Below are 50,715 nucleotides of genomic sequence, written 5' to 3'. Positions count from 1 at the left end.
ACCGACCCTGCCCGCATTCCTCGACCCGACCATCACACAACCCCTTTCGCACCTACCCTGACAACGAGTGTTGCGATGACTGTATGACGCCGGCCGTCAGAAACCTTCGGAAATTGCTGTTTCAGTCGACGTCGATGTCGAAGGGATCCTCGACGGGCCCGCCGGACACCTGCGCGGCGAGGCTGAGGAACCCGTGCGCGATGTGCTCGCTCACCGTGCGCGCGGCGGCGGCCGGATCCACGGCCCGCACCGCCTCGACGATCGCGAGGTGCTCGCCCTTGACGTCACTGAGCCGCTCGGCGCTGTCGAGCGTGAGATCCCAGGGGAAGGCGTGCCAGCGCGCCTCGATGTCGTCGCGCAGCCCGGGCAGCCCACAGCGGTCGTAGAAGAAGAAGTGGAACTCCATGTTCTTCGCGTTCCGGGCCGCGGCGTCGCCGGCGGCGGAGGCCTCGTCGAGCTCGTCGAGGAGGCGCTCGGCCGTGCGCAGCTCGTGCCTCGAGATCCGCGGGGTGGCGCGCTCCATGGCATAGGCCTCGGTGAGGCGCCGGGTGATGTAGAGCGCCTTGAGATTCTCCATCTGCACGCCGGCGACGCGCACACCGCGGTGCGCCTCCGAGGTCACCAGCCCTTCGGCCTCGAGCGCCCGCAGCGCCTCGCGCACCGGGGTGATCGAGGACTCGAACCAGGCGGCCACCTCGTCCTGGCGCAGGCGCGCGCCGCGCTCGAGCTCGCGGGCGAGGATCCGGCGCCGCAGACCAGCGATGATGACATCGCGCTTCGTCGCAGCCGGGGCTGCACCTCGGGTTGCGGTCACCGGTGACCTCCGCAGGAAGAATGGATGATCGAGGACGGACGATATGAAACCCGCCCCGTGCGCGTGCGCACACCCCTCGATCCTACCCTTCGCTACCTCGTTTCGGTAGTTCTGAGACATCTGTCTTGGAATCATGCATCATCTGTGGAATCATGTCTTCAAGTGGGTCGGACCGTCTCGTCGTCTCGCAGGCGCGATCCGCGCCCCGGCGCCGCTCATCCGTGCACCGCACCACCGCCGGGCCGCGGGTCCGGCAGGGCACCGCATCCGGCCCAACCGCACCGCCGATCCTCATCGTGGAGGGATTATGACCACCGAGCTCCCGCTCGCAGGCATCACCGTCGTCAGCTGCGAACAGGCCGTCGCCGCCCCGTTCGCCACCCGCCAGCTCGCCGACCTCGGCGCCCGCGTCATCAAGATCGAGCGGCCCGGCGTCGGAGACTTCGCCCGCGGCTACGACACCACGGTGCACGGCCAGTCGAGCCACTTCGTGTGGCTCAACCGGTCGAAGGAGAGCCTCGGCCTCGACCTCAAGGCCCCGGGGGCCGCCGGGATCATGGACGACCTCGTCCGCGAGGCCGACGTGTTCGTCCAGAACCTCGCTCCCGGTGCCGCCGAGCGCCTGGGCCTCGGTGCCGAGCGCCTGCGCGAGCTCAACCCGCGCCTCATCCACGTCTCCGTGTCCGGCTACGGCTCCGACGGCCCCTACCGCACCGCCAAGGCCTACGATGCGCTCGTGCAGTCCGAGGCCGGCCTCGTGTCCGTCACCGGGACGGAGGAGTTCCCGGCGAAGACCGGCATCTCCACCGCGGACATCTCCGCCGGCATGTACGCCTACTCCGGCATCCTCACCGCGCTCTACACCCGCGAGCGCACCGGTGAGGGCGCCGCGCTCGAGGTCAGCCTGTTCGACTCGCTCGTCGAGTGGATGGGCTTCCCGCTCTACTTCACCCGCTACGGCGGTTCGCGGCCGGTGAGGGCGGGCACCTCGCACGCGGCGATCGCCCCCTACGGCACGTTCGCGTGCGGCGACGGCGCCCAGGTCGTGCTCGCGATCCAGAACGAGCGCGAATGGCAGCGGTTCTGCGAGACCGTGCTCGGCCGCCCGGAGATCGCACTCGATCCGCGCTTCGACCGCGCCGCCCAGCGCTTCGCCCATCGCGAGGAGCTCGAGGCCGTGATCGACGAGGTGTTCGCCGGGTACACCGGGGACGCGTGCGAGAAGCTCCTCCTCGAGGCGCAGGTCGCCCATGCCCGGCAGCGCGACATGTCCGAGGTCGCCGCTCACCCCCAGCTCGTCGACCGCGGCCGCTGGACCTCCATCGACACCCCGGCCGGCCCGATCGAGGCGGTGCTGCCGCCGGTGACGATGTCCGGCGTCGAGTACCGGATGGACCCGATCCCCGCCGTCGGCGAGCACAGCGACACGATCCTCGCCGGGATCGGCCGGACGCCCGAGCAGATCGCCGCCCTCCACGCCGAGGGCACGGTCTGATGAGCACCCCGACCGCCGACTTCCGGTACTCGGAGATCCTGCCGACCGGGCCCGCCGCGGTGCCCATGCGGCGGCTGGACATCGACGGGGTGGACATCGCCCGCGCCGAGGTGGCCGGCACCGAGCGCACCTTCCTCACCATCGCCCCCCACGTGTTCTCCGAGCTCGCCCGCACCGCCTTCACCGAGATCGCGCACTTCCTGCGGACCGACCACCTGGCGAGCCTGCGCCGCATCCTCGACGACCCGGAGTCGAGCGACAACGACCGCTACGTCGCCCTCGACCTGCTCAAGAACGCCGTCGTGTCCGCCGGCCGGGTGCTGCCGATGTGCCAGGACACCGGCACCGCGATCATCACCGCCAAGCGCGGTGCGGACGTCCTCACCGACGGCGCGGATGCCGAGCACCTGAGCCGCGGGGTGCACGCCGCCTTCCGCGACCTCAACCTCCGCTACTCGCAGCTCGCTCCCCTCTCCCTGTTCGAGGAGACGAACACCGGCACCAACCTGCCGGCGCAGATCGACATCGGGCTCGATGCGCACGGCGGCTACGAGCTCCTGTTCATGGCCAAGGGCGGCGGCAGCGCGAACAAGTCCTTCCTCTACCAGGAGACGAAGGCGATCCTCGACGAGCAGCGCCTGCTCGACTTCCTCGCGGAGAAGATCTCCTCGCTCGGCACCGCGGCCTGCCCGCCGTACCACCTCGCGATCGTCATCGGCGGGACGACCGCGGAGGCCGCGCTCAAGACCGCGAAGCTCGCCAGCGCCCACTCCCTCGACACCCTGCCGGAGACCGGCGATGCCGCGACCGGCCACGGGATCCGCGACCGCGCCTTCGAGGACAGGGTCCTCCGGCTCACGCAGACGCTCGGCTTCGGCGCTCAGTTCGGCGGCAAGCACTTCTGCCACGACGTCCGCGTCGTGCGGCTGCCGCGCCACAACGGCTCCCTGCCGGTGGCGATCGCGGTGAGCTGCTCGGCCGACCGCCAGCTCGTCGCCCGGATCGACGCCGACGGGGTATTCATCGAGGAGCTCGAGCACGACCCCGCCCGCTTCCTGCCGGCCGCCGGCACCGTGGAGGAGATCGAGTCCGGAGAGGTCACCCCGATCGACCTCGACCGGCCGATGGACGCGATCCGCGCCGATCTCTCCGCACGGGCCGTCGGCGACCGCCTGTCGCTCACCGGCACGATGATCGTCGCCCGCGACATCGCCCACGCCCGGCTCCGTGCGACGCTCGAGGCCGGTGAGGAGCTGCCGTCCTATTTCCGTGACCACCCGGTGTACTACGCGGGTCCGGCGAAGACGCCCGAGGGCATGCCGAGCGGCTCCTTCGGCCCCACCACCGCGAGCCGGATGGACGCCTATGTGCGCGATTTCCAGGCTGCCGGCGCCTCGCTCGTCATGCTCGCCAAGGGCAACCGCTCCGTCGAGGTGACGGAGGCCTGCCGCGAGCACGGCGGGTTCTACCTGGGATCCGTCGGCGGCCCGGCCGCCCGGCTCGCCGCGGAATGCATCACCGAGGTCGAGGTGCTCGACATGGCCGACCTCGGGATGGAGGCCGTGTGGCGCATCCGGGTCGAGGACTTCCCCGCCTTCGTCGTCGTCGACGACAAGGGCACCGACTTCTTCGCCCGCACCCGCGACGCCGGCCTGTCGCTCGGCCGCACCCGCACCGCGGCCCGGGACGGCACCCTGATCTGACCTCCGCACCACCGCCCAGCCCGAATACCGAACCCCACCCCCGTAAGGAGCTCCCATGACCATCAGCAGCGAAGAGACGATGATGATCAAGACCGTCGCGGACTTCATCGACCGCGACGTCCGGCCCACCGTCAACGAGGTCGAGCACGCCAACGAGTACCCGACCCAGTGGATCGAGCAGATGAAGGAGATGGGAATCTTCGGGCTCGCGATCCCCGAGCCCTGGGGCTTCGGCAAGGTCTCCACCGAGGCCTACGTCCACATCACCCAGGAGCTCGCACGCGGCTGGATGTCGCTCGCCGGCGCGATGGGCGGCCACACCGTCGTCTCCAAGCTCATCCTCGAGTTCGGTACGGACGAGCAGAAGGAGAAGTACCTGCCGCGCATGGCCACCGGTGAGATCCGCGCGACCATGGCGCTCACCGAGCCCGGCGGCGGCTCCGACCTCCAGGCCATGCGCACCGTGGCGAAGAAGGACGGCGACGACTACGTCATCTACGGCACCAAGACCTGGATCACCAACGCGCGGAAGTCCGACCTCCTCGCGCTGCTGTGCAAGACCGACCCGGAGGCCGAGCCCCGTCACCGGGGCATCTCGATCATCCTCGTGGAGAAGGGCGAGGGCTTCAGCATCTCGCAGGACCTCCCCAAGCTCGGCTACAAGGGTGTGGAGAGCTGCGAGATCTCCTTCGACGGGCTGCGCCTGCCGCAGTCCCAGCTGCTCGGCAGCACCGAGGGCGTGGGCTTCAAGCAGATGATGAAGGGCCTGGAGATCGGCCGTATCCAGGTGGCCTCCCGCTCGCTCGGCGTGGCCCAGGCCGCGCTCGACGACGCGGTGAAGTACGCGCAGGAGCGCGAGTCGATGGGCAAGCCGATCTGGAAGCACCAGTCGGTGGGCAACCACCTGGCGACGATGGCGACGAAGCTCGAGGCCGCCCGCCAGCTCGTCCTCCACGCCGCCCGCACCTACGACTCCGGTGAGCGCGTGGACATGGAGGCCGGGATGGCGAAGTACTTCGCCTCGGAGATGGCCGCCGAGGTCGCGCTCGACGCGATCCGCGTGCACGGCGGCTACGGCTACTCGACGGAGTACGAGGTCGAGCGCTACTACCGCGACGCCCCGCTCATGATCGTCGGCGAGGGCACGAACGAGATCCAGCTCGGCGTCATCGCCAAGCAGCTCGTCAGCCGCAACAAGATCTGACACCCCCGCCCCTGCCAGACAGCACTATCCTGTGGTTCCTGAGAACGGATCCGCAGGATATTGCTGTCTCAACCAGGCGCCGGGCGGGCCCGCAGCCGGCGCCGACCCCGCGCCCACCTCGCACCTGGCGCGTGGCCCGGGTCCGCCAGGTCGACGCCCTGCCCGCGCCTCGCACCTCGCGCCCGGCCCCGTGATCCGAGCGGCTTCCCGCACCCCCGAGTAGGGGAAGCCCCAGTGCCCGCGCGCGGCGCACGGAGAAGAATCGAAGCACGAGGAACCGGGAGATCGCCCCGGATCCCCACCCGATTCGAGGAGCTCCGATGAACACCCCGACCTTCCCTCCCTCCGTCGACCCCCACCCCCGCGCCACCCCTCCCGCCGGAGCCGGCCCCGCCGGCCACGATGCCTTCGACGGCGACGCGGAGCGGATCCACACCATGTACACCGCCGGCGGGCCCGAGGGGCGCGTCACCCACCATCCGCTGCCGCAGACCCACCCGGGCGCCGGGTTCCAGCCCACCCCCGGGACGGTCGGCGCCCGGGACCACCACGGTCAGCGCTCGTTCCTCACCGCGGCACTCCTGTCGATCCTCGTCGGCAGCTTCGGCGTCGACCGGTTCTACCTGGGGAAGATCGGCACCGGCGTGCTCAAGCTCGTCACCCTCGGCGGCTTCGGCGTGTGGTGGATCATCGACGCGATCCTCCTGCTGACGAACAGCACCCGCGACGCCGAGGGCCGCGAGCTCCACGGCTACGCGGAGAACCGGACGATCGCCTTCGTCGTCGCCGGGGTGGTCGGCGGGCTCACGCTGCTCAACGGCTTCTGGTTCCCCGTCTTCCTGTTCTGACGCTCCGCCCCCGGCGGCGCCGCCGCCCGAGCGACCCCTCCCGCAGCACTCCTCCCGAGGCGCCCTCCGGCATCCCCGCCGGCGGGCGCCTCGGCGTGTACCCGATTCCACGACGCCGGGGTCGGAACTGCCGCATCGGTGTGATCGGGTCCACAATGGTGGGACGCAGGTACCGTCGCCCGCCGCGCCCCCACTGCTGCGGGCCCCACCGAAGGACGCACCATGACCCACCCCGGAACCCCGCGCGATCAGCAGCCCGCCGACCCGTACACCCGGGCCGCCGCCCGCGCGGCCGAGGACCCGGAGGGCTTCTGGCTCGAAGCCGCCGGGCTCATCGACTGGACCACGCCGCCCACCCGCGCGCTCGACGACAGCCGCGCCCCGATCTACCGCTGGTTCCCCGACGGCGAGCTCAACGTCTGCTACAACGCGCTCGACCGCCACGTCATCGCCGGCCGCGGGGACGACGCCGCGCTCGTCTACGACTCCCCGGTCACCGACACCGTGCGCACCTACACCTACGCCGTGCTCACCGAGCTCACCGCACGCTTCGCCCGGGTGCTCGCGGACCGCGGGGTGGGCAAGGGTGACCGGGTGATCATCTACATGCCGATGATCCCCGAGGCGGTCATCAGCATGCTCGCCTGCGCGCGCCTCGGGGCCGTCCACTCGGTCGTGTTCGGCGGCTTCTCCGCCCACGAGCTCGCCGTCCGGATCGACGACACCGCCCCGAAGGCCGTGATCTCCACCTCGTGCGGGATCGAGCGCAGCCGGGTCATCGAGTACAAGCCGCTGCTCGACCGCGCGCTCGAGCTCGCCGAGGCGCGCCCGGAGTTCACCGTCATCGTCCAGCGCCCGCAGCACCCCTGCACGCTGGTCGAGGGCCGCGACCTCGACTATGCCGAGCTCATGGACGCCACCCCGGAGGGCGCGCCCTGCACCCCGGTCAAGGCGACCGACGAGCTCTACGTGCTCTACACCTCGGGGACGACCGGCAGGCCCAAGGGGATCGTGCGCGACTCCGGCGGGTACGCCACGGCGCTCGCCTGGTCCCTGCCGAACCTGTTCGACCTCCACCCCGGGGACACGATGTTCACCGCCTCGGACGTCGGCTGGGTCGTCGGGCACAGCTACATCGTCTACGCCCCGCTCATCGGTGGTGTCACCACGGTCCTGTTCGAGGGCAAGCCGATCGGCACCCCGGACGCCTCGACGTTCTTCCGCGTGGTCTCCGAGCATCGCGCGAACGTCTTCTTCGCAGCCCCGACCGCGATGCGCGTGATCCGCAAGGAGGACCCGGACGGCGCGTTCATGCAGCAGTACGACCTGTCGAGCGTCCGCGGCTGGTTCCTCGCCGGCGAGCGGCTCGACCCGGACACCTACGCCTGGACGACCGAGAAGCTCGCCGCAGCCACCGGCCGCGACATCCCGGTCATCGACAACTGGTGGCAGACGGAGACCGGCTGGCCGATCGCCACGAACCCGATCGGGCTGCACCGCTTCCCGCTCAAGGCCGGTTCGCCCACCAAGCCGGTGCCGGGGTACCAGGTGGAGATCGTCGATGCCGGCGGCAAACCCGTGCCGGCCGGGCAGGACGGCCTCGTCGTCATCCGCCTGCCGCTGCCACCGGGCACCATGGCTACGGTGTGGGGCGACGACGAGCGCTTCGTCTCCTCCTACCTCTCCGCGTTCGAGGGGTACTACCTCACCGGCGACGGCGGCTACCTCGACGAGGACGGCTACGTCTACGTCATGGGTCGCACGGACGACGTCATCAACGTCGCCGGGCACCGCCTGTCCACCGGCACCATGGAGGCCGCGATCGCAGCCCACCCGGCGGTCGCCGAGTGCGCGGTGATCGGCGTCCACGACGAGACGAAGGGCCAGGTGCCGCGCGCCTTCGTCGTGCTCGCCGACGGGGAGGACACCGATGCCGAGGCGCTCGCCAGGGAGCTCGTCACGCTCGTCCGCAGCGAGGTCGGCCCGGTCGCCGCCCTCAAGCGGGTCGACATCGTGCCCGCGCTGCCGAAGACCCGCTCCGGCAAGATCCTCCGCAAGACCATGCGCGAGATCGCCGACCACCGCTCCGACGTCGTCGTCCCCTCGACGATCGAGGATCCCGAGGTGCTCGAGCGCATGCGCGGGGCGCTCGAGGGGTGAGCGGCGCGCCGGGCGCACGCCGGGGTGACGACGATCGGCCCTCGGCGGATGCGACCGACCCGTTCGAGGTGACGAGCGCGTTCCCGGAGCCGGTGTCCTTCGCCGAGTTCCGACGCCCGCACCCGCCGGTCCCGTCGCCCGGGCCCGAGGCACCTGCCCCGGACCCCGGTCCGGTCGCCTCGGCATCCGAGGTGCTCTCTCCGGAGCCGGCCGCTGCGGCGGCCTCCGGGGGCCGGGCCGAGCCCGTGCTCCCGGACTTCTCCGCGCTGGCCCGGGAGCCGCGCATCCGGGAGTCGGCTCAGGACCCGGATCCCGCCTCGCCCGCGGTCGGGTCCGGTCGGAAGCCGGCGAAGGTCCCGCTTTGACACCCGGACGGCCGTCGGCACATCCCCCAAGCGGAACGGGACCGGCCGGGTGAGCGGAAGCTGTCGTTCGTCGAGTTCGTGATGTGGGCCGTGCTCGGGTCGATCATCGTCTTCATCCTGGAGCAGATCTTCGGGGTGCTCTGATCCATCGCGGCGACGGGTCGCCGCGCCGTTCCGCGGCAGCACCGCACCGCACCGTCCCGGAATCGCACCTCGGCGTGCCGCGACCGCACCGAGAGACAGATTCACCACAGATGACCGGTCAGAGCATGAGGATGCCGCGCACGAGCGCCACCGCACCGCCGGCACCGGCGAGCGTGATCGCGAGCCGCCGAGCGACGTGCGTCGGGACGCGCCGGGAGAGCCATCCGCCGATCCGGATCCCGAGGACCACGGTGACGACGATCGCCCCGAACAGCTGCCAGGGCGGCAGCTGATCGAAGGTCGTGGCCCCGACGGCGACCTTCGTCCCGACGGAGAAGATCCCCATCGTCATGAAGGTCGGCTGCATGGTGGCGGCGAAGGAGCGCTGGTCCCAGCGGGCGAACCGCGAGTAGATGACCATCGCAGGTGCGGCGACCCCGGCGCTCGTGTTGAGGAACCCGCCCACGAACCCCGCCGTCCCGGTGAGTGCCGGCGACTGCACGTGCGGCACCCGCGGCATCCCGAAGGTCAGGCCGAGGGCGAGCAGCACGACGCCACCGATGACGATGTTGAGCCAGGCGGCGTCGAGCTCGCGGACGAGGAGCGCGGCGGGGACCGCGCCGAGCAGCGCGGTGGGGGCGAAGATCAGGTAGCGTTTCCAGTCGACCTCACGGATGACGGCGAGCATGATGAGGAAGCCGGAGACGATCGTCGTCGCGTTCGTCATGAACACGCCGAGCGCCGGTCCCAGCAGCAGTGCGAGCACGGGAGCGACGACGAGCCCCACCCCGGTGCCGGACAGCCGCTGGAGCACCGCGCCGACGAGGATCGCGGCGAGCGCGATGAGGATGACGGGGGTGCTCACCGGCGGACCCCGCGACGGGGCAGCGGCCGGCTCCGGGCGGGCACTTCGGGCGTGGTCAGCATCGTCTCGCAGTCTAGCCGCGGCGTGCGCGCAGGTGGGTGGCGTGCGACCGGACGGCCACAGTACTTTCCGACATCGGAGCAGATCCGCGTGCAGCGCTCGGTCGATCGCTCGTAGCGTGGAACCGAGCGATCAGAGGAGGTCTGCCGCGATGAACGAGAAGAACGACGAATCGGATCCCTTCGAGGTCTCCACCTCGTTCCCGGAGCCGCCGTCCTTCGACTCCATCGGTCTCCCGGCCGCGGGGCCCGGACCGGTATTTCCGCCGAACACCGAAGCCGAGTCCTCGGTCCCCTCCGACGAGCCTGCTCCGGCTCCCGGCGGTGAGCCCGCGACCGTAGAGCCGCCACCAAAATCCGACCCGACCGTCCGGCGAGGGCCCGGAGATGAGGAGCCGGGGCCCGATCCCGGACCCGACCGTCCGGCGAGGGCCCGGAGATGAGGAGCCGGGGCCCGATCCCGCTGATCCGACGACACCGGATCCGCCGCTGTCGTACTGGGATCGATGGTCGCGCGCGTTCGAGGCCAGCAGAACCGAGGCCAATCAGATCACCACCGCGTACACCTTCATGGGCCTGTTGCTCCTCTGGTTCATCCTGGGGGCCTTCGGGGTCTTCCGCTGAGGCCACCGGTCCGGCGCGAGCGGGACGGGCGAGGTGTGATGCGACAGACCTACCGGCCGGGAACACGCGGACCCGGGAATCGATTCTCCCTGGTGGAGGGCGACACCACGGCCGCCCGATCCCGATTCTCGAGGAGTGATTCGACATGACCGATCGCTATGCAGGCAAGTCCATCATCATCACCGGTGCCGGATCCGGTCTGGGCCAGGCGGTCGCGGAGCGTCTCGCCGCCGAGGGCGCCCAGCTCGTCCTCGTCGACCTCAACGCCGAGGGGCTCGAAGCGACGAAGCAGCTCGTCCTCGACGCCGCCCCGCAGGTGCAGGTCGAGGTCATCACCGCAGACGTCACCCGCGAGGAGAACGTCAAGAAGTACGTCGACGCGACGGTGGCGAAGTTCGGCAAGATCGACGGCTTCTTCAACAACGCCGGCATCGAGGGCAAGCAGAACCTCACCGAGGACTTCGGCGCCGAGGAGTTCGCCAAGGTCATCGCCGTCAACCTCAACGGCGTGTTCCAGGGCATGGCCCACGTCCTCAAGCAGATGCGCGAGCAGGGCTTCGGCTCGATCGTCAACACCGCCTCCGTCGGCGGCATCCGCGGCGTCGGCAACCAGTCGGGCTACGCGGCCTCGAAGCACGGCGTCATCGGCCTCACCCGCAACTCCGCCCGCGAATACGGCCAGTTCGGCATCCGGATCAACGCGATCGCCCCGGGCGCGATCATGACCGCGATGGTCGAGAACTCGCTCAAGCAGATGGATCCCGACAACTGGGAGTCCGCCGGCGAGCAGTTCGTATCGGTCAACCCGATGAAGCGCTTCGGCAAGCCGGAGGAGGTCGGCGGCCTGGTGAGCTTCCTCCTCAGCGAGGACGCCGGGTTCATCAACGGCACCGTCATCCCGATCGACGGCGGCCAGCACGCGATGTACTGAGTTCCACCGCGGGCTGAGGCCCGCAGCGGGAAGAATCCCGCGGCACTCCTCGCTGAGTGCCCCGGCGGCCGCCGACCCCTCACGGGTCGGCGGCCGTCGTCGTGGCTCAGGCGTTCAGGTGCCGGCGTCCCCCGCCGAGGCGCCCTCACCTCTCGATCCGGCACACCATCTCCGGGGTGAGCTCGGACAGGTCCGCCGCCCCCATGAGCTGCATCGTCACCCGCATCTCCCGCTCGAGGATCTCGAGCACCTTGCGCACCCCGGCCTCGCCGGCGGCCATGAGGCCGTAGAGGTAGGCGCGGCCGATGAGCGCGAAGTCCGCGCCGAGCGCGAGCGCGGCGATGACGTCGGAGCCGGTCATGATCCCGGAGTCGAACATGATCTCGACGTCGTCCCCGGCGGCGGCCCGCACCTCGGGCAGGGCGTCGAGAGTGACCGGGGCCTTGTCGAGCTGCCGGCCGCCGTGGTTGGACACGATCAGGCCGTCGGCGCCGGTGTCGAGCGAGCGGCGGGCGTCGTCGGCGGTGAGCACGCCCTTGACGAACAGCTTCCCCGGCCAGATCTCCCGGATCCAGGCGAGGTCCTCGATGCTCAGCGTCGGGTCGAACATCCCGTTGATGAGCGAGGCGAGGTCCGAGGTGCTGACCGACAGCGAGGCGAAGGTCAGCGGGTCCGTGGTGAGGAGGTCGAACCACCACTGCGGCCGGTACGAGGCGTCGAGCACGGTGCCGGCGGTGAGTTTGGGCGGCACCGTCATGCCGTTGCGGGTGTCGCGCAGCCGGAGCCCGGCCACCGCGGTGTCGACGGTGACGAGCAGGGTGTCGAAGCCGCTCGCCCAGGCCCGTTCGATGAGCGCGCGGGACGCCTCGTGGTCGCGCCACAGGTAGAGCTGGAACCACTTCGTGGCAGCCGGGGCAGCGGCGGCGACGTCCTCGACGGACCGGGTGCCCATGGTCGACAGGGTGAAGGGCACGCCGGCGTGCTCGGCGGCGCGGACCCCGGCGACCTCGCCCTCGGTCTGCATCATCCGGGTGAACCCGGTGGGCGCAATCCCCACCGGCAGGGCGGACCGGCGGCCGGCGATCGTCGTCGACAGGTCGACCTCGGCGTTGCCGGCGAGGATCGCCGGGGTGAGCACGAGGTCGTCGAAGGCCGCGCGGTTGCCCTGGTGGGTGCGCTCGGCCCCGGCCGCCCCGTCGACGTAGTCGAAGGCCGCCCGCGGGGTGCGGCGGCGGGCGATCGTGCGGAGGTCGGCGATGTCCCCGACCCGGCTCAGGCGCGCGCGCCGACGGTTGAGGGTGAGATCGAACTGCAGGAGCGGGGCGAGCTCCTGCCAGCGCGGAAGGCGACGGGTGACGGCCATGATCCTCCGATGCGGCGGCGGTGGGCGCCGGCGGTGCCGACGCAGGCACCGGACCGGGCGGCCCGGGTCGCGGCCCGCGACGGTGCGGACCTCCTCCCAGCCTACGACCCGGTCGGCCCCGGTGCGCATCCCGCCTCCGGCGCCGGGTCCGCTCCTCGTCCGGGTCCTGCCGGACCGGGCCGAGGGCCGTTGCGCGGTCCCGCGGCGTGGGCGAGGATGAGCCCATGACCACTGTCGTTCTCTTCCACTCCGCCGTCGGCCTCAACGACGGCATCCGCCTCATGGCGCGCGTCCTCACCGATGCGGGGCACACCGTCCATACCCCCGACTACTACGACGGGCACGTCTTCGAGACCACCGAACCGGGGATCGCCTACCGCGACGAGGTGGGCTTCCCGGAGCTCGCCCGGCGCGCCTCGGCGCTCATCGAGGATCTCGAGGGGCCGCTCGTGTTCGGCGGGTTCTCGCTCGGCGCAGCGATGGCGCAGTCGATGGGCAAGCGCGACCCGCGCGCCGCGGGCTCCCTGCTGTTCCACGCCGGCGGGGTGCCGAAGCCCACGAGCTGGCAGTCCCACGTGCCGCTCGAGATCCACCACAGCGTCGGCGATCCGTGGATCGAGGAGGGTGCGCCGCAGCGGCTCATCCGCTCCGCGGCCGAATCCGGCGCCCAGACCGCGCACTACGTCTACCCGGGCAGCGGGCACCTGTTCGCCGACCCGACGAACCCGGAGTACGACGAGGCGGGCGCGGCTCTGATGTGGCGCCGCGTCCTCGCCTTCCTCGACGACCTGCGCTGACCGGACCCCGCGAGGCGGGACACGATCACCGGCGGCACCCGGCAGGCGGGCGTCTGCCGGCCGCAGAACGCGGTTCCCCGGTCGATCCAGTGCGGTCGACGCCCGGAATCCGCACTGCAGTGGCCCCGGAGCCGGACGAACCGCACTGGGACGGCCCCGGAGCAGCTCGCGGCTCAGTCCATGACGAGGCCGTTGTCGACCACGAGGTTCTGCCCCGTCACGGCCCGGGAGGCGGGCGAGGCGAAGAACGTGATCGCCGAGGCGAACTCCTCCGGCGTGGTGACGTGGCCCAGGGGCGTGCCGGCCGCGATCGCGTCGAACACCTCCGCCGGGGTTGCAGAGGAGGCGTCGGTGGTGCGCAGCAGCCCGCCGGACACCATGTTCACGCGCACCCCGGCCGGGCCGAGGTCCTTGGCGAAGGTGCGGGTGAGCGACAGCAGGGCCGCCTTCGCCGCGGTGTAGTCGTGGTAGGGCACGACGGGGTTCTGGAACAGGTTCGTGCCGACGTTGACCACCCGGCCCGAACCGATCTCGCGGAACCCGCTCATCGCACCCTGGATGACGTTGAGCGCACCGCCCACCGTGCCGCGGTACTGCGCCTCGAGCGCGGCGTAGGAGATTTCGTCGGCGCCGTCGCGCTCGTCGCCGTTGAAGGAGAAGTCGACGAGCGCATTGTTGATCACCGTGGACACCGGCCGGTCGAACTCCGCGCGGGCGGCGTCGAACATCGCCACGACGGCGCGGAAGTCGGTGACATCGGCCTCGACGGCGAGCGCCTGGCCGCCGCGGGCGCGGATCGCCTCGGCGAGCTCGTGCGCGGCGTCGGCGCTGTGCCGGTAGTTGATGACGAGCGCGGCGCCCTCCTGGAAGAAGGCCTTGACGACCGCGGCCCCGAGTCCCCGGGCGCCGCCGGTGACGAGGACGACCTGCTCGGCGATCGGCAGGGCGCTGGTGGTGTGGGCGTGGGCGTTCGTCATGGCGACTCCTCCGGTTCTCACTTCCGCCCTGCTCACAGCCTCGTGCGCAGGGTTACGTCTCCTCTCGAGCCTACCCGGCCCGCGACCCCGGCGGGGCCTCGCGCGCACCGGCCGCGCAGGGTCCGGTGCGGGCACGGCGAACCGCGGACGGGGAGCCGGGTGGGAACCTGCGGGGAGCCGTCGCCGAGGCGCGGGCCGGCCCGTGCTCGCATGCGGGCCCGGCGGTGTCTGTCAGCGGCGGCGGTGCTCGGCGCGCAGCCGCTCGCGGCGCGAGGCGAACACGACCTCGGCGGGAGAGTCGTGAGCCGCACCGGGCTCTCCTTCGGCCTCGTCCTCACGAGCCGCACTGCCCGGCCCGCTCCGCGGAGCCGTCGCTGCGGCAGGTCCTCCCTGGCGGCTGCGCCGTGCCGCATCGGCCCAGGTCTCTCCGGCCGGGAAACCCAGGGGCCGACCCGGGGCGGTGAGCGGGGTGAGGACGACGAACCACAGGATCACGAGGAGGGCCGCACCGATGAGCACGTTCGCCCAGGCCGGCAGCCCGAGCACGGTGGACTGCAGCCACGACGCGACGGTCATCGAGAGCACCTCGGGCACTCCGATGAGCCCGTTGGTCAGCATGAAGACGAGGCCGACGGCGATGAACACGAGGCCGCCGATCACCTGCGTGGAGTGGAGCTCCCGGCCGCCCACGGTGATCGTGCGGCCGCGCAGCCAGCGCAGGCGGGAGGCGCCGAGCCGCTGCCACACCGTGGCGATGACGAGCATCGGAGCGGCGATCCCGAGGGCGTAGACGAACAGCAGGAGCAGACCGGATGCCGCGGTGCCGGCCGAGGCCGCCATGGTGAGGACTGCGCCGAGGATGGGTCCGGTGCAGAACCCGGCGACGCCCGACACGATGCCGAGCACATAGGAGCTCAGCAGCCCGGGGACGCCCCCGGTCCGATCGGCTGATCCGGCGCCCCCGGTCCGGTCGGCGGGTTCGGCGCCTCCGGCGGTACCGGACCGCCCGGCGTCCCGGCGGGCACCCCGCGGACCGGCGCTCGCCGTCGCAGCACGCGCACCACCGGGCAGGCGGGCGCCCAGGTCGAAGCCGATCCCGAGGATCTGGAGGATCCCGAGGACGACGAGCACGGCCCCGGAGACGAGGATGAGGGTCGAGCGGTGCTCGGTGAGCAGGCTGCCGATGAGACCGGCACCGGCTCCCATCGGCAGCAGGATCGTGAGCAGGCCGAGGAGGAAGATCCCGGTGCGCAGGAGGAGCCGGCCGGCGCCCGCGGTGGTGAACGCGAAGAACGCCGGGACGAGGAGCGCGCCGCACGGGCTGAGCAGGGCGAGCACGCCTCCGAGGAAGGCCGCGATGATGCCGATGGTCATCGGATCGACCTCAGCCCTCGGACGCCGGAGCGGACCCGGCACCCGAATCATGACCTGATTCAGGGCCCCCGCCCGCCGGGTCGTAGGGCGCGGCCTCGGCGGCGAGCTCGATCGCGGCCTCGAACTCCTCGGCCGGCAGCGCCCCGGCCAGGGGCTGGCCGTTGATGAGGAAGCTCGGGGTGTTGAAGGCGCCGATCGAGCTCGCCTTTTCGACGTTCGCCTCGACCCAGGCGGAGGCCTCGGCGGATTCCATGTCCGCCCGGAAGGCCTCCTCGTCCAGGCCGAACTGCTCCGCCACCGCGACGAGCTCCTCCTCGGTGAGGTCGGCCGGACCCAGCTGCTCGCCGTCGCCGAACAGCGCCCCGTGGTACTCGTGGTACATGCTCTGCCGGCCCGCCGCCCAGGCCGCCCGCGCGGCGCGGTTCGAATCCTCGCCGAAGAAGTCCCTGTCCCGCCACTCGATGCGCAGGGTGCCGGCGTTGACGTACTGCTCGATGAGCGCGATCTCCGTCGTCGCGGCGTGCTGCGCGCAGTACGGGCACTGATAGTCGGAGTAGACGACCATCGCGACCGGCGCATCGACCTGTCCGAGCGCGTAGGGGTCCTCGGCATCGCGCCGCGCGGTCGACTCGATCCGCTGGACCTCGTCCGCCCGGGGCCCGGCCTCGGCCGTCGCAGAAGCCTCGCCTCCGGCGACCGGCGCCTGCCCCCCGCCGTCCTCGTCGATGGCGAGGATGCCCACGGTGATGAGGGCGATGATGACGATATTGACAGGAATCGCCCAGAACCAGAACGGCCGGGAGGAGGGATGCATGTGCTCGATCCGAGATCGGGGACGGGGCCCCTCCAGGCTATGCCCCCGCGCGCACGTCCGCCGCTGGGCCCGCGTCGCCGTCCCGTCTCCCGCCGCCGCGCCCGGCCGGCGCGTGGCCCAGGTCACGTTCCGACGCCCCTGATTCCGGCAGTGCCCATTGTCTCAACGAATGCCGTGTCCGGCATGTTCTCCGGGGTATTAGGATGAGGGAGGCTCGCACCCGACCATCACCTGCATCGAACGGACCCTCTTGAACGGCAACTCGACTTTCCGGCATGACAACGTCGCCCTCCTCTCGATCACCGAGGTCACCGCACCGATCGAAGTGAAGTCCGAGGTCTTCGACGAGACCCTGGCGGACACCCTCGCGGAGCTCCGCCTCCCCAAGGGCCTCCTCCAGCGCGTCGCCGGCGTCCACGCCCGCCGCAACTGGGAGAAGCCCGGCGACTTCGCCACCGGCTCCGCCGAGGCCGGCCGCGCCGCCCTCGCGCAGGCCGGGATCTCCGCCGACCAGGTGGGTCTGATGATCAACGCCTCGGTCAGCCGCGAGAACCTCGAGCCCTCCGTCGCCACCCGCGTCCACCACGAGATGGGCCTCGGCCCGCAGGCGATGAACTTCGACATCACCAACGCGTGCTTGGGCTTCGTCAACGCGATGACTGTCGCCTCGACGATGATCGACTCCGGCCAGCTCGACTACGCCGTGGTCGTCGCCGCCGAGGACGCCCAGCGCGTGCAGCGGGCCACCGTCGAGCGGCTCGCCCGCCCGGGCATCACCCGGCACGAGTACCTCAACGAGTTCGCCTCCCTGACTCTGGGCTGCGGCGCCGCCGCCGCGGTCCTCGGCCCGGCCGATCGCCACCCGGAGGGCCACCGCGTGCTCGGCGGGGTGACCCGCGGCGCGACCTGGAACCACGAGCTCTGCGTGGGCGGCTTCGACGGCATGTTCACCGACACCAAGGGACTGCTCGACAACGGCATGGAGCTCGTCACCTCCGCCTGGCACGAGGCGCTCGCCGACGGCTGGGACTGGCAGCACATGGACCGCTACATCATGCACCAGATCTCCGACGTCCACATGAAGTCGGTGGCCACCGCCGCGGAGCTCGACACCACGCGCATCCCGAAGACCTACCCGCAGCTCGGCAACGTCGGCCCGGCCTCGCTGCCGATCACCCTGGCCCTCGAATCGGAGAAGCTCGAGCGCGGCGAGCGCGTGCTCTGCGTGGGCGTGGGCTCCGGCCTCAACACGGCGATGACGGAGATCGTCTGGTGAAGTTCGCAGCCGCACCCGCCGCCCTGCCCGGTCCGCTCCCCGAATGGGACCCGCAGTGGTCCCGGCTGGTGCGCGCGGACACCGTCGACGGCGAGCACACCTTCCACGTGCTCGACACCCTGCCCGCGCTCCGGGCCGCCGGACGCGAGCCCACCGGGACGATCCTCGCCCTCCACGGCAACCCCACGTGGTCCTACCTGTGGCGCCGCCTCGCCGCGGCGAGCCTGCGTTCGACGACCGGCCGCACCTGGCGCGTCATCGCCCCCGACCAGCTCGAGATGGGCTTCTCCGACCGGCTCGCACACGATGCGCTGCCGACCACCCACGGGCCCGGCTACCGCCGCATCGCCGAGCGCGTCACCGATTTCGACGCCGTCGTCCGCACCCTCCTCGCCGAGGTGCCCGCCACCGCCGCGGCCTCCGGTGCCGCGACTGAGCCCGCGACCCCATCGCCCACAGCCGGCTCCCCCGCCGCCGAGGCGCCCGCGCGGGAGGCCGGAACCGCGCCCGCCGGCGACCACCCGATCGTCACCATCGGCCACGACTGGGGTGGCGTCCTGTCGCTCACCTGGGCCGCCCGGCACCTCGATCTCGTCGATGCCGTGATCAGCCTCAACACCGCCGTGCACCAGCCCGAGGACGCGCCCCTGCCGGCGCCTCTCCAGGCTGCGCTCGCCGGGCCGATGCTGCCGACCTCGACGGTGCTCACGGACCTGTTCCTGCGGATCACGCTCGGCCTCGGCCAGGGCCCCATCCGCAAGGAGATCAAGGAGGCGTTCCGCGCCCCCTACCGGACCGCGGCCGACCGCCGCGGGATCGGCGCCTTCGTCGCCGACATCCCGGCGCAGGACACCCACCCGAGCCGCGCGGAGCTCGAGCGGCTCGGCGCGGACATCGCCGGCATCGACGTCCCCGCCCTCCTCATCTGGGGACCCAAGGACCCGGTGTTCCTCGAGCGCTACCTCCGCGACCTGCGCGGCCGCCTGCCGCACGCGGACATCCACCGCTTCGAGAAGGCCTCCCACCTCGTGTCCGAGGACGCCGACGTCGCCGGGCTCGCACTGCGCTGGCTCGAGAACCGCTTCCCCGCCGCCGAGACGCCGGCCGCGGATCCGACGCACGCCGCCTCCCGAGCCGCTGCCGGCACTCATGCCGCCTCCGGAGCCGCGGCAGAGTCCCCCGCCGCCGGCTCCCCGGACACGGAAGCCCCCGGCACCGGGGCTCCCACCGCCGCTCAGTCCTCCACCGACTCGCCGCTGATGTTCGACGCGCTCCTCGCCCGCGCCGGCGACCGCTCGATCGCGAGCGTCGACATGTCCCAGCAGCCGCCGCAGTCGGTCACCTGGGCCCAACTCGCCGCCGTGGTCGACGGGATCGCCCACGGCCTGCGCGACCTCGGGCTGCACCCCGGCGACCGGGTCTCCCTGCTCGTGCAGCCGGGCAACAACCTCACCGCCGCGCTCTACGCCGTGCTCCGTGCCGGCGGCGTCGCTGTCGTCGCCGATGCCGGGCTCGGCGTCGCCGGGATGACCCGCGCGATCAAGGCCGCCGACCCCCAGTGGATCATCGGCCAGGTCCCCGGCCTCACGCTCGCCCGCACCGCTGGCTGGCCCGGGCGCCGGATCTCCGTCAGCCCGCTCGACGCCCTCGAACGGACCGCGCTCGGTGTGGAGACGAGCATCACCGAGCTGTCCCGCACCGTCCCGAGGGCCCCGCTGGCCCGCCCGGACGCCGACGACGACGCCGCGATCCTCTACACCTCCGGCTCGACCGGCCCCGCCAAGGGCGTGCGCTACACCCATGCGCGGCTCGGGGCGCTCGGCCGGAAGCTCGCCGACCACCTCGGCGTGGAGCCCGGCTCCGGACTGGTCGCCGGATTCCCGCCGTTCGCGCTGCTCGGACCCGGGATCGGCGCCACGAGCGTCACCCCGGACATGTCGGTGACGAAGCCGCGCACGCTCACCGCCACCGCGCTCGCCGACGCGATCCTCACCGGCGACTGCACGATGGTCTTCGCCTCCCCGGCCGCGTACCGCAACGTGTGCGCGACCGCCGGCGAGCTCAGTGCGGAGCAGCGCGGCGCCTGCGCCTCCGTGGAGCTCGTGCTGTCGGCCGGCGCCCCGGTGCCGCTGCGCCTCATGGACGCGCTCGCCGAGCTGTTCCCGAACGCCGCGATCCACTCCCCCTACGGCATGACCGAGGGCCTGCTGCTCACCGACATCGACCGCCACGGGGTCGCCGCCGCCGCGGCGCAGTCACGCGACCACGGCGTCTGCGTCGGCACCCCGGTGCCGGGCGTGTCGCTCGCGCTCGCCCCGATCGACGCCGCGGGCCGGTCCTCCTCGACCCTGCTCACCGGGGCCGAGGCCGTCGACGTGCTCGGTGAGTTCGTCGTCTCCGCGCCCCACGCCAAGGCCGGATACGACCGGCTGTGGCTCACCGATGCGGACTCCAAGCGCGACGGGCTCGACGGCCGCATGTGGCACCGCACCAACGACATCGGGCACATCGACCCGGAGGGCCGGGTGTGGCTCGAGGGCCGCCTCCAGCACCTCCTCACCACCGCGGACGGCCCGCTCGGCCCCGGCGGCATCGAGGCGGTCGTCGACGAGGTGCCCGGCGTGCTGCGCTCCGCGGTCGTCGGGGTCGGCCCGCGCGGCACCCAGGCCGTGGTCGTCGTCGTCGAACCCGACGCCGAGGCGCCCGCCGGCGCCCGGCAGAAGCCCGGCCTCGCCGACCTCGAGCTCACCGACGCGGTGCGCACAGCGGTCGCCGGCCACTTCGCCGCCGACATCGCCGCCGTCCTCATCAGCCCCACCTTCCCCACCGACATCCGCCACAACTCGAAGATCAACCGGGAGCGCCTGGCCGGGTGGGCCGACGCCGTGCTGCGCGGCGAGCCCGTCGGCAAGCCCTGAGCCGGCAGGCGGGGCCTGCCCCCGCACGCCGTCGCCCACCCCGTTCCCGCGATCCGCAGGAGGCACACATGAAGGTACTCGTCACCGGTGCCTCGGGCCTGCTCGGCTCCTCGGTCGCCGCCGCGCTGCTGGCCGAGGGCCATGCCGTCACGACGCTGCAGCGGCGCGCCTCCGGCGTCACCGGTGCTCTCGACGTGCTCGGCAGCGTCACCGACCCGGGGCTCGTCGAGCAGGCGACGGCCGGGCAGGACGCGGTGATCCACCTCGCGGCGAAGGTCGCGATGACCGGGGACCCGGCGGCCTTCGAGGCCGTGAACATCGAGGGCACCCGCACCCTGCTCGCCGCCGCGCAGGCCGCCGGCGTCTCCCGCTTCGTCCACATCTCCTCGCCGTCCGTCGCCCACGCCGGCGACTCGCTCGTCGGCGAGCCCGCCGGGCCGGCCGACCCGGAGCACGCCCGCGGGGAGTACGCGCGCACCAAGGCCCACGGCGAGCTCCTCGCGCTCGCCGCCGATTCCCCGGCCTTCCCCGTGCTCGCGCTGCGCCCCCACCTCATGTGGGGCCCCGGCGACACCCAGCTCACCGAGCGCATCATCGACCGCGCCCGGGCCGGCCGGATGCCGATCCTCGGCAGCGGTGCAGCCCTGGTCGACACGCTCTACGCGACGAACGCCGTCGATGCGATCCTCGCCGCGCTCACCGCCGTCACCCGCACCCACGGCGAGGCGCTCGTCGTGACGAACGGGCAGCCCCGGCCGATCGGCGAGTTCATCACCCGGCTGGCGCTCGCCGGCGGGGCGTCCGCGCCCGGCCTGCGCATCCCGGTGGCTCCCGCGCTCGTCGCGGGAGCGGCGGTGGAGAAGGTCTGGGAGCTCGGCGAGCACGACGACGAGCCGCCGCTCACCCGCTTCCTCGCCGAGCAGATGTCGACCGCGCACTGGTTCGACCAGCGCCGCACCCGCGAGGTCCTCGACTGGACGCCGCGGGTGAGCATCGCCGAGGGCATGGCCGCGCTCGCCCGTCACTACAGCGGGACCTGAGCTCAACCCCTTTTCAACTCTCTCGAACGATCGCTAGGATGAGTCCGATGTCCGGGCCCGCCGCCCGGGCGCGATCGGCCGGACGACGGAGTTCACCCATGCCACCCGCACCGCATTCGGCGAGCGCGCTCGCCGCCGACACCCGCGCCCTGCTCGCGGAGTTCCCGCCGGAGGAGGTCCGCATCGAGGAGGACCGCTTCACCTTCCTCGAGGCCCGCTACGACGCCGGCCTCGCCGCGGTCCACTACCCGCCGGGATACGGCGGGCGCGGACTGCCGCGCGAGCACCAGGCCGAGGTCGACGCGATCCTCGCCGCGGCCGGCGCCCCGGACAACCGCCCGGCCCACATCATCGTCAACCTCGGCATGGCCGGCCCGACGATCCTCGGCGCCGGGACCACCGAGCAGAAGGACCGCTTCATGCGGCGTCTGTGGACCGGCCGCGACCGCTGGTGCCAGCTGTTCAGCGAGCCCGGGGCCGGCTCCGACCTCGCCGGGCTGTCCACCCGGGCCGTGCGCGACGGCGACGACTGGGTGGTCTCGGGGCAGAAGGTGTGGACGACGCTCGCGCACCTCGCCGATTTCGCGATCCTGCTCGCCCGCACCGACCCGAGCGTGCCCAAGCACCAGGGCATCACGTACTTCCTCCTCGACATGCGCTCGGCCGGGGTGACGGTGCAGCCGCTGCGCCAGATCACCGGCGAGGCGGAGTTCAACGAGGTGTTCCTCAACGAGGTCCGCATCCCGGATGCCATGCGCCTGGGCGAGGAGGGCGAGGGCTGGGCGCTCGCCAACCTCACCCTGTCGAACGAGCGCTCCGGCTCGATGAAGCGCCCCGAGCGCGAGGGCGGGCCGATCCGCACCCTCCTCGACACCTGGCGGGAGACCCCCGTCGAGGAGCGCGACCCCGCCTACCGGGACTCGATCGCGCGCGCCTGGGTGCGGGCCGAGGCGGTGCGGCTGGCCGGCATCGCGATCCAGCGCGCGATGGCCCAGGGTGATCCCACCCCGGAGGCGAGCGCACTCAAGCTCGCGAGCGCGGAGACGAGCAAGGCGATCGCCTCGCTCGCGCTCGAGACCGCGGAGGCCGGCGGGCTCCTCCACCCCGACGGCTACGACTTCCACCAGCCGGACTTCATGTCCGTGGACATCACCGGCCGCTCGGCCGGGTACGCGTACCTGCGCACCCGCGCGAACTCGATCGAGGGCGGCACGTCCGAGGTGCTCAAGAACATCATCGCGGAGCGCATCCTGCGGCTGCCGCGCGAACCGCGCACCGACACCCAGGTGCCCTTCACGGAGGTCCCCCGATGACGGACACCGACACGACCCCCGCCCCCGGGGCGCACACGGCTCCCGGGGCGGAATCGGCCCCCGATCTCGCCCTCGCCGGCGAGCTCGCCGCCGGTCTGCGCGCCGCGGTGCGCGGCCTCGGCGGCATCGATGCGGTGCGCGACTCCCTCGACGACCTCGCCCCGATCCGGCAGGCGCACCGGCAGATGATGGACACGATGGGCCTCGGCGGCGTGCTCGCCGAGGAGGAGCACGGCGGGCTCGGGGCCGGCATGGCCGCGATCGTCGCGCTCGGCCGGGCCGCCGGCGCGGTGCCCGCCGCTGATCTCCTGGGCCCCTACGTCAGCGCCCCGGTGGCCTTCGGCATGCTCGTCGTCGGCCACCCGGATGCGGGGGTCCGCTCGCTCGCCGGCGACACCCTGCGCCGGATGGCCGAGGGCACCACCTGCGTCGGCGCCGTCGCCGGCGGCCTGCTGTTCGACGCGGAGCTCTGCGAGGAGGTGCTCGTCCACCAGGACGAGACGATCCACCTGGTGCCGCGCGCCGAGCTCGAGCTCACCGCGCTGCCCGCCCTCGACCCGACCCGCACGCTCCACCGGGTCACCGAGTCCTCGGTGCTCGGCGCGGGGACGATCCTCGCCGACGGCGACATGGCGGCCGAGATCGTCGGCGCGTCGATCATCGCCGGGCGGGTGTACCTCGCCGCCGAGCTCGAGGGCGTCGCCCGGGCCGTGCTCGAGGAGACCGTGACCTTCCTCGGGGAGCGGATCGCGTTCGGCCGGCCGCTCGGGTCCTTCCAGGCGCTCAAGCACCAGCTCGCGGAGATGTGGTCCGAGGTCTCGCTCATCGGCCCGCTCGTCGACGAGGCCGCGCTCCTGCTCGACACCGGGGACGACCCGACGGAGGCGGCGATCTATGCGGCCGCCGCGCTGTCGTTCGCCGCGGACACCGCGACCCGGGTGTGCGAGCAGGCGCTCCAGCTCCACGGCGGGGTCGGCTACACCTGGGAGAGCCCGGTGCACATCTGGCTCAAGCGCGCAGCGGCCGGCCGGGTGCGCCTCGGCACGCCCCACACCCTGCGCGCCGAGCTCGCCGCCCTCACCGACATCTGAGACCGACAGACCCTACTTCCCGTACTCGTCGCGGAGCTTGTGCTTGAGCAGCTTGCCGGAGGCGTTGCGCGGCAGCTCGGGCACAACCTCGAGGCGCGTCGGCTTCTTGAACGAGGCGAGCCGGTCGGACAGGAAGTCCTGGATCTCCTCGAGCGTCGGGGGGTCGGCGGGGTCGGCGGGCACGACGATCGCCACCGGCGTCTCCACCCACTTCTCGTCCGGGGCGCCCACGACCGAGGCGTCGGCGACCTTGGGATGGGCGGCCACCGCGTGCTCGACCTCGATCGAGGAGATGTTCTCGCCGCCGGAGATGATGAGGTCCTTCGCGCGGTCGACGACGTACATGAAGCCCTCCTCGTCGCGCTTGACGAGGTCGCCGGAGTGGAACCAGCCGTCGTGCGTGGCCGCCTCGGTCTCCGCCTCCTTGTTCCAGTAGCCGGCCATGAGGCCCGGCCCGCGGTAGACGACCTCGCCCATCTCGCCCTCGGCGACGTCGTCGCCCTCGGCGTTGACGACGCGCACCGCCACCGGCCCGACGGCCTTGCCGATCGATCCCATCTTGCGGATCGAGTCGTGGTCGTGGAGCTGCGCGGTCACCGGGGACATCTCGGTCTGGCCGAACGCCGCACTGATCGTGGCGTTCGGGAAGGTGTCGGCCATGAGCTGCAGGGTCTGCTTGGACGCCGGCGAGGCGCCCCAGGACAGGGTCTTGAGCGGCAGGTCGCGCTCCTTGATCCCCGGCAGGGAGCACAGGGCCTGCCAGATCGTCGGGACGAGGAACATCGAGGTCACCTGCTCGCGCTCGATCATGTCCGCGAGCGCCGGGATGTTCGTGAGCACCTGCGGGGGCGCGAGCACGATCCGCATCCCGGTGAAGAACGCCGGGGTGAGGAAGCCGACGGCGGCGATGTGGAACAGCGGCACGACGACGAGGTTCGCCTCGGGGACCTCGGTGGGCGGCTGCGCGGAGCGCAGGATCGGGATCATCTGGCTGGCGAGGTTGAGGTAGCTCAGCATGACGCCCTTGGGCGCGGCCGTGGTGCCGGAGGTGTACATGATCATCGCGATCGAGTTCTCGTCGACGTCGACCGGCTCCGCTTCGCCGCCGGCGGCGAGGATGCCCGGCACGTCCTCGTCGAAGGAGATGATGTCGATCCCCGGTGCCGCACCGCCATCGGCGCCGATGCCCGCGACCGTCTTCGCCCCGAACCCGTCGACGAACATCGCCCGCGCGCCGGAGTCCTCGATGAAGTAGGCGACCTCGCGCGGCACCGAGCGGATGTTGAGCGGCACGGTGATCGCGCCGATCGTGTTGATCGCGACCATCGCGGCGATGTACTCCGCGCGGTTGAGGGCGAGGATGAGCACCCGGTCTCCGGGCTGCACGCCGCGCCGCTGGAGGTCGGCGGCGAGCGCCTGCACCTGGGCGCGCAGCTCGCCCCAGGTCACATGGCCCGCGTCCGAGGTGATGATGACCTCCTCGGGCCGATCGATCGCATGGAGCTCGAGCATGTTCATCCAGTGGAACCGGCGGGAGAGGAACGGCTGGCGGTTCGGAACGGCGGGAATGGTCACGGTGGCGCCTTTCTGCAGGTCATCGCTGCACATGTCGTCGCTGCACGTCGTCGTGCGGACACAGCACTGTGTCGTACCTCACAGCCTAGGGCAGGGTGCGTGATCGAGCGTTCGAAATTCGGTAAAAATCTGGCAACGACCGCGGCGGGTGCCGTCGACCGGACCCGCGCCGTCATTGGTGGCGGACGGCTGCTCGCCGGTGGTGCGCGCGGACCCGGAGGCGCGCCGCGCGCTCTACTTCGTCAGTCCGCCGAACAGCAGCGAGACCGTCATCGCGACGATGACGGTGTTGAAGACGAAGGCGAGCACGGTGTGCTCGCGGGCGGCCCGCCAGCCTGTGCGGGTGCGGATCCGGGCGCCGAGGGTCGAGGCCATCGTCGACATCATGAAGGCCATGGTGAGGTAGTCGCCGAACACCGGCGGCTCGAGCTGGTCGAAGTCGATCCGCTCCCCGCCGGAGTGCTGGCGCAGGTACCGCAGGGCATAGGAGTAGACCATGGCGAACCACGAGGCGGCGACCGTCGCCATGCCGAGGAGGATGAAGAGCGGCTCGGAGCGGAACATCTCCGTCCGGGCCAGGCTGACCGTGAGGACGGCGGCCACGATCGCGCCCGCCACCGTCCAGGAACCGGCGCCGCCGTAGCCGAACATCTTCGACATCAGCGAGGGTCGGTGCCGGCTCTGGACCGCGGCGATGCGCACGAGCTCGGGCCGGGGCGTGCGCGCGTAGACCACGTGGGTCCACGCGATGTAGCAGAGCACGAAGAGCACCCCGTGCGGTCGTCAAAGTAGCCACGTCTTGACCGGTTACTTCTGCTGGCTTCTTGTCTCATGAGAGTGGGCAGAGGGCTGAGCAGTGGTCGTACTCAGTGTGTCCGCCAGCCAGGAAATCACGTCGGCTGGGTGTCCGTTGGGCGCAGAGGTGAAGCCGATCGGCGTCACCTGCGCGGCCTGCTGTTTGGCGTAGGGCGCGGGTCGGGTGATGTACGGCTGGATAGGCAGTAGGTGCGCTGTCGTCGTGCCGGTTAGTGAAGCCGTTGCGCAGTGCCCGTGCCGGGCGTCCGGTGAACGCGCGGGTGATGACAGTCTCAGTGAATCTCGGATTGGCGAGAGCGGCCCGATGTGTCGGCGATGTTCCTGCCTCGTCGGTGCGCAGCAGCAGCGTGCCGACCGTGACCGCCTCGGCTCCCGCATCCAGGAGTGCGCGGACAGTGGCCGAGCCATCCACACCACCGGCAGCGATCACGGGCAACTGGATCGTGGAGCGAACATCGCGCACGAGCGCTCCGGTCGAAACCTCGCCCAGGCTCCGCGCGGGATCGTAGGTGGCGCTGTGCCCGCCAGCAGCCGGGCCTTGCACGATCAGCCCATCCACGCCAACAGCCTGCGCTTCCAGTGCTTCACCTGGCGTCGTGACGGTCGCGAGTACCTGCGATCCCGCCCGCTGCAGCGCGGCGATCGCGGCAGGATCGGGCAGCGCGAACGTCAGCGACACGACTGGAACCGGATGATCGATCAGCAGGCCGAGTTTGTCCTCCCAATGGTCGTCATCGGACACCGGGTCGGGATCGAGTTCGAGGCCGTAGGCGTCGGCCTCGACCTGCACCTCGGCGGCGTAGCGGCGGAACGCGTCACGGTCGAGATCGCTCTTGCTCGGCACGAACAGGTTGACCCCGAAGCGGTCGGTGTGCTCGCGCACCTCGGCGATCTGTGCGGCGAGTCCATCGCGGGTCTGGTAGCCGCCGGCGAGGAACCCGAACCCGCCCGCGCCAGCGACTGCGGTGACGAGCGCGGGCGTGGTCGGCCCGCCAGCCATCGGAGCGGCCACGATCGGCAGTGGAGTGTCCAGCAGGGGGGTGTAGTTCACGGATTCTCCTCTCGATACGGCCAACCATCGACGGTCTCGATCCCACAAGTGCTCGTCACAGGTGGCGGCGCCGCGGCGTCGGCGACCCTTCCATCCTACTTGGACATTCAGTATCCAAATACTCTAGGTTTGGTAGGGCGTACCCGTATCGACCCAGGAGGCAACAAGGATGACCGCTACTCGAACCGCACTCGTGACCGGAGCCAGCCGAGGAATCGGGCAGGCCACAGCCCGACGGCTGGCGTCGCTGGGCTTCGACGTGATCGCCCAGCATCGCGGCGATGACAGCGAGCTGGGTCCGATCCGTGAGATCGCCGCCGAGCACCAGACGACCGTGACCCCGGTACAGGCCGACTTCTCCGACCCCGGAGCGGTCGAGGCCCTGCTGCCACAACTCGATGCGGCACTCGACGGCCGCACGGTCGATCTCGCGTTCCTGAACGCCGGGATCGCGCCGTTTGGCGACTTCACCCAGCTGACGGAGTCGGCGCTGCGCGACCTGTTCCAGGTCAACACCATCGCCCCCTATGCACTCGCCGCAGGGCTGGCGGACAAGATGACGAGCCCTGGCGGGCAAGTCGTCTTCACCGGATCTGCCCTCACCCGCTACGCGTTCCCGGCATTGACCGGGTACGGGATGAGCAAGATCGCCCTGGAATATCTCGCCCGCAACATGGCCGCGAGCCTCGGGTCGCGGGGCATCACGGTCAACGTCGTCGCGCCCGGCGTCGTGGACACCGACATCAACGCCGGCTGGCTGCGCGGCAACGAGGAAGCAGCGGCCGGCACTCGTGAGTCGTCGGCGCTGGGGAGGATCGCCGAGGCCGATGACATAGCCGAGACGGTTGCCCTGCTTGCGCAGTCTTCGTCGCAGACGATCACCGGGCAGGTCATCGACGTGTCCATGGGCACCAGCCTGTAACCGACGAGGAGGCGAGCACTGATGAAGACCGTCGCGATCATCTACCACTCCAGCACGGGGAACGTGCACCAGATGGCCCTGGCCGCGCACACCCACGCCGAACAGCTCGGACACGGCGTCCTGTCCACCCGGCTTCCCGAACTGGACGACCCAGACGCTACCGTCGCCGCGCATCGGAAAGCCCTCGGCGACCTTGAAGCCGCCGATGCGGTTCTGTGGGGCACGCCCGGCCGGTACGGGGCAATGTCGGGGCCGATGAAGCACTTCCTCGACCAGACCCTGCCACTGCACCAGCGCGGCGCCCTGGCAGACAAGTACATGTCGACGTTCGTGTCCACCGCCTCCAACCACGGAGGACAGGAGTCCACGATCCTCGCGTTCAACAACGTGCTCTACCACTGGGGCGCGATCATCGTTCCCGCCGGAGCCGCAGGCGAGGCCCAGGCGATGCCGCTCAACGGCAACCCCTACGGTGTCTCCAGCGTCTCCAAAGCCCAGCCCGACGCGGTGCCGTCCGAGAACCTGGAAGCGATGAAGTTCCTGGTCGAACGGCTCCTCACGCTCGTGCCAGGCGAGTGACCCACGATCGTTCCGCCCCTGCCGCATCATCTGCGCGGCAGGGGCGGGCTGCTGCTCGCACCGTTGCTCAACCCGGACAATGCGGGTCTTCGTTGAGTAGGATCGACGTGTGAAACTGCCGCGCGGAACCGAGTGGATGGCCCACTGCCTCGTCGCGCTCTCCGCCTGCGAGGACATCGGCCCGCTCGCCAAGCACACCCTGGCAGAGATGTTCGATATCCCCGACGCCTACCTGAGCAAGCAGCTCCAGCAGCTCGTGCGCGCCGGCATCATCCGATCCTCCGCGGGAAACCGCGGCGGCTACTTCCTCGCGAGACCCGCGAGCACTGTGACCCTGCTCGACGTCATCAAGACCGTGCAGGGCGACGCCCCGCTGTTCGTATGTGAGGAGGTGCGCTGCCGCGGCATCTTCACCGACGACGCCGACGCCATCAGAGAGACCGGCCCCTGCGGTATCCACCACGCCATGGTCGAAGCCGAGAACCGCTGGCGCGACTCTCTCGCCACCGTCACTGTCGAAGCACTGACCCAACAGATCGGAGAACAGGGCGTCACCAGAATGCGCGACTTCGCCCGAGCACAGCGCGCCCATCAATAGTTGGCGCGGTGCCGCTACCCGAAAGGTAGAACGCCACGGGCCAGCCTGTGGGTCGTCAGTTCCCCAGGAGCGGCATCCCGTTGATCAAGCCGCGGAGGGCGAGTACGTCGCGTGGGATGAACTCTGCGACCGTCAGGCCAACCACGTCTGCGGCCGCGGTGAGGTCAGCGACGATCCGCCGCACGTCTGCGCGGGTAAGCCCACCGGGAACCATGCCCAGCCCGAGCGCGACCTCGTCACTGTCGACGACATCGACATCGAGGTGGATCGCAAGTTTCGTCGCCCCGGTGCCCGCCACCCACTCCAACAACCTGGCGCTGGAGCCTCGCAGATCGTCAGGCGTGAACACGGGCAGACCCCACGAGCCGACGTTTTCGTACGCGTCCTCGACCCAGTCGTGCAAGCCGACCAAGGCCAGCCGAGAGGCAGACACCGTCGCCGGAAGCATACTCGTGACCTCCGGGTCACCGTGGCCGAGCAGCGTGCTCACAGCCATGGCGTGGTAACCGTCGTAACCGGTGGCGTTGGTGTCAGTGTCGGGATGCGAGTCGATCCAGACCACGGCTAGATCCTCGCAATATTGCTTCGCGAGGGCGGCGAACGGAGCCACGCTCACCGAGCATTCCCCACCGAGGGTGAGGATGCGATCGGCCTCGTGCCGGGCGATAGCTTCCTGCGCGGCAGCCAGAGAGTCGATGACCTCCTGACGGGATTCAACGCCGTCGGTGGAGTCGCTCTCGCTGTCGGCGACGGGCACGACTTCGGTGGGGCCGTCGTGGTCGGGCAGGATCGCCTGCAGCACGCGCGAGCCGAACGCGTATCCGCACCTGGCCTCATCCAGGGAGAACTCCGACAGCATCTCGGCGACCCCGTTGCGGCCCGCGCCTTGCCACTGCGGCCAGACCAGGCGCAGCGTGCTCGTGGCCTCGGTATCGTTCACGTTCTCGGTCATGTAGTTCGCTTCTCCTCGTCAGGTCTCGGTGCGATGTCTCAGTCGCGGATGATCGCGGTGATCTCGATCTCGACGCGCATCTTCTCGTCACCGAGCGCTGCGACACCGATGTTGGTCCAGACCGGTGGCTGCTCGGGCATGTACTGGCGCAGCTTCGAGGCCATGTAGGCGACCGTCTCGGCATCGATGTCGACGTGGTAGGAGCGCACGTTGACCACATCCGCCCAGCCCGCACCGGCAGTGGCGAGGGTGCGCTCGATGTTCTCGAACGCCTGGTCGATCTCCTCGGTCAGGGTCCCGGGGAACTCCCACTCGTCATTCCAGCCGCCCTGACCTGCCAGCTCGACCCGGTCACCGATCTTCACAGCTTGCGAGTAGTGGAACAGTTCCCGATTGCGGTCGCCATAACCGGGGGTGGTGAAGAACTCGACGCCGCTCATTCTGTGGATGCTCCCCTCGTTCTCGGTGCAGCTTTTCGCACATGAGCTACTCACATGCGGTGACCAACAATCGTATCGACTGGCCACCGACCCGAGCGAACTCGCGGTCAAGACGCTCCCGTCTGCACGAACACACACCACTACATAGAGCAAAGAACCCAGAACACCATGTAGTACGGGATCAGGATCGATTCCGTGTATTCGGTGAGCCACGCCAGGCCCTCCGGACTCGCCTCGGTGCGGTCGGCCTCGCGGATGATGACGGGGACGAAGATCGCGGTGGCGCCGACGACGCCGACGAGCCCGGCGATGTTCGCGCGCACGGTGTCGGAGTAGCGACGCGGGATCGCGCGGGCGCCCGTCCGCTCCTCCCGGCGGCTGCGCCGCGTCGACGCGGTGTCGGTGTCGGCGGATCAGGTGTCAGCAGCGTCGGCACCGGCCGCGGCACCGGTGGTGGCGGTCCCGGCGTCATCGGCGGCGGGATCGGACCCTGCCGCCCCCGCCTCGGCCGAGGTGCCCTCGCCCCGGGTGGTCACGGCGCGTCCGGCCGGTCCCCCAGGGGCCCGTTGCTCGCCGGGCCGGGCCCCTCGGCCACCGGACCCGGCGCCTCGGGACCGGTCGCCCCGGGACCGGTCGCCTCGTGGCGGGCGGAGCGGTCGATCGGCCGGTTCCACGAGCCGTCGCGCTTCTGCGCCCGGCGCAGCTCGCGCGCCTCCGCGCGGGCGGCCTCCTCGATCTTGAGCCGCTTGTCGCGCTCCTCGTGGTCCTCGCTCGGGCTCCGGTACTCCCAGACGAGGAGCACGGCGACGAGCACGACGCCGGCGATCGTCCCCAGTCCCAGGCTGCCCCAGGGGCGCGGCAGGCTGCCGAGCCCGAACGCGAGGTGCACCCCGGAGGTGACGGCGGCGGCAGCGAGGATGGCGACGATGTAGCGCATGCGCTCATCATTCCAAGGCGGCACACAACCGGCAAACAGGCGGGCCGTGCCGTGCGTGCGCGCCGCTCGTGGCGGCCACCCGGAATCCGGACTGTTGAAGCCTCAGTCTCAGTTCACCGGACCTTCATCCCGGTTCGTCCGCCGACCCCTTGAGACCCGGCCGGGCACCTTGCCACGGTGGGTGGTGTCCAGCGAAGCCGAGCACACCGACAGGAGAGATCCCGAATGCTCACCCGCACCGCAGGAACCACTCTGGCCGCAGCCGGGCTCGTCGCCGGCGGAGCGCTCGTCGGCCCGACCGTCATCGCCCCGGAGACCTCCGGCACCGTCGCAGCGGCCCAGTCCGTCGAGGACCGGAGGCAGAACATCATCGACCGCGCGAAGCACTGGACCGACCAGGGCGTGCCGTACGACATGACGAAGTACGCCGCGGACCCCGACGGCGTGAACTACCGGACGGACTGCTCCGGGTTCGTGTCCATGGCCTGGGGACTCGACACCTCGCTGAGCACCGTCACCCTGCTCGAGGTCGCCCACGAGATCCCCAAGGACGACCTCCAACCCGGTGACATTCTCCTCAAGGGTGGGCCGGGCACCGCCGGGGCCGCCGGTCACGTGACGATCTTCAACGGCTGGGCGAACGCCGAGCGCACCGCCTACCACGGCCTCGAGCAGGCCGGGGGCACTGGCGCCGTCGAGCGCGTGATCTCCTACCCCTACGAGCAGGACGCCTCCTACGTGCCCTACCGCGGCAACGGGCTCTGAGTCCCCGCCCGCATCCCGTCAGCCGCCGCGGCACGGGATCCGGGCCCCGCACTTCCCCGAACCTCCCAGCCGGCGTCGCTACGATGGTCGCGATGTCCCAGCGCACCTCCGCCCGCCCTGCCTCGAGCCGTACCGCCCCCGCGGTGCGGCGCTCCGCCGCGTCCGGGCGGACGGGAGCAGGCGCCGGCCGCCGGTCACCGGGCTCCCGCGCACCCCGGCGCGCACCCCGGCGCTCGGGAGCCACCCGGGGCGCGGCGATCGGTCTCGCGCTCACCGCCGGGTTCCTCGGCGTGGTCATGGCGTTCAGCTGGGCCGGCGGCCTCGTCGCGCCCGTCCCCTCGCAGATCCGACAGTGGGAGTACAGCAGCGTGGACCGACTCAACCGGGCCCAGATCGACAACGCCCGCACGATCATCGCGGTGGGCCGCGGCGGCGACATGTCCGACGACGCGATCACCATCGCGCTCATGACCGCCATGCAGGAGAGCTCCCTGCGCAACCTCGACCACGGCGACCGCGACTCGCTCGGGCTGTTCCAGCAGCGCCCGTCCCAGGGCTGGGGCACCCCGGACCAGGTGCGGGACCCCGTGTGGGCCGCGAAGTCCTTCTACGGCATCAACGACCGGGGGTCCAACCCGGGGCTCGTGCACATCCGCGGCTGGGAGTCGATGACCCCGACGGAGGCCGCGCAGGCCGTCCAGCGTTCCGCCTACCCCGACGCCTACGCCCAGTGGGAGGGCCTCGCCGCGGAGCTCCTCAGCACGCAGGACGACGTGGCGCCCATCGTCTGAGTCCGCGGCGCAGGATCCGGAGGCACGATCCGGGGGTGGACGGGCCGGGCCGCACCCGCGGGAGCGCGGCGCACCGGTGCGGACACCGCGCACGCGGACGCGCCGACCGCACCCGCGCCCGAGGTGTAGCATTCCATCCATGACTCACCCGGTGCGCACGCACACCCATCCCGGAACCGACTCCCACAGCCACGGCGTCGAGGAGAGCAGCGGGTCCGCCGACGGGCTCGGGCACGTCGACGATCTCGCCGCGATCGAGCGCACCGCCGAGGTGTTCAAGGCCCTCGCCACCCCCTCGCGCCTGCGCATCCTCCTCGTCCTGTCCCACGGGCAGTCGACGGTGACGAACATCGTCGACATCACCGGGCTGTCGCAGCCGCTCGTGTCCCAGCACCTCAAGCTGCTGCGCGGGCTCCACCTGGTGAGCGTGCAGCGCCTGGGACGCGAGGCGATCTACTCCCTCATGGACGACCACGTCGCCCACATCATCCTCGACGCGATGGCGCACACCACCGAACCCCTCGAGGGCTGAGCGTCACCGGCGCCGCGCCGCCTACCGCCGCGCCGCCCGGCGCTGCGCCAGCCGCCGCCCGCCGGACACCCACCACACGCTCAGCGCCACGAGCGCCATCCCCGCGAGCTGGGCGAGCGTCGGCTCCTCACCGGCGAGGACGACGCCGAGCAGGAGAGCCGAAGCCGGCTGCAGAAGCATGAGCGATGCGCTGACCTCCGGTCGCACGCCGGTGGCGGCGGCGCTCAGCAGCAGCCACGGCAGCACCTGACCGAACACCGCGAGTGCGACGAGCCAGCCCACCGACTCGGCGGCCGGGACGACCGCCAGGGTGCCGGCCGCACCCCCGACGACGAACACGGTGAGCGCCGCGGCGCTCGTCGACACGGCGACGGGAACGGCGATGAAGCGGCCGTCGACGGCGCGGCAGCGGTGGTTGCCGTAGAGGTACACGCCGTAGCAGACCCCGGCGAGCACCCCGAGCACGCCGCCGCGCAGCGGGTCGACGGCGAAGGGGTCGGCTCCCAGGACCCCGGCGGCGAGCACCAGACCGGCGAGCATGACCGGCAGCGCGAGGAGGAACTGACGGGAGGGCCGGTTGCGGTGGAGGAGCCACAGCAGGCCGGGGAAGACGAACACCTGGGTGCTGATGAGGAGCGTGGACACCGCCGCCCCGGTGTCGAGCACCGACTGCGCCCACATCATGAAGTCGAGGCCGAGGAACACCCCACCGCCGGCGGCCAGGCCGAGCATCGCCGCGCGCGGTCGGCCGCGGCGCCGGATCTCGACGAGTGCCAGCGGGAGCAGCACGAGCGCGGCGAGGAAGCAGCGGTGGAACGCCGCGGTCGAGGCGTTCGCCTGGGAGAGCGCGACGAGCACCGCGGACGAGCCGAGCATCACCGCGCCCGCGACGACGAGCGCAGGCGCCGCCGGGACGGGTGCCGGCGCCGGTGATGCGGGCGCGGGGGTCATGCGGTGCTCGAACCGGGCTCAGGCCGGAGCGGGGCCGCCGGCCGGTCCCTCGCCGGTCCCGCCTGCCGCACCGGTCGCCGGGGCCGCGCGGACGGTGAGGCGCTGCTGGAAGGCGCGGATCCGTTCGAGCGCGGCATGCGTCCGGTCCGGTCCCACGGCGAGCGAGAGACGCACCCACCGGTTCCCGTTGACGTTGTCGAAGTCGAGGCCCGGGGTGAGCGCCACGTGCTCCTCCTCGAGGAGGGCCGCGCACCACTCGGTCGCGTTCCGGTACGGCCCGAGCACGTCGTCGATCCTGGCGTACATGTAGAAGGCGCCGTCGGCAGGGGCGATGTCGAGCCAGCCGAGGTCGTCGAGCGCGTCGAGCACGTACTGGCGGGCGGCGGCGAAGCCGGCCACGGCGAGCTCCCCCTCGGCGTATGCGGCCTCGGAGAACGCCTCGATCGCGGCGTGCTGGGCCGGCACCGGCGGGCACAGGGTGAGATTGCCGGTGATCGCGAGGCAGGGTGCCACGAGGTCCTGCGGCAGGATGGCCCACCCGAGCCGCCAGCCGGTCATGCCCCAGAACTTCGAGAACGAGGAGATGACGATCGCATCGTCGTCGAAGGCGAGCGCCGTCTCCCCGATCGAGTCGGTGAAGGTGATGCCGTGGTAGATCTCGTCGGAGATCAGGCGCACGTCGTTGGCCCGGCACCAGTCGCTGAGCTCGGTGAGCTGCTCGGCGTCGAGCATCGTGCCCGTGGGGTTCGCCGGGGAGGCGACGAGGAGCCCGGCCAGCGGCGATTCGGCGTGCGCGGCCGCGAGCAGCTCGACGGTGGGCTGGAACCGCTCGTCGACGCCGCAGTCGAGCTCCACGACCTCGCAGCCGAGCGCGGTGAGGATGTTCTTGTACGCCGCATAGCCGGGGCGGGCGAGTGCGACCCTGTCGCCGACATCGAACAGGGCGAGGAAAGTCATGGAGAACGCACCGGAGGACCCGGTGGTGACAAAGATCCGCTCGGCCGGGACGTCGAGGTGGTACCAGCGCCGGTAGTGCCCGGCGATCGCCTCGCGCAGCGGGCGCACGCCCTGGACCTGCGAGTAGCCGAGCTCGGTGCCGTCGGTGAGCACCTCGGCGGCGCGTGCCCGCACCCCGGCCGGGGCGCCCTGCGCGGGCTCGCCCACGCACAGCGAGATGACGTCGGCGCCCTCGGCCTTGAGCTCGGCGACGCGCTCGATGATGTTCATCACCGCGAACGGCGGGACGCCGCGGGCGCGCTCGGAGATGCGGGTGGCGGGACGCGCGGGATCGGTGCCGGGGGCGGTGGACGCCGCCCCGGCCGGAGGCGCGGGATCGGCGGCGGGGCGGGAGGACGGGGCGGTGGAGTCGGTCATGACCTCACTGTGCCACACGCGCCGGACCGGTGCCCGGACCACGCCGAGGTGCCCGTGCCCGGGCGGCGGGGACCGAGGTGCGGGCCGCTCACACCTCGCCGACGGGCCAGGTGTGGACGGGGGCCTCCGTGCGCTGGTGGGTGATGTAGAGCTCCATGAGGCGGGCGAGCGCGGCCCGGCGCTCGGGCGAATCGGGCTCGGTGACGCGCGGCTTGAGCGAGTTGAGGGTGCGCAGCTGCCAGGTGGCGCCGTTCTGCCGGGTGCGGGCGCGCTCCTCGATGATCGTCATGTAGTGGTCGATCATCTCCGCGTCCGCGTCGAGCATCTCGAGGCCCTTGCGGGCGCGCGGCGCGAGCCCGGTGCGGACGAGCTCGGCGACGTCGATCCGGCCGGCCTTCGGCCACACCACGCGGGAGTACAGGCCGGAGCGGGCGGCGGAGAAGAAGTTGCTCTCCGCGTCCGCGAACGACAGCCGCGACCACACCGGCCGGTTCTCCTCGGTGAGGTACTTGACGAGCCCGTAGTAGAAGGCGGCGTCGGCGACCATGTCGGCCACCGTGGGCCCGGCGGGCAGGAGCCGGTTCTCCACCCGGATGTGGGCGAGGTCGTCGGCGCTCGGGGCGTAGATCGGCCGGTTCCAGCGCCACACGGTGCCGTTGTGGAGGTTGAGCGCGTGGAGCGTCGGGGCATTGCCCTGCATGACGGGGGTGCCGGCGTCCTCGCGGGACTCCGGGAGCATCGGCGGGAAGTAGCGGACGTTCTCCTCGAACAGGTCGAACACGCTCGTGATCCACCGCTCCCCGAACCACACGCGCGGGCGCACGCCCTGGGTGACGAGCTCCGGGGTGCGGGTGTCGATCGACTGGGTGAAGACCGGGATGCGGTTCTCGTGCCACAGCTTGCGGCCCATGAACAGCGGGGAGTTCGCGCTCAGCGCCACCTGGATGCCGGCGATCGCCTGCGAGGCGTTCCATGCGCCGGCGAACCGGTTGGGCGCGACCTGGAGGTGGAGCTGCATCGAGGTGCACGAGGACTCGGGGGCGACATCGGCGAAGTCGTGCTGGTAGAACTCGCGGTCGGTGACGTCGATCCGCACGAGCTCGCCGCGGGCGTCGAGCACCGCGTTGCTCAGCGCCCGGTACCGGTTCTCCTCCGTCATCCACGCGGGGTCCTCGAGGAACTCGGTGGTCAGGGTGGGAAGGGTGCCGATCATCCCGATCTGCGCATCGTGCGCCCGGGCCCCGGCGTGGGCGGCGGCGAGGCGGGCGCGGAGACCGGATTCGAGCTCGCGCAGGCCGGTGCCCGACACCTGGAGGACCGGGTGGTTGAGCTCGATGTTGTAGGAGCCGATCTCGCTCTGGAACTCGTCCGAGTCGATCGCGGCGAGCACCTTGTCGTTGACGCGGAACGGCTGCATGTCGGCGTCGACGAGGTTGAGCTCGAGCTCCATGCCGATCGTCCCGTGGTCGACGAACGTCGCCTCCTGGAGGTAGGAGTCGAACGTCTCGAGGTCCGCGTTGAGGAGCTCCCGGTAGCGCGTCCGCTGCTCGGGGGAGTATCGCTGAGAGGAAACCGCATCGCCCATGACAGTAGACAACCACACTTGTGGACGCGCGCGCACCGGTTCTGCACGGATTCGGGTGGCCCCTCCCCTGCCGGACCCGGTGGACGGGGGCCGGGTACTAGAGTGAATCGGGCCAGCCGATCCCATCCGCGACCCCCAGGAGACCCCGTGACCCAGCCCGCCGCCCTCGCCGACCTCGACCGCAGCGCCCTCGTCGCCGCCGCGCAGGACTCCCTGCCGCAGATGCTCGCCGACATCGAGCGGGTGATCTCGATCGAGACGCCGAGCGACGACCAGGAGGCGGTGGCCCGCGGAGCGGCGGACTTCGCCGCGCTCATCGAGGAGCGCCTGGGCGTCGCACCGGAGTCGCTCGTCATCGACGGCACCACTCACCTGCGGCTGCGCTTCGGCGACGGCCCCGCGCGGGTCGTGCTCGTCAACCACCAGGACACGGTGTGGCCGCACGGCACGCTCGAGCGCCTGCCCTTCAGCACGGAGGACGGGATCCTCCGCGGGCCCGGCAGCTTCGACATGCTCACCGGTGCGATCATGAGCGTCTGGGCCACCCGGCTCCTCCTCGCCGCCGCCGGCGTCCCCGTGCCGGACACGGAGAGCACGACCACCGCCTCGGGCGCGGGAGCAGCGGCGACCGGCGGGGCCTCGGCAGACGCCGGCGCCTCGGGACCGGTCCCCTCCCCCGCCGAGGCGCTCGCCGGGCTGTCGATCCTCGTCACCGGGGACGAGGAGATCGGCTCGGTGACCTCCTCGGACCTCATCCGGGCCGAGGCGAAGGAGGCCCGCGCCGTGTTCGTCATGGAGGCCTCCGCCGACGGTGCGCTCAAGCTCTCCCGCAAGGGCACCTCGATGTACACGATCCTCGTCCACGGGAAGGCCGCGCACGCCGGGCTCGAGCCGGAGAAGGGCATCCACGCCGGGCTCGAGCTCGCCCATCAGATGCAGGTCGTCGCAGGCCTCGCCGACCCCGCGGAGCAGACCACCGTGACGCCGACGAAGTTCTCCGGCGGGACCACGACGAACACGGTGCCGGCGCTCGGGCAGTTCGACGTCGACGTCCGCGCCCTCACCGCCGAGGAGCAGCAGCGCGTCGACGACGCGATCCGCGGCCTCACGCCGAGCATCGACGGCACCCGGATCGAGGTGCGCGGCGGGATCAACCGGCCGCCGTTCGAGAAGGAGATGTCGGCGGCGCTGTTCGACCGCGCCGTCGCGCTCGCCGCGGAGATCGGGATCGAGGAGCCGCGCGGAGTGCCGGTGGGCGGCGCCTCGGACGGGAACTTCACCGCCGGCGACGGCGTCCCCACCCTCGACGGCCTCGGCGCGGTGGGCGACGGCGCGCACGCCGAGCACGAGCACGCGATCATCGAGCACATCCCGCCGCGCACCGCTCTCCTCGCCGCCCTCGTCGCCGACGGCCTGACGGACTGAGCGTCGCGAGCGGAGCGCCGAGGGCCGGCAGGACAGCGACACGTGCATGCGCCTCCCGGTGCACTCCAGTGCGGATACTCGCCGGTAATCGCACTGCAGTGCACCGGGCACCCCATCTGGGGCTCCGCTCGCGGGCCTGGCTCGGACCGCGGTCGCCTCAGGCGATGATGCGGCCGAGGTCCGCCTCGAGCGCGGCGGGGGTGCGGGCGGAGAACAGCCAGTCGCGGTGGACGGGATCCGGGACGATGCGCTCGCGCGCGGCGATGTCGTCTGCCCGGACGAGGTACCAGCGGTAGCCGTGCGGGGCGAGGAGCGCCTCGAGCGCCCGGCCGTCGGCCTGCCCGTGGAGCACCTCGCACAGGATGTCGGGACGGTGCCGGGCGAGGAGCTCCTGGCCGTGGGCGAGCACCGGGTCCTCCGCGCCCTCGACGTCGATCTTCATCACCACCTGCCCCGGCGCATCCGCGCGCTGTTCCGCTTCGACCTCGGGGAGCTCGGGCGGGAGCAGATCGTCGAGGGCGAGGAACTCCACCTCGAAACCCTCGGCGAACTCCATGTGCGCGGAGTAGAAGGAGGGGAGAGAGGAGCCGCCCTCCCCGCTCGGCACCCGCATCCGCGTGCCCGAGGCGCCCACCCCGGTGGAATGCACGCGCACCCGGTCGGCGATCCCGTTGCGATCGACGTTCTTATGCAGCCCGGCGACGACCGCCGGCACCATCTCGAAGGCGTGCGCCCGCAGCCCGGGGTTCGCCGCGGCAGCCGCCACGGTGAACACACCCGTGTACGCGCCGACGTCGAGGAGGACCGCGGCCCGGCGAGCGAGCGCGGTGACGATGTCGAGGGCGAGCGCATCGGCCGGATCGGGGCGGCGCCCGCCGCCCCAGTAGAACTCCTTGGCGATCTCGCAGCGGCCCGGGTCGACGAGCACGAAGCGGGCCCCAGCCGCCGTCCCGGCCACCTCGGCGAGACCGGCGGGGGCGGGCAGACGGCCGGCACGGATACCCGGGACCAGCCGGGCGGCCAGGCGCAGGAGAGGATGGAGCGGCCGGGCGGACAGCCCGGTCTTGACGAGGGGCTTGAGGCCGAACCAGCGCTGTCGTCGGCCGGCGAGGGTGCGTCTGTAATCCGTCATCGGATGTCTCCCGCGGTCCGCGCGGCATCTGCGACCGCGCTGTCCTGAATATCGCTGTCCTGAGTCGTCGTGCGTGCTGAGTCGTCGTGGTCCTGCCACGGTACTACGGGACGCCGAGGTGCGGTCAGCACCGCAGGAGGCCTCCGCGCGGCCGCACCGGACGGCCCCGTCCGGGGCGGCCCCCGCCGCGCCGGCCGACTCGCCCCGCATCCCCGCCGACCATCTGCCCCGCGTCCGCGCCGGTTGTTAGGGTGAGTGGAAGCGACCGACAGTCTCTCCCGCGCCTGCCCGCGTTCCGGGCCCGCGCCCGCCGCACCCGCGCAGAAGGAAGTGCCCCATGCAGCTCACCGGACTCACGCTCCACCGCCTCTCGATCCCCCTGGTCACCCCGTTCACCACCTCGTTCATGACGGAGACGGAGAAGGACTGCTACCTCGTCGAGGCGCGGTTCGACACCCCGTCGGGCCCGGTCACCGGCTGGGGCGAGTCGGTGGCGATGATCGCCCCGCTCTACTCCGAGGAGTACATCGACGGCGGCATGGCCGTCACCCGCGACTGGCTCGCGCCGATCCTCTTCGACGTCGAGGACCTCACCGCGGAGACCGTCGGCTGGCACCTGCGCCACGTCATCGGGCACCGGATGTCGAAGTCGGCCCTCGAGATGGCGGTCATCGAAGCGCAGCTCAAGCAGGCCGGCCTGTCGTTCCAGCAGTACCTGGGCGGCGTGGTCGACACGATCCCCTCGGGTGTCTCGGTCGGCATCCAGGACACCGTCGAGGACACCGTGCGGGTCATCGGCGAGTACCTCGAGGAGGGCTACGCCCGCATCAAGCTCAAGATCAAGCCGGGAGCGGACATCGAACCGGTGGCCGCGGTGCGCAAGGCGTTCGGCGACGACTTCCTGTTCCAGGTCGACGCCAACGCCGCCTACACCCTCGTCGACGCCGCGCACCTGAAGAAGCTCGACGACTACGGCCTGCTCCTCATCGAGCAGCCGCTCGGCGAGGCGGACATCCGCCAGCACTCCGAGCTCGCCAAGCTCATGGACACCCCGATGTGCCTCGACGAGTCGATCGTGTCGGCGGAGGCCGCCGCGGACGCCATCGCGCTCGGGGCCACCTCGGTCATCAACATCAAGCCCGGCCGTGTGGGCGGGTTCATCGAGGCCAAGCGGATCCACGACCTCGCCTCCGCCCACGGCGTCGCGGTGTGGCACGGCGGCATGGTCGAGACCGGCCTGGGCCGGGCCGCGAACGCGGCGATGGCCTCGCTGCCGGGCTTCACCCTGCCCGGTGACGTGTCCGGTTCGAAGCGCTTCTTCCACGAGGACATCACCGAGGAGATCGTCATGCACGACGGAGTCGTCGATGTGCCGACCGGGCCGGGCTTCGGCGTCACGATCGACCCGGAGAAGCTGCGCCGCTTCACCACCGACACGATCGAGATCACCCGGAAGTGACCGCGGAGCCGGGCGGGTCGCGACCCTGGGAGCCCAGGTCGGGCCGGACCTCACCCGGGCAGCCGGGACCGAGAGGGGCCTCACCCGAGCAGCCGGGACCGGGCGGGTCGGATGAGCCCGACCGTCCCTTCGCGGCCGCGCTGAACCGGGCGCGCACGGAGCATCGGGCGCTCGTGCTCGACGGCGCCTCGGGCACGGAGCTCGAACGCCGGGGCGCGGATGTGTCCGGCGACCTGTGGGCGGCCGCGCTCCTCGAATCCGATCCCGGCCTCGTCACCGCCATGCACGTCGCCTACCTCGACGCCGGGGCCGAGGTCGTCGAATCGATCTCCTACCAGGCGACGGTCCCGGGGCTCGTCGCCGCGGGGCATCCGGAGGACCGGGCCCGCGCGCTGCTCGCCCGCTCCTGGGATCTCGTCGCGCAGGCGGCCGCCGGCCGTCGCACCCCGGACGGCCGCCCGGTGCTCACGGCCTCCTCGATCGGGCCCTACGGCGCGTACCTCGCCGACGGCTCCGAGTACACCGGGGACTATCCGGCAGGTGTCGACGCCACGCACCTCCAGGAGTTCCATGCCGAGCGGATCGAGGTGCTCGCCGCGGCCGGCTGTCGGTTGTTCGCGTGCGAGACGATCCCGCACCCCGCGGAGGTCGCCGCACTCGTGGCCGTGATGCGCGAGCACCCGGAGGCCGAGTGGTGGCTCAGCCTCTCGATCCGCACGGACGCCCACGGCGGGATCGCACTGGCCGACGGCACACCCCTCGGCCAGATCCTCGCCGTGCTCCCGGCACCCGGTTCACCGGGAGCGCCTGCGGCCGTGGGCATCAACTGCTGTCCGGCCCACCTCGTCGCCCCGGCCCTCGCCGAGGTGCGAGCGGCCGGGTTCGCAGGCCTCGCCTACCCGAACTCCGGGGAGACCTACGACGCCGCGACCGGCACCTGGTCACCGCCGGACGGCGAGCACGCAGGCGATACGCCAACGGCCGGTCCGGTGCCGACCGAAGATCACCCAGCCATCGAGCACTCAGTCGGCGAGCACCCGACCGGCGATGCATCCGACCCGCTCAGCGATGCGAGCGACCCCGCCGGCGGGGGCACGGAGCCCCCGGACCCGGCCGGCTGCGCCGCAGCGGCCGGGACCTGGGTGGATGCCGGAGCGGCGATGATCGGCGGTTGCTGCCGGACCACGCCCGCACTCATCCGCGCCCTCGCACAGCGCACCTGACCGCGCACAGCGTTCCTGACCTCCGCGCTCACCCCATGTTCTGGGCGACCATCGTCTGCAGGCCGTATCCGATCCCCCCATGGACATCGGTGAGCTCGGTGTGGACGACCCCGCCCTGACCGGGGGTGACGATCGACTGGGAGTTCATCCGGATCCACTCGCCCTCGGGCTCGCGGTCGAGCACGACGTGGAGGTCGCAGTTGATGAGGCGGTGGCGGGCCGGGTCGACGGGCAGGCTGACGCCGCCGCCGGAGTCGGCGAGGACGAGCGCGCGCTGCCAGCCCGTGGGCTCCTCCCCCTCGACGAGTGCGTTGTGCTGCCGGCCCCACACGAGTGCGGGCGACCGGTCCCCGCCCTCGATGAAGCGCCATTCGACTGCGGTGCCATAGCCGCCGGTGTGGGCACCCGGGATCGTCGCGAGCCGCTCATCGGCAGCGGGGAGGTCGTCGGGCACCACCGTGGGGTCGTTTGGATCGCGCCGGCCCGGCACTGCCGGGTAATCCTCGGGAGCTGCCAGGATCCGCCAGGCGCGGGCGAGCAGCGCGGGGCGTCCACCTGCGGAGGCGGTGGCCGACACGAGCTCCATCGAGCGGCCGCTGCGGATGACCTCGGTGGTGATCTCGAGCGCGGCGACCGGCACGGGCCCGAGGATGTCGATACGGACGTCGGCGAGCCGCTGGCCCTCCTTGGGATCGACGGCGAGCATCTGCCGGGCGAGCAGCGCGGCCGGCGGGCCGGCGTGCTGGAAGTCGGGGCTCCACGGCCCCGCGGTCATCGGCGTCGACTCGAACCGGGTGTCGTCGAGCTGGCGGTAGAAGGCCTCCATCGGCAGTGCTCCTCACGTCGTCGGGGGGGGTCTGTTCCGACCCTACTGCACCCGTGACGCACGTCACCGGCCCGGCGCCGCAGGTCACACATCCCGCGCCGATGGACACCGGCTCGGCGTCGCCGGCCACCGGCTCGGTGCGTCGACCGGCGCGAACCCGGCCGCCCCGGCGCACGCCGCGGCGTCCCCGGCCGGTTCGAGCTGGAGGGTGGTGTGGGTGAGCGCGGGGCTGAAGTGCGCGGCCAGGCAGGAGCGCAGATCGCGCAGGACCGGGCCGGCCCGCCCGGACTCGAAGCACGCCTCGGCGACGACGACGTGCGCGGTGAGGACGGGCAGGCGGGAGTCGATGAGCGCGATGTGGAGGTCGTGGACGTCGAGCACCTCGGGCCGCTCGGTGAGATGGCGGTGCACCTCGGCGAGCTCGATCTCCGCCGGCACGCTCTCGAGCAGGATCCGGACCACCGCCCGCAGGATGACGAGCGCGCGCGGGACTATGACGAGGGCGATGAGGATGCCGGCCACCGCATCCGCGCGGCCCCAGCCGGTGGTCCAGATGACGAGCGCGGCCGCGATCACGGCGACCGAGCCGAGCGCATCGGCGGCGACCTCGAGGAAGGCCGCACGGAGGTTGAGGCCGTCCGCCCGGCGGGAACGCAGGAGGAGGAGTCCGGCCATGTTCCCCGCCAGACCGATGGCACCGAACACGAGGAGCAGCCCGCCGGGCACCTCCGGGGGCGCGAACAGCCGCCGGATCCCCTCGACGAGGCCGTAGACGCCGACCCCGGCGAGCAGCAGCGCCTGCGCTCCGGCGGCGAGCACCTCGACGCGGCGCAGCCCCCAGGTCCGGCGGGCGGTCGCCGGGCGCCGGACGAGGCCGGCGGCGAGGAACGCCATCGTCAGGCCGCCGACGTCAACAAGCATGTGGGCGGCGTCGGTGAGCAGCGCGAGCGAGCCGGTGAGGACGGTCCCGATGAGTTCAGCGAGGAGGACCGTCGCGGTGATCGCGAGCACGAGGCCGAGGCGCCGGCGCGTCCCCGCCGCCGTCGCTTCACCGTGCGCCGAGCCGTTCGCGAGGTCGTCCGCCGGTCGCGCGTGATCGTGGCCGAGTCCCATGGGATCTCCCTTCACTGCGGTGATCCCATTGTATATCAATACATGGTTATATGTTGATACTTCGTCGGAGTGCGCTTCCACTGGCCGCCCACCGCGACGCTCGGATCCGCCCCTCGGATCCAGCCCTGCCCCGGGTGCTGCACGACTCCGCCCGCCGGTCCCGGGCACGACCGCACCCGGACATGACCGTGGCCCGCACACCACCCGGCTCGGGAGACGACCGTGACCCGGGGCGCTGCGGCTCCCGGGGCACGGTCCTCGGATCAGGTGCTGCCGTCGCGGCGGCCCGTCTCGTCGGAGTCGTCGTCCTCGGCGGAGTCGGACCCCGCCGCACTGGAGGTACCGGATGCACTGGAGGTACCGGAGGTGCCTGTACCGGGCCGGGCAGTTCCGGACGGTCCGCCCGCCCCGCCGGTCCGCTTGGCCCGCAGCGCCTCCTCGATGAGGGCGTTGACGTCGATGCCGGTCGAGCGCTTGACGTCGTCGCCGAGCCGACCGAGCCCGGCGGCGAAGTCACTGCCCGACGCGGTCCGCGGATCGGTGCCGCCGCGCACATCGGCCGGACCCCGGTCGCCGGCGCCGTCGTCACCGGGATCCCCGGCGCCGTCCGCTCCCGCGGCGTAGCGCTCGACGATGTCGGAGATCGCACTCGCCGCCTCGGAGGCGCTGCGCGGCATGCCGGTGCCGTCGGGGGCGAATCCGCCGGACTTCCCCGACGCCCGCTTGACCATGTCGGCGAGGTCGACCCCGGTGGTGCCGCGGAGCACCTCGAGCACCGAGGCGAGGTTCGACGACATGCTCTGCGCGAGCTTCGACTCCCCGTCCGTCGACACGATCGACAGGTCCTTGATGTTCGCGTAGGGCTCGACGAGCTTCCCGGCGAGGCTCGGCAGGGTGTGGAGCACCTGGTTGAGCACGGCTGCGTCGTTGAAGTGCTTGTACGCGGCGGCCTGCTTCTCCAGTGCCTCCGCCTCTGCGGCGCCCTGGGCGCGACGGGCCTCGGCCTCGGCCTCACCGCGGGCACGGATCGCGGAGGCCTCGGAGTCGCCCTCGAGGCGCACCGCCTCGGCGTCCTTCGACCGGCGCGCGAACTCAGCGGCCGCGTCGGCCTCACCGCGCGCCCGGGTGGCGGCGGCCTCGGCCTCACCGGCGAGCCGCACGGCCTCGGCATCCTTGGACCGGCGGGCGAGCTCCGCGGCGGCCTGCGCCTCGCCCTCGAGCTTGACGGCCTCGGCCTCCTTCTCACGGCGGTGGAGCGCGGCGGCGGCCTCGGCGCGGCCGCGGGCGTCGATCTCGTAGGCCTGCGCGTCGGCCTCGGCCTGGCGGCGGTACTTCTCCGCGTCGGCCGGCCGCTTGACCTCGGCCTCGAGCTGCTCGGCGCGGACCTCGGCCTGCTCCTTGGCGACGATCCGCTCCCGCTCGAGGAGCTTCTGCTGCTCGGCGGCCGCGGACAGCGGGCCGGCGTTGTCGGCGACGGCCTGGCGGACGTCGGCGTCCTCCTTGAGCTCGGCGCGGCGGAGCGCGAGCTTCTGCTGCTGCTCGGCGATCGCCTGGTCGGTGAGCGCCTGCTGGCGCTGCGTCTCCTCGTTCTGCAGAGCGGCTGCGACGGCGGCCTCGCGGTGGGCGTTCGCCTCGGCGATGGCGGCGTTCTTCGCGACCTCGGCGGCCTGCGGGCGGCCCCAGTCGCGCAGGTAGGAGCCCTCGTCCTCGACGGCCGAGATCTGGAAGGTGTCGATGACGAGGCCCTGGTTGTTCATCGAGTGCGCGGACTCCTCCTGCACCTGCGCGGCGAACGAGGCGCGGTCCTGGATGATCTGCTCGACGGTGAGCGTGCCGACCACGGCGCGCAGGGTGCCGGACAGGATCTCCTGGCTGTAGTGGTCGATCTGCGCCTGCTGGTCGAGGAACCGCTGGGCGGCCCGGCGCACGTCGTCGACGTTGCCGCCGACCTTGACCTGCGCGACGCCGCGCAGCCGCAGCGCGATGCCGTTCTTCGAGATGCCGTCGATCTCCACGGAGATCTGCCGCGATGACAGCGACATGACGAAGGCCTTCTGTACCACCGGGTACACCACGGCGCGTCCGCCGATGACCACGCGGCCGCCCTGCGCGACGTCCTCGCTCGAGGAGCCGCGGCCGGTGATGATGAGGGCCTCGGACGGGGAGGCGATGCGGTAGGACCGCAGCAGGACGAACAGCCCGATGAGGACGACGACGATGATCGCCGCGATGATGAGAACGGGGACGAGATCCGGCATGGGCGCGGCCTTTCGCGATGGACCGGTGCGAGCGGCCCGGGAGCAGTGATCCTCCCACTATGCCACGCGGTCCGTGGCGGCGGTGCGGGCGCGATGTTCCCGCTCCGACACCCGGGTGGCGGTGGCGGCGCCCCGTCGCGGCGGAGGCGTGGGTGCCGAGCACCGGCTCCGCGGTCACTGTGCATGACGGGGCATCGGCAGCGGTCCCTCACCCGGATGTCCGGCGAGGAGGCTGATCCGATTCGGGGGTATCGTTCCCATCACACCCGAGCAGGGCCGGCCGGAACAGCGGGCGCCTGCATGCCGGAGAGGAGAGAGCAGTGAAGACGCTGCTGGAGACGTGGATGACCCCGGAGACCAACCGGTGGGCATTCACCCATGTCCGAGAGATCATCCCCACCGCGAAGGTGGCACGGGGGAACAGCACGTTCGAGCTCACCGCGGCCGCGCGCAGCGCAGTGGCCCCGGACACCCCGCTGCGCCACAGCGGCGTTCCGGTCGAGAAGTACCTCGAGAGCACCGCCACCGACTCGATCGTGGTGCTCTCCCGGGGTGAGGTGCAGTTCGAGTGGTACGCCGAGAACACGTCCGCCGATGCCCTCCACATCAACTTCAGCGTCACGAAGTCCCTGCTCGGCCTGCTCGGAGGGATCCTTGCGGCCGACGGCGCGTTCGCCTTCACCGACCCGGTGACGAAGTACGTCCCGGAGGTCGCGGGCTCCGGCTTCGACGTCGGGATCCAGCCGCTGTTCGACATGGCGGTCCCGCTCGCGTTCTCGGAGGATTACGCGATGGGCGACCCGCGCATGATCGAGTACCGCCGCGCGACCGGCTGGATCCCGGGCGGGAGCGAGGGACTCCACGCCTTCCTGCCCTCCCTCGAGCGGCGGGCACCGGAGGGCGCCGAGTACCACTACGCCTCCCCGACGTCCGACATGGCCGGCTGGGTGCTCGAGCGCGCCACCGGGCGGCGGCTGCCGGATCTCTTCTCGACGCACCTCTGGACGCCGATCGGCGCCGAGTCCGATGCGGACCTCACCGTCGACGCCCACGGTGCGGGGCGGGCCGCCGGAGGTCTCTCCTGCTCGACCCGTGATCTCGCCCGCCTCGGCCACCACCTCACCATCGATCGCTCGCCGGTGCCGGAGGGCTTCGTCCGCGATCTCTTCACCGGAGACGCTGCGCGGTGGCGAGCGGGCGCCCACATCCGCGATTTCCCCAACGGCACCTACCGGAACTTCTGGTACGTCCCCGACACCGATGCTCCGGTCGTGTGCGCCGTGGGCATCCACGGCCAGATCCTCTATGTCGACCTCGCCGAGGGCGTCGTCATCGCCAAGCACAGCTCCTGGCCGACTCCCCTCGACGACGAGATGCGCACCGTCCAGTTCCGCGGGCTCAGGGACATCGCCGCCGCTGTCGTCGACGGAAGGCAGTGACGGTGGGCCGCCACGATGCGACCGGGCACGCCATGACTCCCGTACCGCACGGACCGTTCCACGGCCTGTCCGCCTTCCCGCTCACCCCGCTGCGCGACGACGTCCTCGATGCGCCCGCCCTGCGCGGACTCGTCGGACGCCTGGCCCCGGCGCCCGCTGCCGAGGGTGCGGACATCGGCCCGGCTCTCGTCGACAGCATCGGGGCCCTCGGGTCGACCGGATCGTACGCCTATCTCGACCGGGAGGAGTGGACGACGGCGCTGCGCACGATCCTCGCAGGGGCCGGGGGCACACCCGTGGTCGCCGGCGTCGGAGCCCTGCGCACCCGCGAGGTCCTCGCCCGGGCGCGCACGGCCGAGCAGCTCGGCGCCGCGGGGCTGCTGCTGGCCCCGGTGAGCTACCAGCCGCTCCGGGATTCCGAGGTGATCGGCCTGTTCGCCGCCGTCGCCGAAGCGGTCGACCTGCCGATCTGCATCTACGACAATCCCGGCACCACCGGGTTCCGGTTCTCCCTCGACCTCTACGCCCGCCTGTCTGGCATCCCCTCGGTCACCGGGGTGAAGATCCCGCCGACCGACGGCACCGAGGCGCAGCCCGCAGAACGGCTGGCCCGGATCCGGGAAGCGGTCGGACCCGATGCGGCGATCGGGATCAGCGGCGACGCGGCAGCGGCGGCGCACCTGGCCGCGGGCGCCGACGCCTGGCACTCGGTGGTCGGCGGCCTGTTCCCGCGAGCCGCCCGCACGCTGTTCGACGCCGCCCGATCGGGCGCGTCGGACACTGCACACGACCTCGAGGAGCTGTGGCCGCTCCTCGCCCAGCACGGCAGCGTCCGGGTCATGGCCGCCGCCGCGGCGGAGCTCGACCTCGTCGCGGATGACTGCCTGCCGCATCCGCTGCGCCCCCTCGAGGAGGACGAGCGCGCCGAGGTCGCCCGGACGGTGCGGGGTGCGGGACTCGCCTGACACCCGCCCGGAGACGGCGCCCACAGTGCGAGCCGGGTGTCGGCTCAGCCCTTGGGGATCGGCGGGCCGAGCATGAGGAGCACGGTGAAGAGCAGTGCGACGCCGAGCAGGCCGACGACGACCGCGAGGAGCGGGTGGGCGATCGCCCAGGCGCAGAGGCGTTCGAACCAGTTCCGCGGAGCACGGCCGCCGCGAGCGAGCTGCCAGTCGCCGTCGAGGAGGCCGCGGCGGCGTGCATCGATTTCGAACGGGATCGTCGCATACGGGATGACGGCGCTGAACAGGCCGAGGATCGTGCGGCCGAGCGGCCAGCGCTGCGAGGTGCCGACGAGCACGGTCACGACGCAGTAGGTGAGGAACACGAAGCCGTGGATACCACCGCCGATCCGCACCCCCACCTCCGTCGTCTGGGTGACGTACTTGAGGATGAGGCCGATGATGAGCAGGGTCCAGGTGATCGCCTCGGCGATCGCGAACACGGTGAAGAGCTTCTTGGGAGTCACCCGGACAGTATCCCCGGTCCGGCCAGGCGATGCATCAACCGTTCGGTCGATCCCGTGCCCGCGCCTGCTCGCTCACACGTGAAACGGCAATATCCTGCGGTTCCGTTCTCAGGAACCGCAGGATATTGCCGTGTGGCGGATGGGTCAGATGGGTCGGGTCAGGCGATCAGCCCTTGCCGCCCACGGTGAATCCGACCTCGACGGCGGTGTCGCCGGTGTCGACGCTCACGGTGTAGCCGCCGGGCAGGCCCCGGACGGCGCTCGGGTCGATGCCCTTGACGGTGAAGGTCGCGGTGCCGGACTCATCGGCGGTCGCGGTGCCCGAGGCC

Annotated in this window: 47 protein-coding genes (1 of these 47 only partly in view); 24 read left to right on the top strand and 23 right to left on the bottom strand. The window is 71.8% G+C overall.

Annotated elements, in window-relative coordinates; all coding sequences use genetic code 11:
- Positions 1 to 121 precede the first annotated feature (121 nt).
- Positions 122 to 814, bottom strand: a complete 693-nt coding sequence (locus AB0I45_RS05850; protein ID WP_360317337.1) for a GntR family transcriptional regulator — start codon at positions 812 to 814, stop codon at positions 122 to 124.
- 307 nt (positions 815 to 1,121) lie between these two features.
- Between AB0I45_RS05850 and AB0I45_RS05845 the strand changes: the two genes are divergently transcribed.
- The 6 genes from AB0I45_RS05845 (at position 1,122) to AB0I45_RS05820 (ending at position 8,589) form a co-directional block, all read left to right on the top strand.
- Complete coding sequence (locus tag AB0I45_RS05845) at positions 1,122 to 2,309, top strand: CaiB/BaiF CoA-transferase family protein (RefSeq protein WP_360317334.1); 1,188 nt, start codon at positions 1,122 to 1,124, stop codon at positions 2,307 to 2,309.
- On the top strand, positions 2,309 to 4,012 hold the full coding sequence (locus tag AB0I45_RS05840; RefSeq protein WP_360317331.1) for a FumA C-terminus/TtdB family hydratase beta subunit: 1,704 nt from the start codon (positions 2,309 to 2,311) through the stop codon (positions 4,010 to 4,012). The genes AB0I45_RS05845 and AB0I45_RS05840 overlap by 1 nt, the downstream gene beginning before the upstream one ends.
- 55 nt (positions 4,013 to 4,067) lie before the next feature.
- Positions 4,068 to 5,216, top strand: coding sequence for an acyl-CoA dehydrogenase family protein (locus tag AB0I45_RS05835; RefSeq protein WP_360317328.1), 1,149 nt, complete (start codon positions 4,068 to 4,070; stop codon positions 5,214 to 5,216).
- A 320-nt stretch (positions 5,217 to 5,536) separates the two neighbouring features.
- On the top strand, positions 5,537 to 6,064 hold the full coding sequence (locus tag AB0I45_RS05830; protein WP_247424013.1) for a TM2 domain-containing protein: 528 nt from the start codon (positions 5,537 to 5,539) through the stop codon (positions 6,062 to 6,064).
- Between the two features lie 222 nt (positions 6,065 to 6,286).
- Positions 6,287 to 8,224, top strand: coding sequence for an acetate--CoA ligase (locus AB0I45_RS05825; RefSeq protein ID WP_360317324.1), 1,938 nt, complete (start codon positions 6,287 to 6,289; stop codon positions 8,222 to 8,224).
- Positions 8,221 to 8,589, top strand: coding sequence for a hypothetical protein (locus AB0I45_RS05820; protein ID WP_360317321.1), 369 nt, complete (start codon positions 8,221 to 8,223; stop codon positions 8,587 to 8,589). The genes AB0I45_RS05825 and AB0I45_RS05820 overlap by 4 nt, the downstream gene beginning before the upstream one ends.
- Positions 8,590 to 8,851: 262 nt before the next feature.
- On the opposite strand, the gene AB0I45_RS05815 is transcribed toward AB0I45_RS05820, so the two are convergent.
- Positions 8,852 to 9,598 (bottom strand): sulfite exporter TauE/SafE family protein, encoded by a 747-nt coding sequence (locus AB0I45_RS05815; RefSeq protein WP_247424017.1) that lies wholly within the window; start codon positions 9,596 to 9,598, stop codon positions 8,852 to 8,854.
- Between the two features lie 828 nt (positions 9,599 to 10,426).
- Between AB0I45_RS05815 and AB0I45_RS05810 the strand changes: the two genes are divergently transcribed.
- A complete protein-coding gene (locus tag AB0I45_RS05810; protein WP_247424022.1) occupies positions 10,427 to 11,212 on the top strand; it encodes a glucose 1-dehydrogenase in 786 nt (261 codons plus the stop codon).
- A 145-nt stretch (positions 11,213 to 11,357) separates the two neighbouring features.
- Here AB0I45_RS05810 and AB0I45_RS05805 read toward each other — a convergent pair whose 3' ends face one another.
- Positions 11,358 to 12,575 carry an alpha-hydroxy acid oxidase gene (locus AB0I45_RS05805; RefSeq protein WP_360317317.1) on the bottom strand — a complete coding sequence of 406 codons (1,218 nt, stop codon included), beginning with the start codon at positions 12,573 to 12,575 and terminating at the stop codon, positions 11,358 to 11,360.
- Positions 12,576 to 12,799: 224 nt separating this feature from the next.
- Here AB0I45_RS05805 and AB0I45_RS05800 point away from each other — a divergent pair, with 224 nt between their 5' ends.
- Complete coding sequence (locus tag AB0I45_RS05800) at positions 12,800 to 13,372, top strand: dienelactone hydrolase family protein (protein ID WP_360317314.1); 573 nt, start codon at positions 12,800 to 12,802, stop codon at positions 13,370 to 13,372.
- Between the two features lie 173 nt (positions 13,373 to 13,545).
- Here AB0I45_RS05800 and AB0I45_RS05795 read toward each other — a convergent pair whose 3' ends face one another.
- The 3 genes from AB0I45_RS05795 to AB0I45_RS05785 form a co-directional block, all read right to left on the bottom strand.
- Positions 13,546 to 14,349, bottom strand: a complete 804-nt coding sequence (locus AB0I45_RS05795; RefSeq protein WP_360317311.1) for a 3-oxoacyl-ACP reductase — start codon at positions 14,347 to 14,349, stop codon at positions 13,546 to 13,548.
- A gap of 231 nt (positions 14,350 to 14,580) precedes the next feature.
- On the bottom strand, positions 14,581 to 15,723 hold the full coding sequence (locus AB0I45_RS05790; RefSeq protein ID WP_360317308.1) for a cytochrome c biogenesis CcdA family protein: 1,143 nt from the start codon (positions 15,721 to 15,723) through the stop codon (positions 14,581 to 14,583).
- Positions 15,724 to 15,733: 10 nt separating this feature from the next.
- Positions 15,734 to 16,537, bottom strand: coding sequence for a thioredoxin domain-containing protein (locus AB0I45_RS05785; RefSeq protein ID WP_360317306.1), 804 nt, complete (start codon positions 16,535 to 16,537; stop codon positions 15,734 to 15,736).
- Between the two features lie 250 nt (positions 16,538 to 16,787).
- On the opposite strand from AB0I45_RS05785, the gene AB0I45_RS05780 reads away from it, so the two are divergent.
- The 5 genes from AB0I45_RS05780 to AB0I45_RS05760 all read left to right on the top strand — a co-directional run bounded on the left by AB0I45_RS05780 (position 16,788) and on the right by AB0I45_RS05760 (position 24,175).
- On the top strand, positions 16,788 to 17,813 hold the full coding sequence (locus AB0I45_RS05780; RefSeq protein ID WP_345029275.1) for a 3-oxoacyl-ACP synthase III: 1,026 nt from the start codon (positions 16,788 to 16,790) through the stop codon (positions 17,811 to 17,813).
- On the top strand, positions 17,810 to 20,731 hold the full coding sequence (locus tag AB0I45_RS05775) for an alpha/beta fold hydrolase (protein ID WP_345029273.1): 2,922 nt from the start codon (positions 17,810 to 17,812) through the stop codon (positions 20,729 to 20,731). The genes AB0I45_RS05780 and AB0I45_RS05775 overlap by 4 nt, the downstream gene beginning before the upstream one ends.
- 68 nt (positions 20,732 to 20,799) lie before the next feature.
- Positions 20,800 to 21,771: an NAD-dependent epimerase/dehydratase family protein gene (locus tag AB0I45_RS05770; RefSeq protein WP_137318669.1), complete on the top strand. Its 972-nt coding sequence runs from the start codon at positions 20,800 to 20,802 to the stop codon at positions 21,769 to 21,771.
- A gap of 98 nt (positions 21,772 to 21,869) precedes the next feature.
- Positions 21,870 to 23,084 carry an acyl-CoA dehydrogenase family protein gene (locus tag AB0I45_RS05765; RefSeq protein ID WP_345029271.1) on the top strand — a complete coding sequence of 405 codons (1,215 nt, stop codon included), beginning with the start codon at positions 21,870 to 21,872 and terminating at the stop codon, positions 23,082 to 23,084.
- Complete coding sequence (locus AB0I45_RS05760) at positions 23,081 to 24,175, top strand: acyl-CoA dehydrogenase family protein (RefSeq protein ID WP_345029270.1); 1,095 nt, start codon at positions 23,081 to 23,083, stop codon at positions 24,173 to 24,175. The genes AB0I45_RS05765 and AB0I45_RS05760 overlap by 4 nt, the downstream gene beginning before the upstream one ends.
- Positions 24,176 to 24,187: 12 nt before the next feature.
- On the opposite strand, the gene AB0I45_RS05755 is transcribed toward AB0I45_RS05760, so the two are convergent.
- The 3 genes from AB0I45_RS05755 to AB0I45_RS05745 all read right to left on the bottom strand — a co-directional run bounded on the left by AB0I45_RS05755 (position 24,188) and on the right by AB0I45_RS05745 (position 27,617).
- On the bottom strand, positions 24,188 to 25,750 hold the full coding sequence (locus tag AB0I45_RS05755; protein ID WP_345029268.1) for an AMP-binding protein: 1,563 nt from the start codon (positions 25,748 to 25,750) through the stop codon (positions 24,188 to 24,190).
- A 234-nt stretch (positions 25,751 to 25,984) separates the two neighbouring features.
- Positions 25,985 to 26,521: a DUF1345 domain-containing protein gene (locus AB0I45_RS05750; protein WP_247424046.1), complete on the bottom strand. Its 537-nt coding sequence runs from the start codon at positions 26,519 to 26,521 to the stop codon at positions 25,985 to 25,987.
- 58 nt (positions 26,522 to 26,579) lie between these two features.
- Entirely contained in the window at positions 26,580 to 27,617 is a 1,038-nt protein-coding gene (locus AB0I45_RS05745; RefSeq protein ID WP_345029267.1) for a nitronate monooxygenase, read from the bottom strand.
- 169 nt (positions 27,618 to 27,786) lie between these two features.
- Between AB0I45_RS05745 and AB0I45_RS05740 the strand changes: the two genes are divergently transcribed.
- The 3 genes from AB0I45_RS05740 (at position 27,787) to AB0I45_RS05730 (ending at position 29,716) form a co-directional block, all read left to right on the top strand.
- Complete coding sequence (locus AB0I45_RS05740) at positions 27,787 to 28,539, top strand: SDR family oxidoreductase (protein WP_137318663.1); 753 nt, start codon at positions 27,787 to 27,789, stop codon at positions 28,537 to 28,539.
- A gap of 21 nt (positions 28,540 to 28,560) precedes the next feature.
- On the top strand, positions 28,561 to 29,118 hold the full coding sequence (locus tag AB0I45_RS05735; protein ID WP_137318662.1) for an NAD(P)H-dependent oxidoreductase: 558 nt from the start codon (positions 28,561 to 28,563) through the stop codon (positions 29,116 to 29,118).
- A 109-nt stretch (positions 29,119 to 29,227) separates the two neighbouring features.
- A complete protein-coding gene (locus AB0I45_RS05730; protein ID WP_137318661.1) occupies positions 29,228 to 29,716 on the top strand; it encodes an Rrf2 family transcriptional regulator in 489 nt (162 codons plus the stop codon).
- A gap of 55 nt (positions 29,717 to 29,771) precedes the next feature.
- On the opposite strand, the gene AB0I45_RS05725 is transcribed toward AB0I45_RS05730, so the two are convergent.
- The 5 genes from AB0I45_RS05725 to AB0I45_RS05705 form a co-directional block, all read right to left on the bottom strand.
- Complete coding sequence (locus AB0I45_RS05725; RefSeq protein ID WP_345029265.1) at positions 29,772 to 30,668, bottom strand: arginase family protein; 897 nt, start codon at positions 30,666 to 30,668, stop codon at positions 29,772 to 29,774.
- Positions 30,669 to 30,706: 38 nt separating this feature from the next.
- Positions 30,707 to 31,108: a Rid family hydrolase gene (locus tag AB0I45_RS05720; protein ID WP_247424052.1), complete on the bottom strand. Its 402-nt coding sequence runs from the start codon at positions 31,106 to 31,108 to the stop codon at positions 30,707 to 30,709.
- A gap of 140 nt (positions 31,109 to 31,248) precedes the next feature.
- Positions 31,249 to 31,431 (bottom strand): hypothetical protein, encoded by a 183-nt coding sequence (locus AB0I45_RS05715; protein WP_137318658.1) that lies wholly within the window; start codon positions 31,429 to 31,431, stop codon positions 31,249 to 31,251.
- 90 nt (positions 31,432 to 31,521) lie between these two features.
- Positions 31,522 to 31,644 (bottom strand): hypothetical protein, encoded by a 123-nt coding sequence (locus tag AB0I45_RS05710; RefSeq protein ID WP_265809202.1) that lies wholly within the window; start codon positions 31,642 to 31,644, stop codon positions 31,522 to 31,524.
- Positions 31,641 to 32,045, bottom strand: a complete 405-nt coding sequence (locus AB0I45_RS05705; RefSeq protein ID WP_137318657.1) for a hypothetical protein — start codon at positions 32,043 to 32,045, stop codon at positions 31,641 to 31,643. The genes AB0I45_RS05710 and AB0I45_RS05705 overlap by 4 nt, the downstream gene beginning before the upstream one ends.
- A gap of 225 nt (positions 32,046 to 32,270) precedes the next feature.
- On the opposite strand from AB0I45_RS05705, the gene AB0I45_RS05700 reads away from it, so the two are divergent.
- From AB0I45_RS05700 to AB0I45_RS05690, 3 genes are all read left to right on the top strand, one after another.
- Positions 32,271 to 32,810, top strand: coding sequence for a cell wall-associated hydrolase (locus tag AB0I45_RS05700; protein ID WP_345029261.1), 540 nt, complete (start codon positions 32,271 to 32,273; stop codon positions 32,808 to 32,810).
- A gap of 92 nt (positions 32,811 to 32,902) precedes the next feature.
- Positions 32,903 to 33,601 carry a hypothetical protein gene (locus AB0I45_RS05695; protein ID WP_265809200.1) on the top strand — a complete coding sequence of 233 codons (699 nt, stop codon included), beginning with the start codon at positions 32,903 to 32,905 and terminating at the stop codon, positions 33,599 to 33,601.
- A 139-nt stretch (positions 33,602 to 33,740) separates the two neighbouring features.
- Positions 33,741 to 34,133, top strand: coding sequence for a metalloregulator ArsR/SmtB family transcription factor (locus AB0I45_RS05690; RefSeq protein ID WP_137318654.1), 393 nt, complete (start codon positions 33,741 to 33,743; stop codon positions 34,131 to 34,133).
- Positions 34,134 to 34,154: 21 nt separating this feature from the next.
- Here AB0I45_RS05690 and AB0I45_RS05685 read toward each other — a convergent pair whose 3' ends face one another.
- From AB0I45_RS05685 to AB0I45_RS05675, 3 genes are all read right to left on the bottom strand, one after another.
- The gene (locus tag AB0I45_RS05685; RefSeq protein ID WP_345029259.1) at positions 34,155 to 35,084 is read right to left on the bottom strand and encodes a DMT family transporter; all 930 of its coding nucleotides are present in this window, start codon (positions 35,082 to 35,084) and stop codon (positions 34,155 to 34,157) included.
- A gap of 18 nt (positions 35,085 to 35,102) precedes the next feature.
- Positions 35,103 to 36,311 carry an aminotransferase class I/II-fold pyridoxal phosphate-dependent enzyme gene (locus tag AB0I45_RS05680; RefSeq protein ID WP_345029786.1) on the bottom strand — a complete coding sequence of 403 codons (1,209 nt, stop codon included), beginning with the start codon at positions 36,309 to 36,311 and terminating at the stop codon, positions 35,103 to 35,105.
- A gap of 235 nt (positions 36,312 to 36,546) precedes the next feature.
- Positions 36,547 to 38,043 (bottom strand): glutamate--cysteine ligase, encoded by a 1,497-nt coding sequence (locus tag AB0I45_RS05675; protein WP_345029257.1) that lies wholly within the window; start codon positions 38,041 to 38,043, stop codon positions 36,547 to 36,549.
- A 147-nt stretch (positions 38,044 to 38,190) separates the two neighbouring features.
- Between AB0I45_RS05675 and AB0I45_RS05670 the strand changes: the two genes are divergently transcribed.
- Positions 38,191 to 39,468 (top strand): M20 family metallopeptidase, encoded by a 1,278-nt coding sequence (locus AB0I45_RS05670; RefSeq protein ID WP_360317290.1) that lies wholly within the window; start codon positions 38,191 to 38,193, stop codon positions 39,466 to 39,468.
- A gap of 157 nt (positions 39,469 to 39,625) precedes the next feature.
- Here the strand turns inward: AB0I45_RS05670 and AB0I45_RS05665 are convergent, their stop codons facing one another.
- Complete coding sequence (locus AB0I45_RS05665) at positions 39,626 to 40,600, bottom strand: FkbM family methyltransferase (protein ID WP_345029253.1); 975 nt, start codon at positions 40,598 to 40,600, stop codon at positions 39,626 to 39,628.
- Between the two features lie 337 nt (positions 40,601 to 40,937).
- Here AB0I45_RS05665 and menC point away from each other — a divergent pair, with 337 nt between their 5' ends.
- Together menC and mmuM are read left to right on the top strand one after the other, a co-directional pair.
- Positions 40,938 to 42,059, top strand: coding sequence for an o-succinylbenzoate synthase (gene menC, locus AB0I45_RS05660; RefSeq protein ID WP_345029251.1), 1,122 nt, complete (start codon positions 40,938 to 40,940; stop codon positions 42,057 to 42,059).
- Positions 42,056 to 43,282 carry a homocysteine S-methyltransferase gene (mmuM, locus tag AB0I45_RS05655; RefSeq protein WP_345029249.1) on the top strand — a complete coding sequence of 409 codons (1,227 nt, stop codon included), beginning with the start codon at positions 42,056 to 42,058 and terminating at the stop codon, positions 43,280 to 43,282. Before menC ends, mmuM begins: the two co-directional genes overlap by 4 nt.
- A 28-nt stretch (positions 43,283 to 43,310) precedes the next feature.
- Here mmuM and AB0I45_RS05650 read toward each other — a convergent pair whose 3' ends face one another.
- The 3 genes from AB0I45_RS05650 to AB0I45_RS05640 all read right to left on the bottom strand — a co-directional run bounded on the left by AB0I45_RS05650 (position 43,311) and on the right by AB0I45_RS05640 (position 47,479).
- Positions 43,311 to 44,108, bottom strand: a complete 798-nt coding sequence (locus AB0I45_RS05650) for a thioesterase family protein (RefSeq protein ID WP_345029248.1) — start codon at positions 44,106 to 44,108, stop codon at positions 43,311 to 43,313.
- A gap of 84 nt (positions 44,109 to 44,192) precedes the next feature.
- Positions 44,193 to 45,221 carry a cation diffusion facilitator family transporter gene (locus AB0I45_RS05645; RefSeq protein WP_137318646.1) on the bottom strand — a complete coding sequence of 343 codons (1,029 nt, stop codon included), beginning with the start codon at positions 45,219 to 45,221 and terminating at the stop codon, positions 44,193 to 44,195.
- A gap of 263 nt (positions 45,222 to 45,484) precedes the next feature.
- Positions 45,485 to 47,479 carry an SPFH domain-containing protein gene (locus AB0I45_RS05640; RefSeq protein WP_295690017.1) on the bottom strand — a complete coding sequence of 665 codons (1,995 nt, stop codon included), beginning with the start codon at positions 47,477 to 47,479 and terminating at the stop codon, positions 45,485 to 45,487.
- A 320-nt stretch (positions 47,480 to 47,799) separates the two neighbouring features.
- Between AB0I45_RS05640 and AB0I45_RS05635 the strand changes: the two genes are divergently transcribed.
- Positions 47,800 to 48,918 carry a serine hydrolase gene (locus AB0I45_RS05635; protein WP_345029244.1) on the top strand — a complete coding sequence of 373 codons (1,119 nt, stop codon included), beginning with the start codon at positions 47,800 to 47,802 and terminating at the stop codon, positions 48,916 to 48,918.
- A gap of 32 nt (positions 48,919 to 48,950) precedes the next feature.
- Positions 48,951 to 49,883 carry a dihydrodipicolinate synthase family protein gene (locus AB0I45_RS05630; RefSeq protein ID WP_345029242.1) on the top strand — a complete coding sequence of 311 codons (933 nt, stop codon included), beginning with the start codon at positions 48,951 to 48,953 and terminating at the stop codon, positions 49,881 to 49,883.
- A gap of 44 nt (positions 49,884 to 49,927) precedes the next feature.
- Here the strand turns inward: AB0I45_RS05630 and AB0I45_RS05625 are convergent, their stop codons facing one another.
- A complete protein-coding gene (locus AB0I45_RS05625) occupies positions 49,928 to 50,386 on the bottom strand; it encodes a DUF3817 domain-containing protein (protein ID WP_345029241.1) in 459 nt (152 codons plus the stop codon).
- Between the two features lie 166 nt (positions 50,387 to 50,552).
- On the bottom strand, positions 50,553 to 50,715 hold the final stretch of the coding sequence (locus tag AB0I45_RS05620) for a M20/M25/M40 family metallo-hydrolase (protein ID WP_345029239.1). The gene runs 1,598 nt beyond the window's last position; only the last 163 of its 1,761 coding nucleotides appear in the window; the start codon falls outside the window, past its right edge; its stop codon occupies positions 50,553 to 50,555.

The sequence above is a fragment of the Brevibacterium sp. NPDC049920 genome, from assembly GCF_040656435.1.
GTDB classification, from domain to species: domain Bacteria; phylum Actinomycetota; class Actinomycetes; order Actinomycetales; family Brevibacteriaceae; genus Brevibacterium; species Brevibacterium pityocampae.
Note: the sequence above shows the minus strand (reverse complement) of the source record. Positions and strands in the feature narration are given on the sequence as shown.

Excerpts from the sequence above, each read along its gene's own strand:
- AB0I45_RS05845 (WP_360317334.1), top strand. The coding sequence starts at position 1,122 with ATGACCACCGAGCTCCCGCTCGCAGGCATCACCGTCGTCAGCTGCGAA.
- AB0I45_RS05840 (WP_360317331.1), top strand. The coding sequence starts at position 2,309 with ATGAGCACCCCGACCGCCGACTTCCGGTACTCGGAGATCCTGCCGACC.
- AB0I45_RS05835 (WP_360317328.1), top strand. The coding sequence starts at position 4,068 with ATGACCATCAGCAGCGAAGAGACGATGATGATCAAGACCGTCGCGGAC.
- AB0I45_RS05830 (WP_247424013.1), top strand. The coding sequence starts at position 5,537 with ATGAACACCCCGACCTTCCCTCCCTCCGTCGACCCCCACCCCCGCGCC.
- AB0I45_RS05825 (WP_360317324.1), top strand. The coding sequence starts at position 6,287 with ATGACCCACCCCGGAACCCCGCGCGATCAGCAGCCCGCCGACCCGTAC.
- AB0I45_RS05810 (WP_247424022.1), top strand. The coding sequence starts at position 10,427 with ATGACCGATCGCTATGCAGGCAAGTCCATCATCATCACCGGTGCCGGA.
- AB0I45_RS05805 (WP_360317317.1), bottom strand. The coding sequence starts at position 12,575 with ATGGCCGTCACCCGTCGCCTTCCGCGCTGGCAGGAGCTCGCCCCGCTC.
- AB0I45_RS05800 (WP_360317314.1), top strand. The coding sequence starts at position 12,800 with ATGACCACTGTCGTTCTCTTCCACTCCGCCGTCGGCCTCAACGACGGC.
- AB0I45_RS05795 (WP_360317311.1), bottom strand. The coding sequence starts at position 14,349 with ATGACGAACGCCCACGCCCACACCACCAGCGCCCTGCCGATCGCCGAG.
- AB0I45_RS05790 (WP_360317308.1), bottom strand. The coding sequence starts at position 15,723 with ATGACCATCGGCATCATCGCGGCCTTCCTCGGAGGCGTGCTCGCCCTG.
- AB0I45_RS05785 (WP_360317306.1), bottom strand. The coding sequence starts at position 16,537 with ATGCATCCCTCCTCCCGGCCGTTCTGGTTCTGGGCGATTCCTGTCAAT.
- AB0I45_RS05770 (WP_137318669.1), top strand. The coding sequence starts at position 20,800 with ATGAAGGTACTCGTCACCGGTGCCTCGGGCCTGCTCGGCTCCTCGGTC.
- AB0I45_RS05765 (WP_345029271.1), top strand. The coding sequence starts at position 21,870 with ATGCCACCCGCACCGCATTCGGCGAGCGCGCTCGCCGCCGACACCCGC.
- AB0I45_RS05760 (WP_345029270.1), top strand. The coding sequence starts at position 23,081 with ATGACGGACACCGACACGACCCCCGCCCCCGGGGCGCACACGGCTCCC.
- AB0I45_RS05740 (WP_137318663.1), top strand. The coding sequence starts at position 27,787 with ATGACCGCTACTCGAACCGCACTCGTGACCGGAGCCAGCCGAGGAATC.
- AB0I45_RS05735 (WP_137318662.1), top strand. The coding sequence starts at position 28,561 with ATGAAGACCGTCGCGATCATCTACCACTCCAGCACGGGGAACGTGCAC.
- AB0I45_RS05725 (WP_345029265.1), bottom strand. The coding sequence starts at position 30,668 with ATGACCGAGAACGTGAACGATACCGAGGCCACGAGCACGCTGCGCCTG.
- AB0I45_RS05720 (WP_247424052.1), bottom strand. The coding sequence starts at position 31,108 with ATGAGCGGCGTCGAGTTCTTCACCACCCCCGGTTATGGCGACCGCAAT.
- AB0I45_RS05705 (WP_137318657.1), bottom strand. The coding sequence starts at position 32,045 with ATGCGCTACATCGTCGCCATCCTCGCTGCCGCCGCCGTCACCTCCGGG.
- AB0I45_RS05700 (WP_345029261.1), top strand. The coding sequence starts at position 32,271 with ATGCTCACCCGCACCGCAGGAACCACTCTGGCCGCAGCCGGGCTCGTC.
- AB0I45_RS05695 (WP_265809200.1), top strand. The coding sequence starts at position 32,903 with ATGTCCCAGCGCACCTCCGCCCGCCCTGCCTCGAGCCGTACCGCCCCC.
- AB0I45_RS05690 (WP_137318654.1), top strand. The coding sequence starts at position 33,741 with ATGACTCACCCGGTGCGCACGCACACCCATCCCGGAACCGACTCCCAC.
- AB0I45_RS05685 (WP_345029259.1), bottom strand. The coding sequence starts at position 35,084 with ATGACCCCCGCGCCCGCATCACCGGCGCCGGCACCCGTCCCGGCGGCG.
- AB0I45_RS05680 (WP_345029786.1), bottom strand. The coding sequence starts at position 36,311 with ATGAACATCATCGAGCGCGTCGCCGAGCTCAAGGCCGAGGGCGCCGAC.
- AB0I45_RS05675 (WP_345029257.1), bottom strand. The coding sequence starts at position 38,043 with ATGGGCGATGCGGTTTCCTCTCAGCGATACTCCCCCGAGCAGCGGACG.
- AB0I45_RS05665 (WP_345029253.1), bottom strand. The coding sequence starts at position 40,600 with ATGACGGATTACAGACGCACCCTCGCCGGCCGACGACAGCGCTGGTTC.
- menC (WP_345029251.1), top strand. The coding sequence starts at position 40,938 with ATGCAGCTCACCGGACTCACGCTCCACCGCCTCTCGATCCCCCTGGTC.
- AB0I45_RS05650 (WP_345029248.1), bottom strand. The coding sequence starts at position 44,108 with ATGGAGGCCTTCTACCGCCAGCTCGACGACACCCGGTTCGAGTCGACG.
- AB0I45_RS05645 (WP_137318646.1), bottom strand. The coding sequence starts at position 45,221 with ATGGGACTCGGCCACGATCACGCGCGACCGGCGGACGACCTCGCGAAC.
- AB0I45_RS05640 (WP_295690017.1), bottom strand. The coding sequence starts at position 47,479 with ATGCCGGATCTCGTCCCCGTTCTCATCATCGCGGCGATCATCGTCGTC.
- AB0I45_RS05630 (WP_345029242.1), top strand. The coding sequence starts at position 48,951 with ATGACTCCCGTACCGCACGGACCGTTCCACGGCCTGTCCGCCTTCCCG.